The sequence below is a fragment of the Sphingomonas sp. genome, assembly GCF_017744835.1.
Lineage (GTDB): Bacteria > Pseudomonadota > Alphaproteobacteria > Sphingomonadales > Sphingomonadaceae > Sphingomonas.
The window spans coordinates 57,672-108,503 of the sequence record NZ_JAGIAM010000005.1 but is presented as its reverse complement, the minus strand read 5'-3'; the positions used below and the strand labels follow the sequence as shown (position 1 = coordinate 108,503).

The following is a 50,832-nucleotide window of genomic DNA, read 5'->3' as shown; positions in this document are numbered from 1 at the left end:
GGCGAGCAGCGCATCAGGTCGTGGTCGTCGCGCATGAGCGGTGGTGGGACACCAAGCCCTATGACAACGGCTCCCCGCGCTTCGCGCCCAGCGATGAACTGCAAGACGGCGCTGCGGGCCACGGCATCTGGGCCTATCCCGAGGTCGCCGAGCATAAGCCGTATGGCGCATGGAACATGCCTCGGCACTGGTCGGCGCGTCCAGAGCCGCACGCCGCGCGACTACTCGAATTGTGTTGGCGGGCCGAGCTGCTCGCTGAGTGTCACCGCCACCGCATCCCAGCGACGGCGCGCTCGACGAGGACGACGATGATCCGGGACATGGCGTGGCTGATGACGGGCCGCGAAATCGTGCGCGCCGTGTGCCGGCAGCTTCGCCAGCGCGAGTTCCCCGAGGCTGATGCGCCCATCGTTGAAATGACGGAGGTAGCCGCATGACCCCCGAGGCAAGCGAGCTGAGAGAGCTACCCGTGCTTCCGAGCGGCAAGGAGTGGCCGGCGTACATGCTGGCAGACACCGTGGCCGCGGCGGCCCTGCGCGAGAGCTTCGCCAAGATTGCACGGGCGACTGCCGGCGACCGTGAACTGTCGGTCGAGAAAGTCCGCGCGCTCGAATGGTGTCGCGCACACGGAAACCCTCATATGAAGGAGCACCCCACCCTATGACAGAGGAACTAACCAGACTGGCGGAGGCTTGTGAACGTGCGAGCGGGCCGGATCGTGAGTTGGATGCGTCGATCGCCAGAGCGCTCGGCGAGACGGTCATCCACGACCCCGGCGACGACTGGTTTGTGCTCTGCATGGGCGGCTTGGGGCGACGGGCTGTTCCCGTCTACACCGCGTCCGTTGACGCAGCGGCGAGGCTAATTCCTTCTGACTGCCGGTCTTGGAACGTGGCTATTGAGCGTTGCGATGACTCATGGAGCGCGGTCGCGTGGCATCCGTTAGACAGCCGCCCGAGCTTGCCCCGTCCCTTTACAAGCGCTGCACTCGCCATCACAGCGACCGCCCTCCGAGCCCGCGCTCTCTCCGCATCCAGTAGGGAGGGGTGAGGTGGACCCGAACAAGCTTGCGGCGATCGCGAACTGCGGTGGGGTTCTGGCGTTGGTATGGGTGGTGGCGCTCGCCGGTTTCCCCTTCGTGGCGTTGGGAATACTATCGGTGTTCACGGTGGCATGGTGCTACTTGGCCCATGCGTTTCGAGGTCGATTGCGGATGATCGCAAACTCGCCCACCCCAGAGGATGAGAAGCTATGAGCGAGATGGTTGTTCGTGTCGCGAGGGCGATAGCGACTTATGCCAACGGCTCGGCCGACATGTGGGAGAATTGGCAAGAGGAAGCCCGCGCAGCCATAGAGGCGATGCGCGAGCCGGATAAACACATGATCGACGCCGGCATTACAGCCGCAGGGGAAGTCGAGGATTGGCCCCGCGATACAGATGGAAGCTATCGCGCGGATACACCTTCCGACATGCCCAAGCCCGTCTGGCACGCCATGATCGACGCAGCCCTACAACCGGATCGTCTTACAGAGAAGAGGGAGGGGTGAGCGTGGGCCGCATCGAGTGGATACCGATCGAAGGGCTGCCCGAGGAGTTCAAGGACGGGCGCGCGGTGCTGATATGGGTGCCGAACCTTCTGGACTGGCCGGACTCCGCAAGCCCGGTTTCGGTCTATTGGGATGAGGGCATGGGCTGGTGCAGCAATGCGCTACCCGGCTTCACGCCACGCGGTGATCCTACGCACTTCGCCGAGATCAACGAGCCGTGAAACCCGGCATCCCCCACGATCCCATAAAGGGAGAAGCGGACCACCTTGAGAGGTGTCCGAGGTGTGGGGATCTGATTGACCGGCGCGATCTCAACGCCGTTCTCAGCCACGATTGCGGAGAGCGCTGGCGGAGGTTGGCCGTGTGGATCGCGCTGGTGGCAGCTATAGCGCTGGCAGTGTCAGGTATGCCGGGGTTTTGGGGTTAGGACAGGTCCACCCAATCCGGCATCGGCGGCGGATCAACGCGCCTGTCTCGGCCGCCGGTGACGTTCCATATGCCTTTGGGCTTGAGTGTGGGCCGCTGCCCGCACTTCCGGCATATCAGCCGGCGCTCCCCATCCTCGATCGTCGCTTCGGGTCCCAGGCGGACCAGCAGCCAGCCCGGTCGAGCCACCTTCACCGAGACGCAGCCGCACAGGATTACGACTTCGGCGGGATGATCGAGCATGTCGGCGATTCGGCGCATGCGTGGAACATGGGGAGAACATGCGCGGGAGTTGAGTCAGCCCGGCAGCTTCCCATAGAAGTCCCGCAGCCAAGCAGCGTTGTTCGAGCACGCGAACAGCTGCCCCTCGATCCTCAGGATATACCCGCTCACCACACCCTCCCGCGAGCGCACCGAGGCGACGAACTTCATGTGCTCGGCGCGTGCCTGGGCAACGGTCGTGACCTTGCTCCAGTCGATCGCGTATTCCTTGGGCACGGCGGGCCGCTCCCCTGCCGCCACGCATTGCAGGCGCTCTGCCGGCGGTTTCAGCGGGGCAACGACCTTATCGCTACATGACGGGAGCAGGAGGAAACAGAGCGTCGAAAGGTGAGCTGCCGTTCTCAATCGCTGCATCGATCCGTTCCTTTTCCTTTTCGACCTTGGCGGTGTGGTCGAGCACGCGGGCGACCTCGGCCTTGTCTGCGTCCTTTGCTGATGTGGCAGCTTGCTGGATCAGCTTCTCCGATGCGGCGTGCCATGCTGCGTTCTCGGTTTCCCGGCCCGCCTTGAACCGGCTGTCACCGTATAGCTTGAGCGCGATGAGCACGGCGCCGATGAGGGCGAGCGCGATCAGGATGCGGGTGGCTGCGCGGGCCAGCTTTTCGTTGCCCAGGAGCGAGGTGAGGAAGGCGGTCACGGCAGCGGCTCCGTGGGCTCGTCGGTCGGCGGCTGCGCCTTCGCTGCGGCCTCGATCGCGCGAAAGGCGGCCCCGGTGTTGTCGCTCGCCTTGTCGTTGCCCTTGTTCGCGCCCAGCCAATAGCCATAGGCGGCGGCAAAGGCGGTGATGATGGCGCCCGTCATCATGTCGTCCGACGGGTTGCGCAGATAGGCGAAGGCGAACAGGCTGATCAGCAGCAGCGTGACGAGCAACCTGGGGTCGTTCCACTGGTTCATGCGAGCACCCGATTCTTGAGCCAGCCAAACACGAATGCCTCGTTGCTCTGGCGGGCCTCTGCGAGGGAAATGTAGCGTTCTGCCTGAAGGCCATTGAGCGCGGCGAGCAGCACCACTTCCCCATCGGCGCCGCGGCGGTTGAGGAAGGAATTGAGCGCCAGTCGCGTATTCGCGCCGGCCACCCCGTCCACGGCGAGGTCGATGTAATCGCGGGCCTGGTTGTTGAGCGCGTTCAAGGCGCGCTGGAGAAACTGCGCCGCGACCTTCGGCCCCATGTTGACGCCCGTATCGACCAGCTCGGCCGCGATCCGCGCCGAGATAGGGACGATCTTGTCGAAGCCCGGAGCAACGACGTACTTGCGGCGGTAGATCTCGAAAGCGCGCTCGCGGGGGAGTTCGCGCATCGTGCCGGCGTATCCATCCGCGCGCGCGGTCGCGAGCGTGATCCCGAAATTGGTCTCGCCGCCAGCGTCTCGGGCGTCGTTCACATAGCCGCCCTCGGCCGTGAGCACGTCCTCGATGATGGCGTTGATGGTCTTGCTCACGGCTTGATCTCCTCGCGCAGTTCACGAATTTCGACACGCGCCTCCGACGCCACCGCCTGCATGGCCTGTCGAAGCTGTTGGGGGCCGTGGAGCATCAGCAGCGTCTCAAGCTGCAAAATCCGGTCACGCAGCCGGTCGGTCTCCTCGCGGCACTTGGCCTGATCGTCTGTGCGGTCCTTTTCGAGCTGCTTGATCCGGGGCTCGACAAAGAAGCGCCAGATGACACCGCCCACCGCCAGCCAGAGCGCGGTCGCAATCGCCCATCCCCCGGCGAAGGCCATGCCCATCATGCCCCCCTGAGGGCCGGTGTAGTCGATGTCATGCATGTAGCGACTCCGCCATCTGATTGTTGTTGGTGCGGAGGCCCCGCTGTGGTAGATTCGTGGGATGGCAACACAGCTGGATGTCGCCCAAGATGCGGCGGCGGCGCACTCGCAGCCTTTGCGAGTTCTGGCCTTCCTGAAATACGGAAACGATGCGGCGGCGACGCGCCACCGTCTGGCCCAATACGAGCCGTTCCTTGCCGCCAACGGGGTCACGGTCGCTCACGACTATCTGCTCGGGGACAACTACCTCGGCGCCATTGCGCACGATGGACCCAAGCCGTGGCGGAGCGTCGCGCGTAACTATCTGCGCAGACTCGCTATTCTTGCGCGGCGGAGAGACTTCGATGTGGCGTTCGTCCATGCCGAGCTGTTCCCCGGCCTGCCCCTGGACTGGCTCGCCACCGCCATCGGGAAGCCCGTCGTCTACGACCTCGATGACGCGCTGTTTCACCAGCACGCTCGCAGCCGCTTCCCCGACAAGCTCAAGCCGCTGTGGAAGGGCGCGCACGCGATCTGCGGCAACCAGTACCTCGCGGACCATATCGCCCCGCATGCCCGTTCCGCGACGGTGATCCCGACCACGGTCGACACCGACCTGTGGCGCCCGCGGGAACACGCCAACCCCCGTCCCATCGTGGGTTGGATCGGCTCGCCCTCGACCTGGGAATATGTCGAGCCGCTGCTGCCATCGATCTTTCAGGCCGTCGCGAAGCACGACGCGATATTCCGTGTGATCGGGGGTGGTGCGCGGGCCAAGAAACACCGGTGGATCGACGCGCAGGACTGGAGCGCGGACACCGAGATTGCCGCCGTGCAGGGCATGGATATCGGCATCATGCCGCTTCCCGACACCAATTGGGCGCGGGGCAAGTGCGGGTTCAAGCTGATCGAGTACGCGGCCTGCGGACTGCCCGTCGTCGCATCCCCGGTGGGCGTGAACCCCGAGATTGTGACCCACGGCGAAAACGGCTTCCTCGCCTCCAAGGAATGCGAGTGGACCGGCGCGCTCGATACGCTGCTTTCCGACGCTGCGCTCCGGTCCCGCATGGGCGGCAAGGGTCGGTCCAGAGTTGTCGAGCGCTACTCGCTTCGGTCGCAGGCCCCCAAGGTGCTGGAGGTGATCCGCAGAGCTGCGGGGGAGAGCGACCGCCACCGCATCGCCGAGGCGTTCTTCGCGAAACCGGGCAACTACCTGGGCGGGAACTACCGCGTCGTCGCGCGCGCGTCGGTCGTGCGCGAGTTGCTGGGCGAACACCCCCGCGACATTCTGGATCTCGGCTGCGGCAATGGGCTGATTTCGGCCGCGGTCTGCGCGCCCGGCGCAAATGCCACCCTTGTGGATAGCTCCGAAGGAATGCTGTTCGCAGCGCGCCGCGCCGTCCCGCTTCCGTCGGCGCGATTCCGGTGCGCCGATCTCCACAGCTTCGATGAAGGGCCGGTGTTCGATACCGCGCTGTGCATCGGCGTTCTTGCCCATGTGGACGCCACCGACCCCGTCATTGCCAGCGTTGCGCGCTCGCTCCGGAAGGGAGGCCGCTGCGTCGTGCAACTCAGCGACGCGACTTCCCTGACGGCCAAGCTCCACCTCGCCTGCAACCGCGTCCGCCGCCTGTGGAGCAAGGCGACGCCGCGCTATCGGCCTACCACCTTGGATGATGTTCGCCGATCGCTGGAAGCGCATGGGCTCCGGGTCATCGACGTTCGCCGTCACTTGCTCTTGCTGCCGGGGCTGGGCCGCCTGATGGGCAAGGCGCTCATTCCCTACGACCGCGCAGTCAGGCGCAACCGCTGGCTCTCCAGCTTCGCGCCTGATGTTATGATTCTCGCGGAGCATGGCTAGGACGGGAAGCCGGCCATGAAGGCACCTTGGATGTAGAGCGTCCCCGCGGTCTGCATCGCCAGCGTCGTGAGGGTGCCGGTATTCGAGGTCCACACGCGCAGGAAGTTGCCGTTGTGATTGAACCCGGCCTTGAGCTGGGCTCCCGCCGCCAGAGTGATGCCGCTCGACACGATGGTTGCAGGCACGAAGTTCGGAACGCTGCTGTCCACGGAAAGCGGGCTGAACGGGAAGCCGGTGACGCGAAGATCCCCGGTGCCGGTGTGCCCCGACCAAACAATCTCGGCCATGAAGCTGACCATGCGGCCCGAGACGCTGTAGTGGCCGCGCTGCGTCGTATAGGTGGCGGTGCCGGCGGTAGTGGAGCCGATGATCGTCGGCGTCCACGAGCCGTGGGCAAGCTGCGTGAAGATGCGCACGCCCGTTCCTACGGCGCCGTAGACGCAGTTCGCTCCGGGGACCGCCTCGAAATAGTCGCCGCCGGTGTTGGCCTCCAGGTCGCCGCCGATGACGACCTGGTGCAGCGCGTTGGTATCGAAGTAGACGCCCCTGCCGGTCGGATCGGTGGTCCCGTTCGCTTCCCCCAGAGGAGAAATGAAGGAGTTCCCGAGATAGGCGTTGTTGACGTAGAGCCCGTGGCGCCCGTTCGCCACCAGCACAGGCCGAAGCGCCGCGCCGGCATTCGCGTTCGTGACCCCGGACAGGTCATTGATATGGAGGCCGTCGCGACCGTTGTACGCCGAATGCAGGCTGATGAGGTTGAAGCAGTTGGCGTTGTAGTTAACGGCGGGCGGGCCGGCTTGGTAGGGGTTGGCCACCTTGGACCCGATGCGAACGCCGTCCTGCCCCATTCGGAACACCGAGCAGTTCAATAGCGTGACGCAATCCGCCTCAATGTGGATGCCGTCGCCGCCATTGCCCGTGATGCCGGCAATCGCGATGCCGTCGAGCACGGTTTGATAGGCGTTCGGGGTGATCCGAATGACCGTCGCATTCATCGTCGCAGGCTTGATGATGCGAGGGCCCGCGTTGGGAAAGCCCGGCTTGAAGTGCGTGCCCTGCATCCGCCAGTTGGTCGGCGCGTCGATCAGGAGCGTCTGCGTGACGAGAGGCGTCCCGCTGAGAATCAGCGTCTTGTTGCGCGACCGCGCCACGGCATCCGCGGCCATGATCGCCGCCGAGCTGTCGGTTACGCCGGTCTCGTCATATCCGGTGAAGTTGCTCGCATAGACGACTTCGTCCATCACCTGCGCAGAGGTGCGCATGCGCGTGCCGGTGCCGGTGGGCTTGTGTGCAACCTTGGTCGAACTCTGCCGCACCCATGCGCCTGACGTGCTCGGGGTCGAGCTGCTGGCGACATAGTTGACGTTATCGATCAGCGCCGAGAAATCGCCCGTGGTCCAGGTGAACGTCGCCTGGTCGTAGATCATCGTGGTGTTGGTGGTCGCGGCGTTGCCGAGCTGGGTGAGATTGGCCGCCACGTTGCCAGCGGCGCCCGGGTCTCCCTTCTCCCCTTGAGGTCCCCGCTCACCCTGCGTCGAACTCATCCCGACATTCGGCACGCGGTAGCGAAACGTCGTCGCGTCCGGTGCATAAATGTCGAGGTGGTACGTGCCGGGCTCAACGTAGAAGTCGAGGTTCCCGTAGTCGTCGGTCTTTGCCATGTCGGCATGGCCCGAGACCGTGACGATGGGCGTGCCGTTCTCGTCTGAGGCAAGCGTGACGGCGCTTTGCGTCGAGCGATCGATCACGCGCGCGAAATAGCCGATCAGGCTCTCACCGCTGGTGTTGGTGAGCGCCTCGAAATAGTGGTGCATCGGGCTTCCTCAGGTCTGGGATTCGTTGACGAGAGTGACGTCCACGCTCGCATTCGCGGTCGAGCCGAGGCTGTCGGTGACGGTGAGGGTCGCGGCGAAGTCCAGTTCGGTGTTCGCCGCCAAGGTCGCCGTGAAGCTGTTGAAGGCGCTCGTCGGGCTGTTCCCGCTGCTCCACGCGTAGGAATAGGGGCCGAGCCCTCCCGAGGGCGTCGCGACGACCGTTCCCGACGTGACCGTCTGCACGGAAGGCTTGAACGGATTGGCGAAACCGTAGACGCTCGTTGGGCTAATCGAGACGGACAACGGCTGAACGAAGCGTGCCAACGTCCGCCACTGCCCGCCCACATATCCCTCGACGCGGGTCAACCGTCGCCATTGCCCACCGAGGTAGATCTCGGAGCGGAGGAACTGGCGCCACGCGCCAGCGATGAACCCTTCCATCAGCTGTAGTAGAAGACGATCACGCCTTCGGCCGCTGCGGGACGGGCGTTGCCCTCCGGGAGGGCGTAAACCTGACCGTCGGTGAGGGATGCGCTGGAGAAATGGAGATAGCCGCCGCGGCCCTGCCGGGTGATCTGGTTGGTGAAAGCTCCGCCCGCCTTCGGCATCAGCGCGTTGGCGTCGGGAATGGCGTCCCAGGCGACGCGGATCGTGGCGGCAAGGTAGCGCTCAACGTCGTTCAGGCCGCCCGGCGAGCAGTTCTCAGCGATGTTGACGCCGCCGATCGTCGTGTTGTCAGCCGGGGTGGTCGAGAACTCGGTTGGGCTGGGCATGGCGTTGGCTCCGGAAATCGTCTATTGAGACGCCGTGGACATTGACTGGCGGATTGTGATTGCCTGCTTTGGCGCGGGCATCGGCGGAGAGCTGATCCGACGCTATCGGGCGTTTAAGAGCCGGCGCCGTTCGACTCCCCCAGCACTACGCAACGCCGGGTTCTGGACCGACCGGCGCCTCTATCTCGCTGAGTTGATCTTCTGCGTGGTGTTCGTGGCGCTGCCGTTCAGCGGCGGCATATTCCTGCTGTCCGTCGAGCGCGGCTTATGGTTCACCTACGCTTGCCTGCTGGCCTTCGCGCTGATGGTGTTCCTGCTTATGAAATCGCTGAACACAGCCGAGCCTCAATAGTCCTGCACAACGCCGCGCTGGACCAGTATGGGCGCCCCGAATAGCCCGCCGATGCGGGTCTTCCGGTTGATTTCCTCACCCAGTCTGCGGACGTAATCGGGCCGATCGAGCAGCATCTGTGCGATCATCGGTTGCGCGCTCTCGGCATAGAGGGGGCCGTTGATCGCGTTGCGAACTGCGCCTCGGGCCGCGCCGAACATGCCGCGGCCTGCCTCGATGCGTCCCGCCGTCCCGCTATCTGGCACCTTTGACGGAAGCACGTTCTGGGCGGCGCGCTGCAAATCGAAGAATGGTCGATCCGTCGAGGCGGCGGCCATCTTGCCATTGAACTTCGTCGCATTGGCACGCGCAGCCTGCCCGAGCTGGGCAGGGGTAAAGACGCCCTCAGTGTTCATGCCCCGACCAACGGCATCGGCAAGGATCGCCGTATTCCGATAGGCGCGGTTCGCAGCATTGAGCTGCGGCATCACTTCGGGTGCCTGGCGATTGACCAACCCCGTCAGCGCGCCTTCGAAATCGCCCACCGCCTCCGAGGCCAGATTGCCCATCGAGTCAGTGCCGAAGTTCGCTTGGCGCAGCCCCTGAATGGCATCCTGCAACTGCGCACCGCTCAACTGGCCCGTCTGCCCGAACAGAGGGCCGACGCGCTCATCCATGAAGGAGCGGAACTCGGGGCCGGTGCGGGCGAGGCCGCTTCCGCGCGCAAGAGCTGCTCCGCCCTCGCTGACGAACTGCGCGTCAGGCGTGATGTTCACGCCGCCGAGTGCGCCGCGGTAGGCGTCGGATACGGACTGGCGAGCTTCATCAATGCCCTGCTCGGCGATGTTCGCGACGCCGGTCTGGCCGATCGGCTCGAGCCCTTCCCGGAATGCCGCGCGGTTGAAGCCCTCGAAACCAGCGCGGCGGCGCTGGCCGATAGCGTCGCCGATCCCCGGATACCCGGCGAGCCGATCCTCCCGGCGCGCAAGCCGGCCGCCAGCCATCTGGCCAACGGTCATCGGGACTTCCGCCTCGCGGAGCAGCTGAACATCAGGGTTGGTCACGCCCCGCGCCGCGGTGCCTGCTGCACGAAATGCGCCGCGGCCCAGAACGCCGCCGACGGCGCCTTCTGCCGCACCCTTCAAGGTGCCCGACAAAGACCCGTCGCTGTTCCCATAGCCCGCAGCGCCGCCGTAGATCGCATCGCTGGCAAGGAGGCGGGGGGCAAGCACGCCAGCCCCAGCAGGAAGCAGGCGGGCGGGCAGCGCCGCTTCGATGCCCGCTCCGGCCAGCGCGCCACCGGCCAACGTGCCCAATACCGATGGAACGGGATTGTCTTGCGCAAGCTGGTTCATGCCAGCGCGCGACAACTCGGGATTGTCGGTGAACCGATGGAGATTGAAGGCAGTCAGCGCGTCGGTCGCAGCGGTGGTGAGGGCGCCGCCCGTCGTCTGCGCAGCGGTATTGAGGGCCTGCCGGAAGCCGCCCATCGGAATACGCCGGTTCTCCAGAGAAATCACATATCGGTCCAGCGGGACACGCGGGTTCTGCGCGCGGAAGGCGACTGCGGCTTGCGCATCGGGCGCGTTGCGGTCGCCGAGGCCGGGGCTCACCTTGTTGAGGTAGTCGGTGATCTCCTGCGCCGAACGGCCAGCGCCGACCATCGCGCGCACGCGGGCGTTGACGCCACGGAGCGCAGGATCGGGCTCCTCTCGGTAATCCGCCCCGGAAGGCGCGAGGCTCGGGTTGATGCGGCTGTCGTCGCCGCCCGTGCGCCCGTCGTACTCACCCTTCTTCGTGGGCATCGCGACGATGCCGTATTTCTCGGCAACCTTGGGATCGCGGTAATCCTCGCCCTTCGAAAGCGCGAGAAGGTTGCGGTAGTGCTTGTCGACCTCCGCAAGGTTCTCAAGAAGCCGATCCTGGCTCTGCGTCTGTCCGAGCGCTGCGACGCTATCGCGCAGCAACGCGCCCTCGCGTTCTGTAAGGCTCCCGAGGCCGGATGCACCAGTAGGCGACGACTGCTTGAGCTGGGCGAGCTTGTCCAGCGTCAGGCGCGACGCAATGGTGTTCAGCGAGCCCTCAAGATCGACGGCGCTCTGGGGCTCCAGAAGGCCGCCTACCAAGGGGATTTTGCCGATGCGCGCCGCATAGCCCGTCGACCACCCTGCGTTCACGTCATCGCGCGCCTTGGCGATAGCGCTCAGCACCTCGTCGTTCGCGAGGTCAGCCATGCCCCTCTGCTGCTCGGGGGAGGCGGTGGCCTGCTGGGCCGCAAGGTCGCGCGTCGCTTTCTCGGCGTCGGCCTTCGCCTTGGCGGCATTGGCGGCGGCGATGACGGGATCATAGGGCGCCGTCGCACTGGACTTCGCGCGCTCCCGCATCATTTCCTCGCGCAGCTTGTCGATCTGGAGCTGGCGCATCTGATCCTGCTGGACCGCGCTTTCCAAGACCGGCACGCCGCCGCGCACGACATAGACATTGCCGTCGCTGCCCTGAAGACGCTGACCTTCGGGGAACTGTGTCGCCATTATTGCCCTCCGAGGCGTGAGATCACGCTGTCAGCATATGAGTTGGTCTTAGGCCCCCACATTCGGCGGTTCGGGCCACCGTGATAATACCGCAGGGCGTCGCGCAGATTGCCGGGGTTCGCTTCCATCGCTTCCTGCAAGTACGCCTCCCCGAGCGCGCGCTGATATTGTGCGGCCGTCTCGTTGGTCCCCGTCATCAGATCCGGACGCCACGGGAGCCCCAGCTTCCGCGCCATCGCCTGCCCCGTAGCCGGCATGACCTGGGCGATTCCTTGCGCGCCGGCTGAACTCGACACGCCGGGCCGACCTCCGCTTTCCTGCTGCACCACGGCACCCATCACGTCAGCGAAAGGGACGCGGGGAGGCATTCCCCGCACCTCCCGCCGACGAAGGGATGGGGGTGAAGGTCACGCCCTGGGGCGCGCCGATGAGTGACGCGCCGCCGTTCTTGGCGCGGTTGCGGATATAGTCCTGAATGATCTGGGTTTGCTGGTCCTGCGGCAGCCCCGAAGCTCCGACGAGACGCTCGAATTCCGTGGGCTGGGGCGCCGAAGCGCGCGGGTGCGCCGTTTCATAATCGTAGCGCTTCTGCCAGTCGGCGAACTCCTGCGCACGGCGGAGCAATGCCCCCTGCGTCGCCTGCCATTCGGCCCGCGCCTGCGCCTCTTCCTCGGCAAGCATCTGTTCGTTGCTGTGATCGCCGCGGAAGGCGTCAGCGAGCAGCCCCAGATTGTCCGCGAGCGTGCGCTTGCGCGGCTTGTACGGCTCGGGCTGCGGATCGCGCGGCTGCGCAAGGGCCTGCGCCACGCCCTTGCGGGCAGCGTCGAGGATGAGGGGAGCGCCGAAGATCATGGGAAAAACCCCGCCACAGTCTTGCCGATCTGGAGCGCCTGCCCGATCTGGTCCATCAGCGAAGGCGTCGAGGTCTGCTTTTGGTTGGTGTACTGACCCAACAGCCCGCCCACGGCCGAGCCCGCACCCGCCGCCGTCTGCACCGGCATCTGCTGCGCCTGGAGGATCGACATAATCGAACTGAGCGGGATCTGTTCGGCCGCCGTCAGCCCCGCCGCCGAGCCGACCGCACTATCCATGCGGTTCCGCTCGGTGTTGTAGTCGTTGTACCGCAGCGTGTTGCCGGCATCGAGGACGTTGCGGCTGATAATGTCACCGAACGCCGAGCCGCCCGTCAGGCCGCGCGTTCCAAGCGCCGCCGCGGTGTGGTTGCGCGCGTCCGTCTCGGACTTGCCGACGATATCCTCCAGATAGGGGTTTCCGCCGAGGTACTTGCCCTGGAGCACGTCGAGATTGTACGACTTCGCCGCGTTCACGTTGGGATCGCCAGCGGTGTATTTCTCCACGAGCCCCGGCACGAGCCCCGCGAGCTGGTCGGTGATGCCGGTGATTTTCGGCGCCTGCGCGTTATAGGCGCCGGTCACGTTGTTCGCGGCACCCTCGATCTGGCTGGCATAGACCGGCTTCACTGAGGATTTCTTGGTCGAGCTGCTAAGCCCCATCAGTGCAACTCCTTCCGCAATTCGGTCTGGTAGGTCTCGTATCCACGGGCCTTGAGCACCCGAGCCCAACCCGGGCGCGAGGCGATGCCCGCAAAGGTGATCCCGTGCGCGCGGCCCCACTCCTCGGCCTGGTCGATCAACTCGAGGATGCCGCTCAGTTCCCCAGCAGCTACGAGCCCGTGCAGTTCGGTCGCGCCGGCGGGATACGCCCTCAATGCGACCACGATGACGGCGCTATCGCTTCCGAAGGCCAGTGCTCGGGTGTTGAGGAGCTCGTTGTCGAGCCAGTCGATGTGGTAGCAGCGAGGATCGAGCAGCCCCGCTATTTCGTCCCTGTGCCTCTGATAGTGATCCCATGCCTGCGGCGGGAACCCGGTCACTTTAGCCGCGCCGAAATGGCCTCCACCGCGTCGGCGATGGCCTGCACTTCCGCCTGAGTAGGGGGATTGCTGATCGTCGGCGCGGTGTAGATGGTCGCCCCGTCACGCTGCACGCTCTTGCCGATCAGCGCGTTCACGGCGTTCGCGACACGGCGGGGCCAATCGAGTTGTTTGGCGTCAACGGGAACCGTGGGAATGCTCATCGCAGCCCTCCCGCCTCAAAGTCCACGTCGAACCCCTGCGAATACGTCCACGCAGAGCCCGCAGCGTGCTTCACGGTGGCTGACAGGTATTTCCCCCGGCACCGCAGCGGAGCGCGCCCACTGGCCTGCATTTCGCCCGCAATGGTCACGTCCTGCGCCCCGCCCATTTGCTGGCGCGCATCGATCGAGACCGTTACCCCGCTGATTGCGTCGGTGATCGGCCACACGGCGCGAACCCGGGCGACATTCGGGTCAGCCAGAGCGACCCAGCCCAGCGTCAGCGTGGCCTCCAGCGTCGGTCCGGAAAGGGCTCCCACCTCATTGTCGTTGCTGACGACGTAGAGCCGGGGATCGCCGCCCTGAAACCGTGGGTCGTCCAGGCTGTATGGCATCGTGTCGAGGTTGGGATAGACTGCCGCAACCTCTTCCAGCGTCATGCTGCTCTCGTACCCTGCGAAAAAGCCGGAGAAGGGCATTTCGATGGTCGAGGCGCGATCGAGCACCCAATTATAGACCCAGATCCGTCCCGGAGTGCCCGGCATGCCCCACATGACGAGGCTGCGCTTCGGATCGACCGCGGCCCACAGCTTCTCGTAGTCGTCAGGCGAGACGGAATCGCGGAAGGTCTGGTCGAACTTCTCGTTGCCGATGGGTTTCAGGCTCTGCCCGTCCTCCAACGCCATGAAACCCCGGTCGGAGAGAAAGAACACCGTTCGGCCCGCCTGCGCGATGCTCCCTGCGGACGCACAGCCGAAATTCGGCGTGATCTCCGCGAAGCTGAACGGCGCCTTGTCGTCCCCGGTGCGCTCCATGCGGACGAGCCGGAAGCGCTGCAGGATGACGCCGTACTCGCCCCCCGCAATGCCCTTGACCTCGCCCCCGGTAAGCATGGGCTGGAACCCGGCCTGATCGACAGCCGGCGTCCATGCAGTGTGATCGTTGAACGCCGACCACTGCACGAGCAGCTTGTCGCCGCCCGCCTGCGTGATGACGACGAAATCCCCGACGACTGCCACGCCGTTGCCCGTGGGGGCCGCGGAGAGGTCCGAAGCGCTGCCCGCCGTCAGATCGACTTGCTTGGTATCGACGCCATTGACGGCCACGACATAGTTGCCGAACTGCGCGAACCGCCACCGATCCGCGACGCTCATGCCGACGATCAGGTCATCCCATTCGCCAGCCGTGTAGCGCGCGAGACCGTTCGCGGTGCCGGCGAGAAGGTACGCTGAGCCGTCCGACGAAATGAAGGCCCCGCCGCCCCGGAAAGAGGCCGGGAGCGGGTCACTGATCGCCGCCAGCGACTTGACCGGCCTGTACCCGTCTACTGCCGGAAATACGTTCGTGGCGCGCGTCAGGACGTTCCGCGGCAACTGGTCTGGCAGGAAGGCGGGAAACGCGATGCGCTTCCTAGACACGCGGCCCTCGGACCTGCTGAATGCCGTTGGGCGTCAGCGGCGCGGCGCCCCAACGATTGCGTGCCGCTGCCTGCGTGATCGCCCCCGTCAGTGCCGCGACTTCCTGCGCCCACTCGGACATTGCGCCACTGTCACGCTCGCGGTGGGCCAGATGGTACATGGCGCCGGCCACGTAGAGGTCCGGGTGTTTCGCAAGCAGCCAGTTGGACACCTGGGCGTCCGAAAGCTGCGGCACCGGGCGATAATAGAGGATTTCCAGCGTCGCAGTGCCGACCGGCCCAACGCGAAGGTTGGCGCCCTCGATCGTGTAGGCGAGGGGAGTGCCCGACACCCCGGCATAGGTCGAAAGCATCCCTGCCGGCGACATGCTCTTGAGCGGCGCGTCGGGGCTACCTTCCGAGAAAATATACCGCAACTCGAGGAAGTCGTCGGGCAGCTGCGTCAGCTCGCCCGTGACGTTCAGGATCGCGCGCGTCTCCATCTCCGGGACACGCAGCGTCCGGTTGAACTCGGCCTCGGCCTTGCGGAGCGCGCGGTCGATAATGTCCTGGCGATAGTCGCTGTCATCCAGAAGGTCACGGATTTCGGCGATCAGGTCCGTGTAGGACGCGATGGCGCCGGGCGCATATGTCGGGATGGCAATCGACATGCGCGCGCCTCCATAAAATGGAAAGAGGGCCGAGTTTCCCCGGCCCTCTCAGATCACAGCTTCGGTTCGTACGAAGCCTTGATGGCCGTGATCAGCGCCGGCTTGTCGAGCCCGGCGATGTTGACGTGGCGCATGATTGCCACGGCCTCCAGCGCGGCCTTGGAGGCGGCCTCCAGATTGGCGTCCTCGGGCACCGGGTTGGTCGCGGCCTCGATCGCGGCTGCGTCCTTGGGATCGACCTTTTCCCAGCCCTCGCCGGGCTTGTCGGTGTCCGAATAGAACACCTCGCCCGGCTTGTTGTAGACGCCCTGCGGCTGCTCCACGGGGAGCGTGGAGGTGTATGCCTGCATCTTCTTCATGTTCATAACCTCCGGGTTAGGCCGACTGGCGGCCGTCAACGACGCCGGCAGTGATCTTGCCGAGCGTGGGCGCGGTGCCGGCGACGGTATACTTGAGGCGCATGTAGCGCTCGTTCGTCCCCACGGGGATGTGGGTCGGAAGGAGCTGCTTCGCGCCCGCCGCCAGCTGCGCGAGCGTGTAGGCCGGCGAGGTGAACACCGTCACCGCCGACGAGAACGCCGCATTGTCGTCGGTCTCGATCGAAATCGTGAGCGACGTGAGGTTGTTAAAGGACTGCGTGACGCCGCAGTGCAGCGGCACCCCGAGGCCGGGGCCAACGTCGCGGACGATGGGCGACGAAGCGCCGTAGACGGTGCCCGTTGCGCCCAGATCGACGGTGTTGGTCGAGGCCGCAGTCGCGGTGATGGCCTGCCCATCGCTGAACAGGAGCGTGCGATCCATGATCATGTCTGTTTCTCCTTACGAAACCAGAGCTTCGCTGTTGATCAGCGCGTCCGTCTCGCGAATGGGAATGCCGCGGTACGTCAGCACTTCGGTGCCGGCGACCTCGTCCGGGGTCAGCTGCACCTTGTTGGCGTTGGTGGTCGCCGCATCTAGCGCCAGCAGGAAGTCCCGGTTGGCGTAGATGACGGTGCGGCCCGGAGTGATCATGCCGCCGTTGCGGACCTTGCCGTTGCGGCGCCCCTGCAGCTTCCAATAGCCCTGGCGGAGGAACTTGTACGGGTCGGTCGTGCCCGCGAGCAGATCCGACACGTCAATGTTCGCGACGCGCGCGTTCCAGCGCCAGTCGCCGACCGAAACGCCGACATACTGCCGGAATTCCTCTTCCTTGCCGTAGTAGGCGTTGCCGAGGTCGTCCGTGACGCGCTGCTCGCCCTTGTCCTTGCGGCTGATACCGGCGGTGGTCCCCTCCGGGTAGATGATGCGCGTCTGGTTGGAGCCGTGGGTCACGAACCAGATGGACATGTTGTCCGAGCCCACGCCGCCGCCGCTGATCACGTTCGGATTGGCGAGGCTGTTGTAGCGCGCGCCGAGGCCCTTGAACCGCTCGGGGGTGGTCGCCGTGTCGCCGTAGAAGAAGTTCGTCTGAACCTCCTGCGCGATCGATTCGAGAAACGGCTGCGCTTCCGACATGCGGACGGCGCCGGGGTTCTTCGAGATTTCGAGCAGGCGGTTGTCCACGAACGACAGGCCCTCCACGAAACCGGTCGTGTCCTCGACCTGCTGCGTGGTGGACTTGCTCTGCGGGATGCCCTGGTACAGCCGGCCCCACGTCACGGCGGGAAGGCCGGTGCGCGTGGTGGTCAGGTGCTTGGTGCCCTGGTTGCACTCCACCACGAAGGCGTCCTGCATCAAGGGGTTGAGGGTGTTGAGCGCCTCGATGACGGGAACGATGTTCTTGTTGGCATCGCTGCGCTTGTAGATATCGATGAGATTCAGGTACGAATTCCCGATCGTAGCCATGCTGGCCTCCTAATCAGTCGTTGGGATAGAGCAGCTTCACGGGGTCGGTGCTCTGCACCGCGTTCCCCGGAGCGCTGCCGGGCTTGGTCACGGGAGGAAGCTGCCGCTGGGCCGCCTTGTACGTGCCGTTCGGGTTGCGACGGTTGCGGTCGTAGGACTGCCAGCGCCGCGCATCAGCGCGCCACTCCGCCACCTTCCGAAGCGCCAGCACATCGGCTGCGTTTCGCTGTTCCCAGAGTTCCGAGTATCCGAGTTCGTCGGCCGCGGACTTCAACTCGCTCTGGAGCTTCTTTCCGGTCTCGCCGTCATCGAACCACTCGGGGAAGGCTTCGCGAAGCTTGGCGTCATCCGCCGCCTTCGCCTGCGCCTCCAAGTCCTGCTGTATCCGCTGGGCCTCCGCCGCTTCGTGCTGCGCCGCCAGCTGCAACCGCTGTTGCTGGGCTACGGCGCTCTCCCAAATGGCGCGCTGCTGATTGTAGAGGACGTGATGTTGCGGATCGTCCGAGTAGAGCAACCGCTGATCCGGCTCCTGCGGCATGATCTGCGCCGCGAGCTGGAGATAGGTCTGCGCCTGCTGGTCCCGGAATGCCGCAATCTCTTGCGCCGCCTGCGTGACGGTCTCGGTCTTGGCCTGCTCGACTTCCTTGCCCTTGTCGGTGATCAGCCGCGCGACCTCGGTTTCCCGCCGCGCGATGATCTCCTGGGCCTCGCGGGGGATGTTCGCCCACCGCTCCTTGTCTTCGGCTTTCCACGAATGCGGGGGCTCGATGGCCGGTTCGTCCGGTTCGCCCTCCGGTTCGTCGGGGTTCTCCTCCCCCTCGACACCCTCCGGTTCGGATGCGTCTTCGGGGTACATGTCGCCTTCAAGCGAAGGCTGTTCCTCGGCGGCTCCGGTGACTTCCGCCGGGTCTTCGGCGGGATCGACCTCGGATGCCGCCACCGGGTCGGTGGCAAGCTGGTCCATCGGTTGCTCCACGAAAAAAGCCGCCCGGAATGAGCGGCTGTCAGATCACTTTCGGCAGGCGCCTGCGAATGCGGGCGTTGACGGCCTGGCGCTCGGCTTCCTTCCGGGCGCGCTCCTCATCTTCCGGTGCTGGTTGGTTCTGCTGGGCAGCGATGAGGCGTTCGTACGCCTCGATTGCCCACCTCATCCGCGCCAAAGGTCCGTCGGAAGCGCGATACCCAGAGCGCGCCGACGCTCGGGCGACATGCGCTCGATCTTCCGCCGATACTCGAGTTCTGCCTCGCCGACGTTTGCCCCCGCGGCAATCGCCTTGATGTGGTTGCGCACGCCCTCCGCGATCTGCTGTGCAAGCGCGAGGGAGCGAAGCTTGTCAGCGGCCCACGGCTCGGCGACTGCGATCTGGCGAAGGCGGGTAAGATAGCCCTCGGACACTGCGTCGAACGCATCATCAAGGACCGCAAGCGCAGCTTTGGCGCGGCGACCTGCCTCGATCTGATCCTCGGGCGTCATGCGTCGAGCCTCCCGCCGGGTCGGAAGTCGGGGGCCAAGCCTTCGCGGTCATAGGCCATGCCCAGCTCCAGATACATGCGCTCGCGGCCAAGAGCGTATTCGCGCTGCTGGCCCATCGCCTTGATCTGCAGTTCGTTGTTGAGGATGGCTGCGTCCTTCTCCGCGCGGGCGGCGATTTCCGCCTGTCGGGTCCGCTCCTTCTCAATCTCCACCGCGACTTTGCCCTCGGCCTCGATCGTCGCCGGGTCCTTCTGCAGCTCCGCGTTCGGGTCCTGCTGCACGGTGTCGGGATCGTTGAAGAAGTTGTTCACGTCGCCAAGGCCGGCATCAGCAACGATGCCCTCGGCGCTGTTGTAGAGCTTCTTGTCGTCAACCAGCGGCGAGCCGATTTCCCTCGCCTGCTTCTGCAGGTCGAGCAGCATCATGCGATGCTGGAGACGCTGGTCTTTCCGGCCCGTGCCGAGCCCGACGCGGATGCCGAGGTCCATGTCGCTGCTCAGCGTGCCCGCATCAACCTGCTTGAACTCGCCCCCGACGCGCAGCTCGGCGGTCTTGCCGTGCTTGTTCATTAGGCGCAGCTTCTTTTCGAACAGCTCAGCGAGGCATTCCGCGAAGTTGTAGGCGATGTATTCGGGGATCTGGTCGCCCGATTCTCGCAGCATCGCCATTCCCGAGGCGGTCTTGTTGAGGCTGTCCGGGTTGAGCCCCTGGTTGTGCCGCGTGACGCCCGTGCGGCTCTCGCGCTCGCCAGTCATGAACTCCAGCGCGGTAAATGCATGCGGCGCGGCGAATGGCATCTGCCACGGCTGCGGCGCGGTACCCGTATAGCGGATCGGCGCGCCGGGCACGATGCTCAGCATGTCATCGATCGTGTTCGGGTCCATGTTGGACGTTTCGATCAGCGACCGCGGCGCATTGGCGAAATAGAGCGCGTCCATCGCCTGCCGAAGCAGCATCGAGCGGATGCGCTGAATGTCCATCGTCTTGTCGGCAAGGCTCTCGCCAACGATGCGGTGCTCGGCGGGGAAGGGCGACCAGATGACGAAAGGCTGTTCGTCTACCTGCTCGACCGAAATCCCTCGGGTTCCGACGCGCTGCACCCGGATCAGTTCGGCATGGCCGTCGCCGTTCCAGTCCCAGCGAACGTATTCCTCTTCGACCCAAACCTTGCGAGCGAGCCCGCTGCCGCTGTCGTCGCCGTCCTTGTACGAGCGCCCGGAATCGCGAGCGTCCGAAAGCTGGCGCCCGACGCCCGTGTCATCCCCGTACAGCGCCGCTTCCTCGTGCGGGATGCCGAACGTCTCCGCCAGCTGGAATAGCGAATAGCGGGTGCGATGGACGATGTACCCGGCCTCATCGAGACTGCGCGCATCCGGCGAGAACCCAAATTCCTCGTTGGGCACCGCACTGTCACGGAACCGCGCAGGGGCTTTGACGCGCCGCAGGACCCGGTGAAGCGGCACAACCTCGCCCGTGACCGGATCGGCGTCGTACTCGCCAGTTTCCTCGGCCGCGATGATGCTTTCGTCGTCAAGGTTGGTAGCGAAACCCTCGACCGTTTCCTCGGCCTGCTCCACCCAAGTCTTGAGGACGCCCGTCTTTTCCTTGAGCCCCGACAGGAGCGCGGAGCGGACGATCGAAATGCCCGCCTGCTCGCGCATGAACTGCCACGCCACCAGTTCGGTAGCCTCGGCAGCGCGTTCAACGTCTGCTTCCCGACGCGCCTCGAACTCAACAACCTTGTCGCTGATGACCTTCTGCAGCACGTTGATGGCGACGTAATCGATCACCTCGGCAACGTCTCGCGTCACCAGCTGCGACCGGCCCTCGACCTCATCACCGAACGGCTTGCCCTGGTAGAACTCGACCGCGATCTTGCGTTCTTCCATGAGCGACGTGTCGAAGGCGCGCTGGTGCTCGCCCTGCAGGTGGTTGAGAAGATCCGCGGGAAGCTCGATCACCATTCCGCGTCCTTGCCAAAGCCCATAGGGTTCGGGGCACGCACGATCGGATCGCCCCGCACATCGAGCAAACCGGTGTCCGTGGGCTCGTGATCGCTGACGGAAAGTGACGGCAGCAACGGGGTGGGGGCGTACCACCAGTCATCATCGGCGCGGATCGGCTTTGCCGGGCGCGAGAAATAGCGGCTCATGCGATTCCCCTCGTCAGGCGTGAAAGGTCGATAGGCTGCTGGGCCTGCGGCTGCGGCCGGATCGCCGCTCCCTCGAATGACTTGTACCCGTGACTGGACCAGTCGTGCAGCGGATGGTCCTTGAAGCACCCGCGCTTGTCGTCCCATTCCTTGCGGTAGCTATCGAGGCACTTGATCAGCTGCGCGCAGCGGTCCTCATCGATGTAGACCTTCGGCATGAAGGCGCGGCTCGCCTCAATACCATCCTGCTCGGTCGCGATGCGCTTCAACACCTCAATCGGCTTGATGCCGGCGCTCTCAGCCTCCTGACGCCGTGTCGTCGCCTTGACGTTCAGCATCCGGTGATCGGCGTCGTGCGGCATGTAGTGCCGGCTGTAGTTGTATCCGCGCTCGCTCAGGATGCGGGCGTAGTGGCCGAAGCCCTCGCCATTGTTTTCGTAATAGTCGATCGCGCGACGCTCCAGCCCCACGTCCTGCCAGAACGTGATCGCCATGCTGTCGTCCAAACCAAGATCCCAGGTCGTGTAGACCGGCGCGTCGAGGATCGGGATGCGACAAATCCGCCCCTGCTTGCGCATCGCGGTCAGCTGCGGGCCGAAATACGCCCCCTCGACACTCGCCTCGAACGCCTCCTTCGGCGTCGAGGGATACTCCCGCTTAATGTCGTCGCCCTGCTGCTCCGCCTTCTTGACGTACCAGGCGCGCTGCCACGGATCGAGCGAGACACCCATCTCGGCTTCGACCTTGGCGAAATACTCTTCCGTCTCGCGCGTGACGATCACGCCGTCAGGATCGAGCCGGTATTCCTCGCTCGTGAACCACGGGGCGAAGTGGAACTTGAAGTCGAGCGGCGTCAGCTTCGCGCCCGATTCCTCCTTCTTGCGCGCCGCCTCGCACATGTCGAAGAAGTCGCCAGCCTGCCCCTCGGCCGTGCTTTCTACGGTGATAGACTGGCCCACCTGAACCGTGTTGAACGCGCCGGTTCTAACCTCTCGGGCCTTCTCCGGGTACTTCGCGCAGAGCTTGCCGTATTCGCTCACATGCAGCCGCTGGAGCGTGCCCGAGCGCAGCGACGTGCCGACGCGGATGCTGGACCCGTTGCTGAACTTCATGCTGTCCGCGGCGTCCTGCTCCGCGCTCACGACCTCGCGGAAGGCGCCGGGCAGATTGTCGTAGGCGAACTTGATCTTGTCCGCGAAGAACGCCTTCGCATCGTTCAGGTTGTGCGCGATCACGCCCGCCGACGTGTTCGGGATGAACAGGCAGTCGTCCAGCATGTCGAGCTGAATGACGGTGGTGAAGCCCTTTTGCCGGGCCTTCAACACCACGTCCATTCCATGCCGGTCAGCCAGAAACCGCGCCTGATCCGCGTTCATGCGGAATGGCTGCGTGCTCCCGTCCTTGGTCTTGATCTTGTAGAACCCGTCCGAGAGACGGGCTCGCTTGTCGGGCCAGCGCTTGGCAGCGAGGGCTAGGACTTCGGCAGGCCCAACCACGATTTCAATTCATCCGATAGGTCGCCAGTCAGGTTGCCCTCGAACTCTTTGGGGATCACGCTGGCGATTGCTCGGACATACTCGTTGGGCTTCTCGGCCCGCATCAGCTTGATAGCCTCAGCGCCACCTTCGGCGAAGTCGTCTAAAAGCGCCTGGCAGAAGTCCTCAGCCAGCTTTGCCCGCGACCCCTTTGGCCTTCCAGCCGGATTACCAGACTGCCCCGGCTGCCACGGCGGCATGAGGTTTCCGTTACCCGGTGTTTTCTTCGGTGTATCATCACCGCTCATAAGCCCGCTCCTCGCGGTCGGGAATGGTGGCCCACTCACCAAAAAGATGCGGCAACCGGTGAGCAGCCTCCCGCATCTTCGCGCGGGTGGAATTCATCACCATACCTTGGCGGAGCCCTTGCGCCAGCGCCCTCTTGGCATTCCAGATCCTCTTCTTGAGAGGATCGCCGTGAATGGCCGCCGCATTCGCGGCGCCGTTGCGAGCCCGAATTTCCGCAGGACAATGAGGCTGGTCGCCCCCGTCAGCGATATTGAGCAATCTCTCACCGCGCGCTCTGGCCTCAGAAATGTGCCGCCTCTCAGCTTCGCGCCAATCGACGCAATCGGCCTCAAGGAGGCGCATCTCGGGAACACCATGCTTGCGAAGCCAGTCATAGAGCGGCGTACGGCGGCGATGGCCGCGGCACTCCCTCATATGGTCCTTTAGCCTAGCCTTCGCGTCCCGAGCCTTGCCCACGTAGCGGAGCGCGCCCGTGCTATCGAAGAGCCCATAAATGCACGCCAGCTCCGACGTGAAGTCGGTGGGCCGTCCCATGCGGTTGCTCCTGTGTTGAATAGTTCCCGCCAGCTCAACCAGTGCCGGACGCGAGCTAAGGGCTCTCGGCCATTCTGTACGTGCGCCGGATAGTGGGCTGGCGGGACCGGCGTGTGCCGGATACGAAAAAGCCCGCTCAATGGCGGGCCGATTGGTGGGCACTAACCCGGCCCACAGAGGAGATGCTTGATCACCTTCCTTTCGGGCTGGGCGCAACTAGTGCGACTTACATATCGCTGACATATAAGTGCGCACCAGTCAAGCCATAATCTGGCGCCAGAAGCGACAACAGCCTCTCCTCCACCTCAAGGGGGAAGTCTATGAGGACAGCGTCGTGCGACAGAACCGACGATTGCACTGCCGCGATGTAGTCGAGCGCGGCATCCCTGATGGCCGCCAGATGCTCCGCCTCTGTCACAGCCTGCGCCACTGCGCGATGAGGCTGGCGGTGAAGGCGACGGTAGTTTTCGCAGCATCGATCGCGGATCGGCTGTTGCTGGCGAGGCGCGAGCCAGCGACGCCCGCCTCTTCATCGAAGCGGCACACGTTCTCGTACACGTCCCAATAGGGGTTCGGCACACGGCTCTTGAGGCGCTGCAGCTCGTCCAGGGCCTCCTGCTGCGACATGCCGTCCACCATCTCGTCCACCACGTCGCGGGTTGGATCTACGGCGCGCAGCTTGCCCTCCGCACGGATCCACAGGCCCTGCGTATAGCGGATAGCTCGTTGCTGCCCCTCCTCGAACAGTCCGGTCTTGTCGTTCGCCATCCACCGCTCCACTGCCGTTCCTCCGCGATTGATCAGCACGTTGACGATGCTGTTTCGCCCGCCGCCCAGCTCTCCGGACAGGTCTACCACCTTGCCGAGCCCGAGCTTGCTCCACTGACGCTCAGGGATGCCGATGGCCTGAGCCAGTTCGACAATCCGCTCGCCCTCGGTCTTCATGGCACGAGGGCGGGCTCTGCGCGTGGTCGTCTTACGTCCCATCCTCATTCACTCCATTGGGCTGTTGGTGGGGGATTTCAGTGGGTTAGCGGGCGTCATGCGAGCCCCGCATTGTCATCGCCTCGAAATACCGATCGAAAGCGTCAGCGGACTCATCTTCCTCACCGGGCTCGGGCTCGAACTCTCGCAGAATGCGGATGCCCTCATCGTTGGCGAAGAACAGTCCGGGGAGGCTGCTGCCGTTGGGCTCTCCGCCCTCGATATGGCCGAGCCCCTTGCCGACAAGGTTGCCCGCTACTGTCCACGGGCCGGAGCCTCGCAGCTCGACGCCGTATCCTTCCACAGTGGACGCCATCAGCATCTTGAGCTGGGCGTCCGTGAGGTCTGCGCTCCAAATCGTCATCTCCCCAGCTCCTTCCACAGCCGCATAGTGTTCCCGCATCCCCAGCATGAAGGCGGGGTGTTGGTCTCGTCTCTGCATCCGCATAAGCAGGACCATTGGTAGGGGAGCTTCATGCTTCGGTTCCCCGAATGCGCCCGGTGCGCTGATCCAGCATCACGGTCGTGCAGCAGCATTCGCCGGGAAGGCCCATGCGGACCTTGACGACGGCAAGCTGTGCCTCGTTCACCGTCTTGTCGCGGCGGTGATAGACGAGCCCGTAATCGGCCTTGTTCGACCAGTTGGCGGAGTCCGACACGTCGTAGAGGCTGGGCATCTGGTTGACGCCCTTCTGCGGCTTGGTCGGGTGCGCCACGATCCAGACCGCCGCGTTGTGCGTGCGGGCAAAGCGCTTCACCGCCCGGATCGCGCGGCCGACATATTCCGTGATCGTCTCGTCGTGCTTGCGCTTGTGCTCGACCTCATTCCAGGGATCGAAGACGAACAGCTTGCAGCCATCACGGACAGCCGCCGTGCGAGCCAACTCGAGTAGCCCGTCTATGTCGATCTCCAACTCCTCGTTGAGCGAGTTGCTGATGATACGGAGCTGCTTTTCCAGCGTCTCGAATGCCGCCTGGCGCTGCGGGTGGTTGGTCAACTCGTAGCGCGAGCAGCCGATCAGCGCCTGCGCCAGTTGGTCCCGCAGGATCGGCTTAGGCATCGTCTCGAAGCTTCCGAGACAGACGTTGAGCCCGCGCATGATCGCATGGGCGATGACGGTATTCGTGACCGTGGTCTTGCCCATGTTCGCGTAGCCGGTGAACACCGTGAGGGTGCCGGGGACGACCTCGATCTTGCCGTCGAGCGCGTCGATGCCGAGCGGTATGCCGCGGACCTCGGGCATGTCGGGGAAGTCGCTCAGCCGGTACAGCCCTTCGACGGGGACCGGCTTGGCTTCGCGGAGCGCCTTGTGGACCGCATCGGCGCCGGCTTCCAACAGGACTTCGTTCAGATCCTTCGCCGGGAACGGGTATTCCACGAAGCTGCACCGATCCGCTCCGAGGAGCGCAATCAGGTCCGCCCGGAGCGCCTTGCCGGCGGGATCGTCGTCGGTGGCGAGGATGATCCGGCTTACCCGGTTGATCTGGTCGCGGGCCCGCCACAGGAACTCGTAGCGCTTGGCGTTCGCAGGATCGTCGCTCTCAGCGGAGGGCGCCCCGTTGGGAACCGAGCTGGCGCACCAGCCCAACTGGTACGCCACCATCGCGTCCCATTCGCCCTCGCAGAGAACCCACGGCTGTCCCGTTTCCACAGCGCGGTCCAGCGCTGCCGAATTCCAGAGCACCAGCGGCGCGTCGCGGTCCATTTCGTGGCGCTTCTCGGAGGTCAGCCGGTACTTGTGGTTCACGGTCTTGCCGCTCTCCACGTAGGGCACCGCGAGCCACTTCGCGCCGTGGCGATCGACCGTCGCCAGACCAAACTTGGCCGCCAGATCGGCGGAAATCCCGCGGGCTTCGATCCAGGCTACGTGCCTCGGGTGAATTGCCGGTGCCGCCGGTGAACCCGCAGTGGAAGCAGTGCCAGACATATCCGGTTTCAGTTCGGCTGACATGGAGACACTTGTCCTTCTTCTTTTTGCGGGTGTGGCTGCACTCCGGGCACGGAAAGCGCCCCTCTCTGGGCGGCGACCAATTGGGCATAGAACCTCGCTATCTTGAGGAGTTCGGAGACGGCAGCGTCTGACTTGATGCGGTTGGCGCGGAAGCTCACGACCACCACGTTTCCGGGAACGTAGCCCTTGCTGTTGTCGATCCTGTCGAGGCTGGGGCTGTCGTCTCGCTCGATAAGCTTCTGCCCGCGCCCGCAACCCAAGCCGCTCGACAGAGGAATGCCCAATATCGGGCACGTCTCGGGAATCGTCACATCATCAGGGGAAAGCGAGAATTCCAGCCCGCTACGCCGGCAGCGACTACGCGCCAGCGCAAGCATGCCCCGTATCGGGTCACGGCGCCGCATCTTGCCCGTGGCGGCTCGGTTCAAATGCCGGAAGCGGTCCCGGTTCGCCTCTACCCACCGCTGGTTGCGGGCTCGCGAGCAGACCTTGCACTCAACCATATGGCCGCGCCTCGTCTTCTGCTTCCAGAAGTGCTCAAGCGGCTTCTCCTGCCCGCAGGATCGGCATGCGAACGTACTCACAGCGGCACGGCGGGCTGTGCGCGACCGCCTCCCTTCCGCAAGCGCCCAAGGATGAACTCTGCCGGGTTGACCGCGCGCTCAAGCTGGGCGGCGGTGATCGCGGAGGCGGTTTCCGCCTTGCCGAAGTCTCGGACGCACTTGCCGATGAGGCTGGCGTTCTTCGGCCCGAGGTAGGCCTTCGCGTTGTCCCAAAACGCCTTGTCGGAATCGGGCTGCGCCCCGTTCTCGTTAGAGAACGGAATAACTGTCCCTGTCCCTGTCCCTGTCAAAGCCGTCTCTTGCGCGTCTCCTGTAGACGCTGCTGTAGACGCTCGGGCGTCTACAAGTAGACGTTCCAATGTAGACAGGGACGCGTTCGTGGGAGGCGTAACGTTGAGCGAACGAAGCTCGGCGCAGATGGTATTTACCCGGTCTCGCCAGCGCTTCTGGCGCTCCGTCTTGTTGTTCTGGCGCTCGGTCCATTCCTCGCGCCGGTCCCACGCCTCGCGGGCTTTCTCGGCAATGACGGGGTGGTACAGCCGACCGTCGGCGCACTTCACGAAGCCGCGCAATGCGATCTCGCGCAGCTTCCTCCAGCGCGCGCCGCTGCCGCTCAGATGTGCCAGAATGCGGTCATCATCCGGCAGGCTCGCCGCAGGGACTTGGAGCCATGACTTGCACCACAGCGTCACGGCGGCCTTGAACTCGTCGCCAGTGGCGAGCGCGAACAGGTCGCTATCGGTCAGCCGAACCACGTCCAGGGGCATGAAGGGCAGGCCGCGCAGGTCGCATTCGGGAGGCGTCAGGGGTTCCATCATGCGGCTTTCTCGGAGGCAAGGAAAAGGGCGCGCCAATGGTCCCAGGCGCGCGCTACGGCCTTGCAGTGGTCAAGGTCCGCCCACAGCCGGCGGTCGGCATCGGCCGCCATGACAAGGGCGTGGTAGCTGGTCCAAGCCAGCTCGAGGTTGCGCTCGGTGGGGAGGTGGTGGACGTTCATGCCAGCACCACCACGACTTTGCCGTTCTCGACGGGCTCGGCGAAATGGTAGCTCGGCAGGAACCGGCTATCGTTCACCTTGAGGGCGTCAGCGATGCCGTCGAAGTACGGCTTCATGCGGTTGGGGAAGTTGATGCGATCCCCGCGGCGGTTCGGCGGATAGAAGGTGACGATGACGCGAATGTCACCCGTTGCGGGGATTCCCGTCACGGGAGCCGCCTGCGTCGCCGCCTTGGCCCATGCGCGATGCTTCTTGACAATCGGGGCCTTCGCCCAGCGATTGCCGTCGTTGTGCCCTGACAGCGACGAGGGAGGCCAAGGAAGCTCGATCATGCCCGCATGGCCTCCGCCAACTGGAGCCGGTGAGCGCGCAGCCGTGCAGCCTCGCGTTCGGCCCATGCCTTCTGCGCGAGCCGGCGACGGTCGTAGCGATCCGCGCGGCGAGCCATTTCGGGAGTGAGGTCGAGCACCGTCATTGCCCCAACCCCTTCACGATGCGGGAGACAGCGCGGCGCATGGTGCGATCAGCGAGCATCGGGCGAATGCGATCTACGCCGTGGATAACCGTGGCGTGGTTGCGGTCGCCGAAGGCGTGCCCGATCTGCGCGAGGCTCTTGTCCGTGAGCCGGCGGGTCAGGTACATTGCGACCTGGCGCGGGCGGACGATCTTTGCCTCGCGCGCCGGCCCGACAATATCCCCGCGCGTGATGCCGTAGTGACGGGCTACCGCCGCCTGAATGTCGGCGATGCGCGGGCCGCGACCGATCAGCGTGGGCGCATTGATCCGCGTCAGGCTGAGCACCGTGCTCATTGCGAGGTGGTGCTTTTGAGCGATGGGCGTGAGCGCGGAGGCGATCTCCTTGCGCAGCACGTCGGCTTCTCGGGCGTCGATGCGGGTCATTTCCGCCCCCGCGTCCGATAGATCTTGGCGCGCTCGTAAGAGGGCTGCACCACAGGGAGATAGGCGAAGCTCTGCCCGTCCATGACGTAGAAGCTGGAGGGAGCGCCAACACGTGCGTCGATAGGCACCGCTACAGCGTTGATGCCGATGGCGGGGAGAGGACGCTCGGCATGGGTGGGGGAGGTCGTCATCACGCGACGCGGAACAGCGGTAGCTCCTCCGCCGGGCGATCCGGGCGGAAGAAAGGTTCGGGCCGCGGCTCGCCCTTCTTTTCGAGGTTCGCGTAGGGCCGATAGTCGACAAAATCGATCATCAGCTTTCGCGCGATCCGCTGCGCCGTACTCTTGGCGATGTGCAGCTTCTTCACGCAGTCGGTGATACCGACGCCTTCGGCTGCATATGCCTGGAGCATAAGGCCGGTCTTTGCCGCCTCCTTGCTGAGACCCCTCGACCGTGCGAATTGATCGAATAGGTAGGCCGGGCTTTCCATTTAACGCCTCCTTGCTCGTTCGTTGTCGATGAGTTCTCGGATCAGCTTGCCCGGCACGATCTTGCGCGTCGGGTATCGCTGGAAGTCGTGGGGATGGATTGCCGCCAGACGCTCGGGCGCCATCTCGCGCAGCGCGTGCGCGATCATGCCGGGGGTGTAGGGCTCGGAGTGGAAGCCGCTCATGCCGCCGCCGCCCGGAGCTGCACCACGGTAGCGGTGAGGCTCGCATCCTCGTTGGGGCCAATGTCCCGCCCGCATTCGCTATCGAGCCGGTGCGCGGCAGTCTTCTTGGTGACGTATTCCTCCGCGAGCGTGCAAAGCTCGTCGTGGTCGATGGTCTCCGGGGCCTTCACTGCCAGCCAGCCGTTCGGCAGCAGGAGGGAGATAAGATCGGCGGGGAGGGCGTCACCCTCGCAGATAGCGAATATGGCAGACGCGGGGATGGTGGCCGGCGTCTTATCCTTCTCTCCGGGGAAGTAGGAGAGGATGGTCGTGTAAGGCAGGTTGCTGTCCAGCGCGACCGCCTTGAGCGCAATGCCGCGCCGGTCGATCTCGCGGCGGATCACCAGTTGCCGCTCGCGCACGATGCTGTTTGCATCAGACATGATCTCGTTGGGCCGCATCGTTACAGCTCCGTTCCATGGAAAGTGATCTCACCCCCACCGGCCCCCGAAAGCTCGCGGTCATCGTCCGTGATCTGATCGCAGGACTGTGCGTAGCGGAGGAGGGTGATGCGAAAGGCTGCGAGGATTGCCGCAGGGGTGAGGATTGCGAGGAGGAGCTTCATGCTGCTGCCTCCAGTGTGGAGGTGGAGCGGTGAGCCGAACGCGCGATCGAGAGCAGCAAGTCGCGGAAGGGCCCGGGCGTAGCGTTGCGCTTGCGGGTCTTGTCCTTGCCGCCGATCATGGCGACCACGCCGATGCGCCTAGCTTTCTCGTACCCGTAGCGCTCGACCATCCACTCAGGGATGCGCTGTTCACCGCGGCGCCAGTTAAGCTCGGGCAGGTCGCCGGGTCGGTATCCGTGGGCGTAGAGCCACGTCGGCTTTCGGCTGTCGTGTCCGTAGTGCCCCTGCTCGACGTAGCAGGTCCATCCTTCATGCTCGGGCCAGTCGGCGCGAACCCAGCCTTGACCCATCTTTGGGCGGCGGAGAAAGAAGTGATCCCAGGCGCGCGAGTGAGCCGGATGCTCCAGCACGCCCCCGAACCGGCGCACAGCGTCGAGCGCAGCGGCAAAGCAGCCGCCATCGTCGCCAAGCTGGTACTGGTGCGGCTTGCGCGTGCTGCCGTGCCAGAAACGGCCCCAGCGCTGGCACGGTGGATGCGCCACGACAGGATGCGGCCCAGCGTACCGGCGCGCGTCGCGGGCTTCGTCCCACGGATCGACGCCGGGCAGGCCGAAGTAGCAGCCGTTGGTTTCGACGTAGAGGGCGGCGACGGTCTCCACCTACCGCCCCTCCACATTCACCGGGTCCGCTCCGGGAAAAGGGGGAACCGGAACGGACCCGGTGTCACCGTGCACAGGGATTGCCGCAGGGGTGAGGATTGCGAGGAGGAGTTTCATGCTGCTGCCTCCGCGAACAGCGGGAGCCCCGCATGTTGACGGTGCGCGCGCGCCTCTTCGAAATCGCAGGAGGCAACCTCGACGTTCGGCGCGACGCCGCGCCAAAGCGGCTTGGCAAAGGTGGTGTCGGTGCTCTCGCAGAGCAGTTGGATGCCTGTCGCTGCCGTGAAACGATCGTACTTCGCCGATTGGCGCTCGCGGTAGCAGGTGCGCCCACTATACTCGAAGGGCACCGACATACTGGGGAGAATGAAAACGCCCCAGCTCGCCAGATCGGAAGCGATATCGACAACAGCGAGGTCGTCTTCGCCGGAGTAGCGCGGCGCTTCGATCTTGGCAGTTTTGCCGAAGGGCGGGTTGGACAGAGCGCAGTCGAATTGCCCGCGGGCTTCGGTTACGCTCGCGCAAATCCACTCAGCCTCCGGGAAAACCTTCTTGCCAACCGCGACGTAATCAGGATTGATCTCGACGCAGGTGACGCGAGCCTTGCGACCGGAGAGCCACCACGCCCACAGACCGAGGCATCCGATGCCCGCGCAAAGGTCGATGATCGTCTCGGCGCCGTTGGCATAGCAAACGACGCTTGGGGCCAGTTCCGACGGCGTGAAGAACGCGCCTGCAGCCGAGTTCACATGGCGGGCACTTTCCTGCCAGTTATCGAGCATGAATGTGCGCTGGTCGTCGTCAAGAACGTCCAGAGCCAGGAGTTCTTCGGCGCGCTGGTGGGCTGCGATTTGGGCTTTGGAGAGCTTTGCCACCTACCGCCCCTCCACATTCACCGGGTCCGCTCCACAGGGGGAGAGGGAAGCGGACCCGGTGTCACCGTGCAGGGAGGCGGCACGGTGAAGGGGGGAGGCATTAGCTGCGTCCAGCATGAAGGACCGCACGCGGCGCGATACATTCGCGTAGGCGTTACGACCTTTGCGCAGGCCGGCCACGAAGGCGGGATCACCAACGGCGCGGCGCCCGAAAGCCGATGCAGCCATTCCCGTCTTGCGCAGGAACCCCTCAATATCGCGCAGGAGGTATTCGTCGCAGTACGTGATCTGCCGATCAGCCTTGCGCGTGCGGGGCTTATCCGGCTTGGCCTTCCTGGGGCGCTGCAACCATGTAGGCTGCGGCAGCGTGGCCTCATCGAAGGTGCCGGCGACAATCTCCGAAATGACGAGTTCAAGCTCGGGCGACCAGCGGAACCACTCGCCATGATCGTTCTGCGCGAGGAAAAGCGCGTGAAAGCGCCGCTCCAAATCGTAGCTGCCGGGGATCGTGGCGGCGATTTCGGGCTTCGTCGGCGCCCACAAATTGAGACCCGCAAGTCGGTCGTGGATAAGCGTCGTGCAGCCGATCTTGACCGGGTCGCGCTCACCAACCGGGCGAATGAAATAGACAAGGCTGTTCATGCTGCCTCGGCGCGCTGCGGAACGGGCGGGATCGCCACGACCGACGGAAGGTGCTCCTCGGGGATGTTGTTGCGCTCCCACCAGCCTTGGACGGTCGTGTGGTTCTTGTGGCCAAGGGCGCGCGCGAGCGGTCGGATGCCGCCACGTTCCCGGATTAGCTCGGCATGATTGCTCATACGCAAGACATACGTACGTGCGTACGCCACGTCAACGTGGAAAGTGTATCAGCACTATGCGAAACGCCGTACGTGCCGAACGAACAGACAATTGGTGAGCGCCTGCTGGCGCTGTTGGAGCGGTCTGGCCGATCAATGGCCGCCGTCTCGAAGGCTGCTGGGTATAAGACGCCCAGTGGCGTGCAGCGCTATTTCAGCATGGACTATGACCCGCCGGTGCTTCCGCTGGAGATCGCGCGCAAGCTGGCTACGGGATTTGACGGAAGCGCCATTAACCGTGACGAAATCTTTTCTCTGGCAGGTTTCCCTTCAGAACCAGAGGGTAAGACCGTAAAGTTCGAAGGCGCCTCCGACGTAAGGCTGGCGCGGGACCTTCCGATCTATGGGACGGCGTTGGGTTCGCCTCGCGAGATCGAGGGAGAGGCAATAGAGCAGACGTTTTTGGACGAAAGCACAGTCATCGAGTACCTGCCGCGGCCTACCGTCCTTCAAGGGCGAGCGGACGTATACGGGTTCTACATCCAGGGATCTTCGATGGCTCCGCGCTTCGAAGAGGGCGAGCTGGGCTTTGCTGAGACCAAGCGTCCGCCGCGCGTCGGTGACGACGTGGTGGTTTTTCTTGCCGGCCCCGATCACCACGACGGCGACCGAGTCAACGCAGTGCTGATCAAGCGCCTGGTTCGTCGCACCGCCCAGTATATCGAACTGGAGCAGTTCAATCCGGTTAAGACCTTCCGCGTGGAGGTGTGCCGCGTGAAGCACGTTCACCGCGTTCTCCCCTGGAGGGAAATCCTGTCGTGAATGAGGATCGGCGCCTGTTGCAGGAGTGCCGTAGCGAGCTTCGCAAGATTCGTGACGCGATGGAAGTCCTTGCCGCTCTGGCGACATTCTCCGTTATTTTAGGCTTCGGATTCAGCGGCTTGATTTGGCCGAAGGCGGACGGCTTGTGGGCCTTCGCGGTATGGGTCGGCGCGCTCATCGCCCCAGGGTATATCGTCAAAGGTATTCGCGACCGGCGGTAGCGTACGTATTTTTTACGCATGATGTGTTGACACGTACGTACGTGCCGCGTACGTATGACTTCAACGGCCCACATGGCCGCTGGAGGACATACGATGGCGGAAGCCGAAAGCCAGAATGGGTGGACGCCCGGCCCGTGGTCGTGGTTCGGCAATGCCCGTAACCGCGAAATCTATCTGGCGACTACTCACAGCGGGCGCCGGTACGTCATGGGCTTCAGGCGCTGGGGCATGTCTGGCGCACAGCCGATGTTTCAGCCTGCCAATCGCGGTCTCGTGCCAGCGGAGCGCCTGCTGACTTTCGAAGTCGGCGACCGTGAGGTTCGAGGCGTCGAGCAGGCCAAGGCAAACGATAGCGTCTATCGGCTCGACATTAGCGGGATCGACTGCGCAGACGCCCGACTGATCGCCGCCGCGCCGGATTTCGCAACCATTGCGCCCGATGCTGTTGAGCTACTCAACCGCTACGCCGCTTTCATCCGGGATCATGTGCGCGCCGATGATCTGGAGATGCATCCGTATCTCCCGGAGATTGAGCGGGTCGCCGATGACCTTGACGCCGCCCTTCGCAAAGCCCGCGGAGAGGCCCGGTGAACGCACACCGCCTCCCTCATCGCCAGACCACCACTGAAATAGTGGGAGAGCTGGAAGCAATCGCAAAGCGGTTGCGGGGTGCGCCTGTGAAGGCAGGGCGCCGGTACGTCTCTCAGGACGATATCGCGATCAACGCAGCAGAGCAGCGGGTGCTGGCGTCAATGCGCCGGGTCGATGAGCTGCGCGCGGAGAAGTGGGGAGCAGGCAAGTGAGCGACGCACGCGACGCCTATTGGCTCGAAGCCTTCGAAATCTCGATGGAGGAAGCCGACTGCGGCCACCTTCTCGCACAGATGACCGATGAGCAGCGCAAGCAGGTCGCTTGGGGCATCCAAGGGGCGCACGAGAACATCGGACTGGTGTTCTACACGCCGGAGAACCCGCTTCGTTCGGAAAACGAACGCCTTAGCCGCAAACTGCGGTGGGAGCGGGAGCTTGTGGCTTGCGATGCCTGCAGGGGCTGTGGTCGCGAAGAGTACGCCGCTGGTCCGTGGTGGGTCAACACGTCCTGCCACAAGTGCAACGGCGCCGGGAAGGTTCACCCGCGCAGCGAGCGAGAACCAGCATGATCCGCCACCTCTTCTCCACTCGTCTCGGGTGGGAGCTTTGTGCTGCCGGTATTCTGGGTGGCTGGGCTGTTTCATTTATCTTGGGAGGGATTTGATGGGCGCTCCGGGGCACCTTTTCGGCACCCTCTACGTCTATCGTGATGAGGACGGAGATGCCGCCGCAGTGAGCCGTTGGGCGAAGGGGCCGAATGGCGGCCTTTCCGCTGACGCTATCGCGCGGATGCACATCCCGACACCGCGTTTGAGCCGGGACGAAATCAATCGCTTCGCTCGGATGTTCGCGGCTGCTCCCGATCATGCCCTGATCGCATGGGCTCTCTGCATGGCCGGCGCGCGCTGGGAAGCGTGGAGAGACGGACAGGGCGAGTTCTGCATCGACGGCATTCGCCACTGCACCAAGCTCGATGAGTTCGGCGTGCCGACAATGACCGACGGCATGCGCGCCGCCATCGCCCAATCAAAAGCTCAAGGAGAGGGGTAATGGACCTCACCGTATCCGAAGTGCTGTCGCGCGCTGCCGACCTGATCGAGCCGGAAGGCAAGTGGACGCGGGGGGTCTACGTCGGGCCAGATCGCAACTGCTGGTGCGTGCTGGGGGCTATCCAGCGCGCGGGCAACTTTGGCCATGACGATAACCGCCCGGTTGCTTTCCTTAAGGACCTCATGGGCGTGGCTTGGCTTCATGAGTGGAACGACGACCCCAATCGGACCCAAGCCGAAGTAGTCGCGAAACTCCGCGAGGGCGCAGCTCTGGCACGGGAGCTGGGCCTGTGACCATCGACCAACTCATCACCGCCCCTACGGCAGACATGTTCGCTGGCGTGGCTGAGATCGTGCGGCGGGACCAGGCGCGCAGCCAAGCGCGGAACCAGGCTGAGCCTTTCGCCCGCGCCGCCGAGCGTGATGCCCGCATCGATGACGCACTCGCCCGTCTGGATGCGAGCATCGAACGCAGCAAGCAATTCTGGGCTGAGCAGGAAGCCGCCCGCAATGCCGATGATTGGCAGAGAGCATGGGAGAACCGCAAGTGAGCAAGGGCCTGCCGATCCGGCGCGCGCAGTTCAAGACTGCGGCCTTCCTCGCTTGGCTTGCCGAGAACGGCGCCGAGGTGGGTACGCCGACCAACCTCTACGAGGTGGTTCGGTATCGCGCCTATCACGCCGGGAGCGTGAAGGCCCTGACGCACATCGTCTATGCGAAGGAGAGCGGGCTACTCAACTTCCAAGGCGCATCTGCCGAGCATTACGGCCTGTTCCAAGCTGGCCTGACGTTCGGGCGCGGTCTGGCGCTGGCGGCGCCCGGAGCGGGCAACCAGCTTGAAGCTGCATCCGCTCCCAAGCCGACGGTGAAGCAGGGCGACGACGAAAGCAAGGCGGCGCGTCGGCGGGCCAAGCTGCTCGCGCGGGACGGTGACGAATGCTGGTTTTGCGGGCGCGCGATGGGCGACGACTGCACCATCGAGCACTTGGTCGCCAGGTCCAAGGGTGGGGTGAACCACCTCGACAACTACGCCCTCGCGCATCGGGCCTGCAACAACGCAGCCGCCGACAAACCCCTCGTTGAGAAGATCGCGATGCGGGAACGCGCGCGTCAAGCACAGGAGATTGCAGAGTGAACGCGCTCCGCCCTTTCATCGAGCGCCCCGGCGCGTCGGCAGCGCAGCGGCATTTGTCGCACCGCTACGCCACGCTGCTCGCGCTGCACGATCGCTGCCGCGCCTCTGCCAACGCCATCACGCGCCTTCCGGGCATCGCTACGGCTCTGGACACCGTGCGCGCCCGCATGGCCGCCCTGAACGACGAGAGGAAGGCGGCATGACCGGCATTCTCCACAACGCGCCGCCCGTCGAACGGTGGGCCCTCCACATCGAAGACCTGTTCGAGCTTATCTCGGGCACGGTTGCCGGCGCAGAGGTCACTACCGATGAACAGGACGCTGCACTCGATAGCCTGCTCGATGACGTGCGCAAGGCTCGCAAGGACGCCGACGTCGCACGCGTCGCCGAGAAGAAGCCGCACGACGATGCCGCGAAGGCCGTCCAGGCTGCGTGGAAGCCGCTGCTCGATCGCTGCGACATGGCCGCGGACGAGATCAAGCGCCTCCTGACGCCGTACCGCACCGCCAAGCAGAAGGCCAAGGACGAAGCCGCCCGTGTGGCCCGCGAGGAAGCGGAGGCCAAGCAGCGCGCCGCACAGGAGGCGTTGCGCCAGTCGGGCGACCTGGAGGCCAAATTCGCGGCCGAGGCCGACTTGAAGCAGGCGCAAAAGCTCACGGCGTCGGCGAACCGCATCGACCGCGAGGCAACGGGGCTGCGCACCTATTGGGATGTGACCCTCACCGACGCCAAGGCCGCGCTGCTCCACTACATGCAGTGCCAGCCCGACGCGCTCAAAGCGTGGTTGCAGGATCAGGCCGAGCGCGACGTTCGCGGCGGCGCCCGCGCAATCCCCGGCTTCACCATCACCGAACAGAAGAGGGCTGCATGACGGTCGATCTTGCGGCGCTGGCCGCCCCGTTCCCCGCTGACGCCATCCATTGGCGCGCGCAGAGCCTGACCAGCGATGGCGATAAGGCGATGGCGCTGGCGTATATCGACGCTCGCGACGTGATGGACCGCCTCGACGCGGTATGCGGTTCCGCCAACTGGCAGGACAGCTACACCGAAACCGTCAAGGGCCGACTGATCTGCGCGCTTCAAATCCGCATTGACGGAGAGTGGATCACCAAGAGCGATGGCGCTGGCGACACCGACGTTGAGGGCGAGAAGGGGGCTATCAGCGACAGCCTCAAGCGCGCTGGCGTCAAGTGGGGCATCGGTCGCTACCTGTATAACCTGGGCAATGTCTGGGCGCCGTGTGAGGCTTCCGAGTTCAACGGCAAGAAGAAGTGGAAGGCGTGGAAGCCTGAGGCTGATCGCGTCTTTGCTGCCGCGCTCGCCAAGATCGCCCCGCCCGAGCCTGTGATCGATGACGGTCAATGGGCGCTGATTACGAGCCTCATCGCCTCCACTTCGACCAACTCCGTCGCGCTCTGTGAGCACTACGGCATCCCGTCGCTCAAGCAGATGACCGTTGGCCAATTCAAGGATGCCAAAGCGCGCCTCGAAAAGCGCCTCCCCAAACCCGAAACCGAACAGAAGGAAGTCGCATAATGGCCGGAAGCGTCAACAAAGTGATCCTCGTGGGCAATCTCGGCCGCGATCCTGAAGTCCGCTCGTTCCAGAATGGCGGCAAGGTGGCCGAGCTTCGCCTCGCCACGTCGGAAAGCTGGAAAGACCGGCAGACGGGCGAGCGTAAGGAGCGCACCGAATGGCACACCGTGAAGATTTTCACCGACGGCCTCGTTGGCGTGGCAGAGAAGTATCTGCGGAAGGGCTCGAAGGTCTACATCGAAGGCCAGCTCCAGACCCGCAAATGGCAGGATCAGAGCGGCGCGGATCGGTACAGCACGGAAGTCGTGCTGCAGGGGTTCAACGCCACGCTGACGCTGCTCGATGGGCCCACTGCTGGGGGTGCGGACAGCTCGTCTGCCGACAACCACCAAGCGGGTTCCCGGTCCTCTGCTGGCAGTGCTAGCGGGCCGTCGTACACCGGCACCGAGGATCTGGACGACGACGTGCCCTTTGTCCGTTGGGACGATGGCTCGGGACGCCAGGTGCTCTGATGCTGCCGCAGCGCCTCAAGCCGGATCACTTCAAGCCCAAGCCTCGGCTGCGCTCGACGGCGCACCGGGACTGGGTGCGCTCGCATCATTGCAGCGTGCCCGGGTGCCAGTTGATGCCGATCGAGGTTGCCCATGTGAACCGGGCAAGCACGCGCGGCATCGGCCAGAAAAGCAGTGACGCCTTCACCGTGAGCCTTTGTCGCGAACATCACGCGGAGAGCCACCGGGGCGAGCGCACTTTCGAGGCCAAGCACGGCATCCGCCTCTTGAAGCTGGCGGAGGAATTTTACCGCGCATCTCCTCACCGCTCCAAGCTGGATGACCCCTATGTCTGATGCAATCGATCGCGCAGTCGCGGAAGCCGAGGCGCTGCTTGAGCAAGCGGCAATAGCGCGTGCGGAGGCAGAAAACGCCGACGAGAAGCGCAAACAGGTCAAGGCGCTCATGTTCATCAAGTTCAGGGACGCGGGCAGCTCGGCCGCTGATGCCGCCGAGCGCGCCATGACAACGCCCGAATATCTCGCGGCGGCCGATGAATGGATGAGCGCGAACATCACCTGGCGCCGGTTCGACGGCAAGGCGCGAGGAAAGGAACTCAAGTTCGAAGCGTGGCGCACCAAGGCCGCGACCGAACGTGCCGCCATGAACCTTCGTTGAGAGGAGACACAACCATGTTCGTGAGGAAGAGCAAGTACGAAGCAGAGCGCGAGCGGGCCAAGGTCAGCGGAGCCGCCCTGTCGGAGCTGACGGGCGAGCTGATCAAGGGAATGGCCGCGCTGGGCTATGAGCCGGACGCCGGCCCTTCCGACGTGACCACTGCCGGGAAGGCGATCCTCGCGCTGACAGGAGTGTCGTGGCACCGCGATCACCTCCAGGAAGAGGTCGAGACGCTTCGCCTCGCCCTGCGCGCCTCAGAGGGTGCGCTTCGGGAGATTGCAGCGATGCAGACCGACAACTGCGCCCACATCGGCAAGCGCATGGCCGACCGTGCCCGAAAGGCTCTGCCGGGCGGCGGTATCGCATTCACGAAGCATGCGGCCCCTGCAGCGTCCAACGGCGCTGTGGCGAAGCACTAGGAGGGCGGGATGGAACTCACTCTAGACCGCGATGCCATCCGCGAGGCGATCATCGTCCGGGCATACGAGGAAATCAGCGGAGATTGGGATTTCCGCGACGAAATCCGCGCCGAGATCAAGCGCCGTGTCGATGGCGTTTTCGCCACGACGGTGAAGGAGGAGGTTGCTTCGGCCGTCCGCGAGGCGGTCCAGTCGGGCTTCGACCGCGAGTATCAGAAGGTCGACTCCTTCGGCGCCGCCAAGGGCCCGGAGACGACGATCCGAAAGGAACTGGAGCGGCTGATCGAGGGCTACTGGTCCCAGCGTGTCGATTCCACCGGCAAACCGACCGAAAGCTCCTATTCGTCCACGACCCGCGCGGAATGGATGATGACCCAGATCTGCGGTGAAAAATTCAAGGACGACATGAAGGCCGCGATGGTGAGCCAAACCGCCGCCCTGAAAGATGGTCTGCGAGCCAAACTCCGCGCCTCAACCGACGAGATGCTCGGGCAGCTTTTCCGCGTCCAGACGGCGCAGGACAAGGCCGAGGGCCGATACTGTTAACCGCCCGCCCCCGGGCTAACCGGGGCGGCGACTGGTGCCCCTGGTCGCCGCCCCGAGAAAGGATCCACGATGCATCAGGACATAACAGACGAAGCCCGCCGTCGCTTCTACGAGCGGCACGTCACGCGCGATCCTGATGGAAAGCCCGTATTCCCGCTGCCGTTCGCGAGCAAGTCCGCTGCGAATGTCGTCCCCATGCACGGAGAGCCTGAGAAGGTTGTTCGGATAAGGAAGGGGAATGGTCGTGGGTGATCTACCTAGCGTGGAGCAGGCTCGCGTGACCACTAACCCGGAAGCAATCGACCGTGCGACTCTGGAGCGCGCGCTTCGCAAGGCAAGTGCGGCCCAGGCGCAAGGTGAAATCGCCCGTCTTTCTGGCGAGGAAGGGCTCGCGATCTACAAGGCTGCTGAGCGGGCCGCCGAATTGCAGCGGACGTTCGATCTGCAATGGGATGCCGACATGCGAGCCGTTCAGCGCTGGCGTGCTGCAAATCCGGGCAACGACCTGGTTCTGCCAGATCGCGGCAAGCTGACCGAATGGCTGCTCGAACGCGCCTTCGCCCAGCCCACGCCTGCCGCTGCGAGCGTGAGCCGCGATGTCGATACCGCTCTCCGGTCGGCGTTGGTTCGTAGCACCACCCATGTCGAGACGCTTGAGGTGCCCACGCCTGCCGCTGCGCCCGATGAGCAGCCAGCGGGGAGCGACAGTGGTGCGGGGGAGGTTGAGGCCCTACCGGAGCTGCGGCCGAATGAGAGGCGCGCTTTCCGCAAATGCACCGCGCACGGGCAAGTCGGATGGTACGACTACGTTCCGTACAGCCTCTCGGTTCCTATCGCTGTCATGCCTTGCGGGTGCGGTCGCGAGAGTATGATCGACATTAGCGAGGAGGAATTTCACGCGGTCAGCGGCGTTCCGAAATTGCCGGAATGCCAGTTGCTGGACGTCGCATCGTTCAACGCGGGTTGGGACGCTTGCGAGATGCTTTGGCACGGCCGCGTCAAGTTCCCAGAGGAACGGAAGGCCGCGACCCTCGCCGCTCGGATCGCTCCCCCCGCCGCATTCGATGGAGGGCGCCATGACTGAGCAAGACAAGGCGCGGGCGGTGTTGGCCAAGCATGGTCTTCGCGACGGATTCAATCTTCCCGAACTGCCCGGATACATGGTCATGGTCGATCCAGAGACAGTGATTGACGCGGTTGTCGAAGCCCTTGCCTACGCCAACACGGCGCAGGGAGAGGGGGTGCGCGACGCCTATCGACGCGCCGCTGAGATCGCACTGACCTTCCGCCCGAAGGGGCCGAACGCCCGCCACTTCGTGGACGTGCTGGTCTGCGACATCGCCAAAGCCATCCAGCAGGAGGCCGACCGTGCCTAAATCTCCACCGCTACCGATCAGCACGCCGATCCCCGAATTGCAGGGGATTGCCTCAATAGCCACTCCCGAGAACACCCCCACGCCTGCCGCTGCGGTGGCGGATAGGTCCAAGGGTGATCCCGTCGAGGAAATCGCGAGGGCTGTGTGCTGGCATCACTTCGGTTTGAAGTGGGAGCACGCCGAGCGCCAGTCGCGGGAGGAAATCTGCGCGATGGTGCGCCGGATGCTGGGCGCCCCTGCCGCTGCGGTGGCGAATAGGGAGGCGCTCATCGCAAAGATCGACGCGGAAATTCAGCGGATTACGGGATGGCACCCGTCCAAGGAAATCCTTGCAGAATGCCGCGCCATCCTCGCCCTCGCTGCATCCGACCAGAGCGTGGCGGGAGGGTGGGTGCTGGTGCCGCGCGAGCCGACCGAGGCGATGATCGAGGCGTATTTCGACCGATGTCGCGATCTTGGCTTTACCGCGCACATTACCGCGGCTGCTGCTTGGTCCGCCATGATCGCCGCCGCACCCACTGCGCAGAGCGGGGGAGCCACCACCCCCAAGGAGCCGACAGCATGAGCAAATTTCGGCAGATCGACACCGCCCCTTATGGGCGCGAGGTCGAAGTGCGCTGCGGGCGCAAGTGGTTCCCTGCTATCCTCGTGAAAGACGGGTCGATGACCGAGGACGAAGCACCCTGCGACCAGTGGCAGGCGACCACCGACAGCTTTCCGCGCAATTGGTCCGACGGCGCATGCTGGGCGAGCAACGCTGACGGCAATATGAGCGACCAGCCCGAGGAATGGCGGCACCTCCGCGCCCGCGCCACAGGTGCCGCATGAGCAACGAGCAGATCGGGGCGATGCGGGATGCGCTGTTGTCTATCGCGGCGAAGCTGGCGGACCAGCACGAAGAGCCTTGGCCGGACGGCACTGAAAGCGGGCGGCTGCACTACTGGCGCGACAAGGCCATCACCGCAGCAAGCGCGCTAGAAGCCCTCGCCAACGCCTCCCCGAGCCGGGATGCGGTGATCGAGGCGGATATTTTCAAGGCTGTCGACGCCGCCTGCGTTGATGAACTGGCCGGAAAGCCATGCGGCTGCATTATCGAGAAGGGCTGCGCGGTCGCTGGGTATCACGATCCGGAGGCCGCGGCCAACGCCTTCAAGGTCGAGATTGTGGCGCATGTTCTCGCCGCCCTCAAGAGCAAGGAGGGCGAGCGGTGACGGCTCCTGCGCGCATCACCCAGGCTGATATTGACCGCGCGACCAAGGCCGTCGCTGCGGCCAAGCTGGACCATGCGCGCATCATCATGGACTTGGAGAACCGGCGGATCGAGATCATCATCGGCGAATCGGCACCGGAACGACCGATGCCCGAGAAATGGGACGATGATGATGTCTGACCTTCCCCCGCACGTCTATCCGGTCAAGGATCGCCACGGCAAGACCCGCTACCGCTTCGTGCGCAAGGGCTGGAAGGGTGGATATCTCCCAGGCGACCCGGGCGCTGCCGAGTTTCACGCGCGCTACGCAGCGCTTGTCGGCGCCGGCCCTGTGGAACCCGCATCGGCGGGCTCCCCGCGCTCAATCAAGCCGCGCAGCCTCGATGAGCTGGTGATCCGTTACAAGAAGACCGTGCGCTGGTCGAAGAAGGGGGCGCGCACTCAACTGGTGCAAGGCCGCATCCTTGAGCGCTTCTGTGATCGCGTTGGCAAGACAGGTCGCCGTTATGGCGAGCGGCCCGTTGCCAGCGTCACGGTCGCTTGGCTGGAAACCGTGTTCGGCACGATGGCAGAAACGCCCGCCGCCGCCAATGAGCTGCGCAAAGTGCTGGCTGGCTTGATGGACTGTGCTCGCCGCATGTCGCCACCTTGGATTACCGACAACCCCGTTCGATTGACGGACAAGTACGACAAGGGCGAAGGCTTCCACGACTGGACCAACGAGGAAATCGAGCAGTACCGAGCCTATCATAAACTCGGCTCTATGGCGCGTCTCACGCTCGAATTAGCCCTCAATACGGCGGCGCGGCGGTGTAACGTCAACAAGATCGAGCGCGACCATATCAAGGGCGGGCGGGTCATCGTGGACCACGCGAAGGGCAACAATCAGGCTTCGGTCCCGCTCCTCGCCACCACACGCGCGGCGATCGATGCGCTGCCGGCGGCTCCGATTCGCTTCCTCGTTACGACGCAGTTCGGAAAGCCCTTTACGGACGCCGGGCTCGGCAATCGGATGCGCAAATGGTGCGACGATGCTGGATTGCCGCATTGCTCGATGCATGGCCTTCGCAAGGCAACCGCCAGGCGCCTCGCGGAAGGTGGAGCCACCGACGCGGAGGGGCAGGCCGTCACCGGACACAAGAAAGCCGAGACGTTCGCCTACTACCGCGCAAGGGCTAATCGGGCTGCGCTTGCCGACCGCGCGTTTTCCAACCTTGAACCCGAGGCTGGTTTCCAACCTCAAGAAAAGGACTGAAAATCATATGCTTGTGGGAAGGGATGGTGCCCAAGGGCGGAATCGAACCACCGACACTGCGATTTTCAGTCGCATGCTCTACCAACTGAGCTACTTGGGCACACCAGCGAACCGCCGGGGAGCGCGCCTCTTAGTCGGGCGAATCGGCCCTGTCCAGCCCGCTTTGCGCATTTGGATCAACGGGGTCGCCGGCGATGCGATAGCCTTCGCCCAGCCATTGCAGCAGGTCGCGATCCTTGCAGCCGCGGCTGCAGAAGGGCTTGAACTCGGATTGGGTGGGCTGGCCGCAGATCGGGCAGCCTTCGCGCTTTGCCATATCACTCCTTTGCCGAGACGAACTCGGTGGTCCCGCCGATTCGCCGCGCCAGCTCCTGCTTCCAGCCGGGCTGCTGGGCGAGGCGGCGCGCGATCCGCTGAGTCACCATATGGGTGGCCGGCGGCGGCGGGGGAAGGCGTTCGAGCCGGCGCAGCTCGGCGCGCGTCTCGGCGCCGACGGGATCGGCGCGCAGCAGCTCGGGAAGCGAGGGACGCGTCCGGCGCCGTACGATCTGGAGGAAGCCGAAGCCGTTGACCGCGGTCCGCTCGAAGGGCTGGGGGAGTGCTGCGTCGATCGCCTCGGCCACGGCCTGGCGCGCGGCCTTGCTCGAGAGCGTCGGGAAGTCGATGCCGATCGAGCCCGCGATGCCGTGCCGCTCGATCGCACGCGCCACGGCATGCGCGGCGGCCACCGCCAGCGGCTCGATCGGCCCCGATCCGTCGACGTCGAACAAGGTCATCGCCGGGGTCGGCGAAAGCCGCAGCGCACCGCCGGGGAAGGCGATCTCGCCGGTGACCGCTTCGTCGAGCACTTCGGACCAGCCCGCTTCCTCGATCAGGTCGGGCTCATGCGCGCGAAGCTGCCGCACGGGCAGGCCGGTCGCGGTGATGCGTGCGAGCAGGTCTGGTCCCGGCCCCAGCGGCGCGTCGGGCGCGCCGGGCACGGCCTTGGGGAGCTTGGCGCGGCCGGGCTCGGGGATGGCCTCGCGCACGATCCGCACCCTCAGCGCGGCGCCCTGCGTGATGCCCTGCGGCAGCGGGTCGCACAGCGCCTCGCCGCCGCCATCGAGCGTCACCTTGCCGGTGCTGCGATCCGCCAGCCGCGCGGCGAGCACCGCGCCTTCGCGCGGAGCCGTGCCCTCGAGCTCGATCCGCGCCTTCCAGATGACGCCGCGCGAGACCAGTGCCGCGCGCGCTTCGCCGATCCCGGCCTCGTAGAGCCACTCAGCCAAGTCTGTAGCCCGCCGATTCGAGCAGCGCGCGCGTCTCGAACACCGGCAGGCCGACCACCCCCGAATGGCTGCCGGAGAGATAGCGCACGAACGCCTCGGCGCGGCCCTGGATCGCATATCCGCCCGCCTTGCCCATGCCTTCGCCACTGGCGACGTACCAGTCGATCTCGGCTTGCGTGAGCCGCTTGAAGGCGACGATCGTGTCGGAGAGGCGCGTGCGCACCTTGCCCCCGGTATCGATCAGGCAGACCGCGGAAAGGCAGCGGTGGCGCCGGCCCGAGAGCAGGCCCAGCATGCGCCGCAGGTCGGCTTCGTCCTCCGGCTTGGCGAGGATGCGCCTGCCCACGGCGATCGTGGTGTCGCCGGCCAGCACGATCTCGTCGGCCTCGCGCGGCACCGCATGCGCCTTGTCGATCGCGACGCGCAGCACATAGGCGCGCGGCGTCTCGCCGGCGCGGACATCCTCGTCCACGTCGGGCGCAGCGATGCGATCGGGCACGGCGCCGATCCGCGCGAGCAGGTCGCGGCGGCGCGGGGATGTCGAGGCGAGGACGAGCCGCAAGGGGGCTCCTGTCATTCTGGCTCCCGGCCTATGCCGGGATGACCCGCCCCTGCGGCGCGGGTCACTTGAAGCGGTAAGTGATGCGACCCTTGGTCAGGTCGTAGGGCGTGAGCTCGACGAGCACTTCGTCGCCCACCAGCACGCGGATGCGATTCTTGCGCATCTTGCCGGCAGTGTGGCCGAGGATCTCGTGATCATTCTCGAGCCGGACGCGGAACATCGCGTTGGGCAGAAGCTCAACGACCTGTCCGCGCATTTCAAGCAGTTCTTCTTTGGCCAAAAAATATGCCTCTCAAGCTGAGCGCCAGCGAAAATTGGCGGTGCCTTTACTCTGCCCGGCGCAAAAAGGGAAGGCGGGGAGGAAAGATGCTCCCGTCCGATGCGGAGGAGATGGGAAGCGGCCGGCGGATTTTCGGGAGGCCGAACCGAGTTGCTCGCGCCGCTCCTTGTGATAGCCTCGCGCCAGCCCGATCGTCCGCGGGGCGATCGGGCATCTGGAGCAGGAGGGAATCTATGAGCGTCGGCAATATCGTCTCGACAATCATCGTCGGCCTGATCGTCGGTATCCTTGCGCGATTCTTCTACCCGGGCGCCGTGCACATGGGATGGATCGCCAGCATCGTGCTGGGCATCGCGGGCTCGTTCCTTGCCGGGCTGATCAGCAACTGGATCAAGCCGGGCGTGCAACCGCTCAAGCCCGCCGGCTTCCTTGCCTCCATCGTCGGCGCGATGGTGCTGATCTTCATCGGACGACTGATCGGCCTCGACTTCTGACCCGTTAGCGGCCGGGGCCGGTGGGCGCGGTCGAGATCATCGGCTTGGCGGCAAGCGTGAGCCTGCTCTCGGGCTGGCGCGTCTATCTCTGCGTCTTCGCCGTGGGCATGGCGATGCACTTCGGCTGGATCGCCATGCCGGAGAATCTGCGGGCGCTCGGCGTGCTCGCCAATCCCTGGATCATCGGGATCGCAGCGGCGGGCGCGCTCGCTGAGTTCCTCGCGGACAAAGTGATGTGGATCGACAGCGCCTGGGACGCGGTCCACACGCTCGTGCGCCCCGTGGGCGGCGCCCTTCTCGCGCTCGCGCTGGTCGATGCGCAGGACCCTGCCTGGCAAGTCGCGGCGCTGCTGCTCGGCGGCGGCGCGTCGCTGCTCTCGCATAGCGCCAAGGCGGGCACGCGCGCCGTGGTCAACGCCAGTCCCGAGCCGGTCAGCAATCTGGTCGTCTCTAGCGGCGAGGACGTGCTGACCACGGGTGCGTTGTTCGCGGCGCTGGCCAACCCGGTGGCGGCGGTGCTGGTCGCGATCGTGCTGCTGGCGCTGGTGGTGGCGGGCATGCTGATGCTTCGCCGCTTGCTGGCCGCGATGCGGCGACGGACCCAGCCGAAATAGCGGCCGGCCCGAACCGGGACCGGACCCCAGGCGAATGCGGCTTCCCACGGACGGATCTCTTGTGCATGATACAAGGTATCATAGCCTGAATGGGGGAGGGCGCGGATGATCGTGCGTTGGTTGCTGGCTGGTCTGTGTCTGCTGCTGCCCGCCACGGCGTTCGCCCAGGCGGAACGATCCGCTCCCAGGCTTGGGAGTCCCAGCCTCACCGCGCTCGCGAACGGCGTGCGCGACGAGAGCCGAATCCGCGACATCGCCCTCGATCGGCTCGACGTCGCGATCGAGCTGCGCGGCGGAATCGCCGAAACCACGATCACCGCCCGCTTCGGCAACCGCGGCGGCGAGCCGCTGGAGGGCGATTTTCGGCTCGTGCTCCCTGCTGACGCCGTGGTCACCGGCTATGCGCTCGATTTGAAGGGCAGGATGGTCGACGGCGTGCTGGTCGACCGCCCGCGCGCAAAGGCAGTGTACGAGGCGAACGTCCGCGGCCGTGTCGATCCCGGGCTCGCCGAAGTCGATCCCGCCGGCACCTTCCGCACCCGCGTCTTCCCGATACCGGCCAGGGGCGCCCGCACGATCCGGCTTCGCTACGTAGCGCCGCTGTTCAATTCGCACCGCGGCGAGGACGTGCTCGTGCTGCCGCTCGATCTGCCTGCGCCGAAGGATGGCTGGTCGATCAGCGTGCGCGCGACGGGCGTGACCGCCGCGCCCAGCCTTACCTGGCCCGGCCGCGGCCCGATCGCCATGGCGCGCGAGGGTGACGGCTTCGCGGCGCGCGAGGAGGGCAAACGCGCCCTCGATGGCCTGCTGATCCTCGGCCGCCCGGCGCTGCCCGATGCCGTTGTGAGCCGCAATTCGCTCGGCGAGCGCTTCGTCCAGCTCGCCGGCACTGCGACTGCGGAAACCGCAGCCCCGGCAGATCGCCTGCGCATCTATTGGGATCGTTCGCGTTCGCGCCTGGGCGATCACAAGAGCGAGTTCGCGCTCCTTCGCCGCACCCTCGCCGCTCTGCGGTCCAGGAGCATCGAAGTCGTCACCTTCAATTCAAGCGGCGCCGAGCGCCGGACAGTCGCGGACGCCGATGCCGCCATCGCGATGCTCCAGGCGGCGCGGTACCGCGGCGCCACCAGCTTCGCGCCGCTAGCCGGGGATCTGCGTACGGCCGATCGTTGTCTGCTCTTCTCCGAGGGCAAGCCGGCGATAGACCGCGATGCGACGGTAACGCTCCCGTGCCGCGTCGACGCGGTCGCGGCGTCCAAGGCCGCCGACCTCGGCTGGCTGCGCCATTTCGCCGGCGCACATGGCGGCCGGGCGCACCGGCTGGGGGACGATCTTGGCGCCGTCGAGCGCGCGCTCGTCCAGGTCGCGCCGGCGGTGACGGCAGTGCTCGACGACCAGGGGCGGCGCCTGCCCTTCGTGCCGATCGAGAGCGGCGCCGGCCAATGGCTGGTGGCTGCGCGCGCGCCGGACCGGGGTGGCGTCCGCGTCGTGCTGGGCGGGCGCGAGCTGCGCCGCGCGTTGCCGGGTGCGGCGGAATTCGCAGGCGAAGGCGTGTTGCTCGCCGCCGACGCGCTTTCGACGCTGGGCGACGCCGATCGCCGGCCGGACTATGTCGCGCTCAGCCGGCGCTACGGGCTGGCGAGCCCCAGCCTGTCGTTCCTCGTTCTCGAATCGCCCGAGGATTATGTGCGCTTCGACATTGCTCCGCCCGAGAACTATCCGGCGGACGATCTGGGCCGCTATCGCGGGCTGCGCGCCGAAGCGGACAAGGCAAAGGCCGCCGAACGCGGCCGGCGGCTCGATACCGTCGTCAGGCTCTGGAACGAGCAGGTCGAATGGTGGAAGCGCAAGTTCGATCCCGCGGCACGCCCCAAGCGTAAGCCGCGGCGCGTGGAGGGCGTTCCTGCTCCCGCCGCCATGCCTGCGCCTCCGCCTCCGCCGGTTCCGGAGGCGATGGTCGAAGTCGTGGAGGCTGACGACACGGCCAGTGTCGTTGTGACCGGTACGCTGAGCCGGAGCGCCGCACCACAGCGGGCGTCCGCCGCGATGGTCGACAGTGTCGATACCGTCGATGCTGCCCGGGCGAAAATCGAAATCGACGCCTGGCAGCCCGAGCGCCCTTATCTCAAGGCGTTCGACGCAGCGCCCGGGCAGTTCGACACGCTGTTCCCCGAGCGGGAGGCGCAGCACGGCACCTTGCCGGCCTTCTACCTGGACACCGCCGAGTGGCTCCGCCGCCACGGCCGCGAAGCCGAGGCGGCGGAGATGCTACTCTCGACGCTCGATCTGCCGGTCGCCAATGAAGTGACTTACGGCCTCGTTGCCGACCGCTTGGAACGCTATGGCGCGCTCGACCGCGCGGTCGAGCTGCGCGAGCGCCAGGCCGCGCTCGACCCGGAGCGACCTCAGCCCAAGCGGCTGCTCGCGCTGGCGCTCGCCCGCCGCGCAGCCAGGCAGCCCGCGCACGCCCGCGCCGACCTCGAACGGGCGATCGCGCTGCTCGCCGAAGTCGCGCTCACGCCTTGGAACGGTGCCTGGGAGGGAATCGAGACGATCGCGCTGATGGAAGCCAATGCGCTCATCCCCAGGCTGCGTGCGCTGGGCGGCGAGACGAGCCTCGATCGGCGGCTGATCGCGCTGCTCGACACCGACATCCGCGTCGTCGCCGAATGGAATACCGACGCGACGGATCTCGACCTGTGGGTCGACGAGCCCAATGGCGAGCGCGCGATCTACAGCAATCCGCGCACGGCGATCGGCGGCCATCTGTCGAACGACATGACCAGGGGCTTCGGTCCCGAGGAATATTTCCTCCGCCGCGCGCCGGAGGGTACTTACACCGTGCGGGCCCATGTCTTTGCCGGGGACCGGATCGATCCCAACGGCCCTTCGGTCGTCGCTGTCCACCTGATCCGCGACTTCGGCCGCCCGAACGAGCGCGAGGAATCGGTCGATATCGAAGTGCTCGGCAAGGATGCGGGCGAGAAGCTGGTCGGCCGGCTGGTCGTCGGGAAAAAATAAGCGGCTTGGCGCTCAGTCCTCGTCGCGCTCGGGGTGGCGCGCGCCGACGTGCGCCTCGCCGCGTTCCGCCGCGAGCCGCGCTTGGCGGTGCCGTTCGGCATAGCGCTCGCGCTGCGCGTCGCTTCGCGATTCATGGCAGGCGGGGCACGACACCCCCTCGACGAACAGGGGCGAGCCGCGATCCTCAGGGCTCACCGGCATGCGGCACGCGCGGCACAGGCTGTGGGTGCCGAGCTCCAGCCCGTGCCCTACCGATACGCGCTCGTCGAACACGAAGCATTCGCCCTGCCAGCGACTCTGCTCGGCGGGCACCTGTTCGAGATAGGCGAGGATACCGCCCTTCAGGTGATAGACTTCGTCCAGCCCCTCGGCCTTGAGGAAGGCGGTCGCCTTCTCGCAGCGGATGCCGCCGGTGCAGAACATCGCGATCTTCGGTTTCTCCGCGCCGCTTTCCCATTCGTGGCGATGCGCGCGCACCCATTCGGGGAATTCGCGGAAGCTCCTGGTCCTGGGGTCGATCGCGCCGGCGAAGCTGCCGATCGCGACTTCATAGTCGTTGCGCGTGTCGATCACGATCGTGTCGGGCCGCTCGATCAGCGCGTTCCAGTCCTGCGGCGCGACATAGTCGCCGGTGTCGGTGGGATCGAGGTCGGGCTCGCCCATCGTCACGATCTCGTTCTTCAGCCGCACCTTCATCCGGTAAAAGGGCATGCTCGCCGCGCGCGAATGCTTGACGTCCATGTCGGCGCAGCCGGGCAGGGTGCGGATATGCGCGAGCACCTTATCGATCGCCGCGCCGCTGCCCGCAATCGTGCCATTGATCCCCTCGCGCGCGAGCAGCAGCGTGCCCTTGACGCCCTCGGCACAGCAGAGCGCGGCGAGCGGCGCCTGGATCGCGGCAGGATCGTCGAAGCGCGTGAACTGGTAGAGCGCGGCGACGTGGATCGGAAGCTGGGGCTGAGTCACGCGCGGCGCCTTAGCAGAGCGGGCCCGCCCAAACAAAACCCCGCCCGGAGAGGCTC

The 50,832-nt window shown here is 65.3% G+C and carries 83 protein-coding genes and 1 tRNA gene (1 of these 84 cut by a window edge); 34 read left to right on the top strand and 50 right to left on the bottom strand.

Annotation, left to right across the window (positions count from 1 at the left end; genetic code table 11):
- From J7500_RS15715 to J7500_RS15695, 5 genes are all read left to right on the top strand, one after another.
- Positions 1–437, top strand: partial view of a hypothetical protein gene (locus tag J7500_RS15715; RefSeq protein WP_294062861.1) — the 3' portion only. 211 nt of this gene lie to the left of the window's left edge; 437 of the gene's 648 nt are visible here — the last part of the coding sequence; the start codon falls outside the window, past its left edge; it ends in the stop codon at positions 435–437.
- A complete protein-coding gene (locus tag J7500_RS15710; protein WP_294062860.1) occupies positions 434–664 on the top strand; it encodes a hypothetical protein in 231 nt (76 codons plus the stop codon). Before J7500_RS15715 ends, J7500_RS15710 begins: the two co-directional genes overlap by 4 nt.
- Before the next feature lie 387 nt (positions 665–1,051).
- On the top strand, positions 1,052–1,255 hold the full coding sequence (locus J7500_RS15705) for a hypothetical protein (RefSeq protein ID WP_294062859.1): 204 nt from the start codon (positions 1,052–1,054) through the stop codon (positions 1,253–1,255).
- Positions 1,252–1,548, top strand: coding sequence for a hypothetical protein (locus tag J7500_RS15700; RefSeq protein WP_294062858.1), 297 nt, complete (start codon positions 1,252–1,254; stop codon positions 1,546–1,548). Before J7500_RS15705 ends, J7500_RS15700 begins: the two co-directional genes overlap by 4 nt.
- On the top strand, positions 1,545–1,769 hold the full coding sequence (locus tag J7500_RS15695) for a hypothetical protein (RefSeq protein WP_294062856.1): 225 nt from the start codon (positions 1,545–1,547) through the stop codon (positions 1,767–1,769). Before J7500_RS15700 ends, J7500_RS15695 begins: the two co-directional genes overlap by 4 nt.
- Positions 1,770–1,971: 202 nt before the next feature.
- Here J7500_RS15695 and J7500_RS15690 read toward each other — a convergent pair whose 3' ends face one another.
- From J7500_RS15690 to J7500_RS15665, 6 genes are all read right to left on the bottom strand, one after another.
- Positions 1,972–2,235, bottom strand: coding sequence for a hypothetical protein (locus tag J7500_RS15690; RefSeq protein WP_294062854.1), 264 nt, complete (start codon positions 2,233–2,235; stop codon positions 1,972–1,974).
- 36 nt (positions 2,236–2,271) lie between these two features.
- Entirely contained in the window at positions 2,272–2,472 is a 201-nt protein-coding gene (locus tag J7500_RS15685; protein ID WP_294062853.1) for a hypothetical protein, read from the bottom strand.
- 73 nt (positions 2,473–2,545) lie between these two features.
- Positions 2,546–2,893, bottom strand: coding sequence for a hypothetical protein (locus tag J7500_RS15680; protein WP_294062852.1), 348 nt, complete (start codon positions 2,891–2,893; stop codon positions 2,546–2,548).
- On the bottom strand, positions 2,890–3,150 hold the full coding sequence (locus J7500_RS15675) for a hypothetical protein (RefSeq protein ID WP_294062851.1): 261 nt from the start codon (positions 3,148–3,150) through the stop codon (positions 2,890–2,892). The genes J7500_RS15680 and J7500_RS15675 overlap by 4 nt, the downstream gene beginning before the upstream one ends.
- Positions 3,147–3,695 carry a glycosyl hydrolase 108 family protein gene (locus tag J7500_RS15670; protein ID WP_294062849.1) on the bottom strand — a complete coding sequence of 183 codons (549 nt, stop codon included), beginning with the start codon at positions 3,693–3,695 and terminating at the stop codon, positions 3,147–3,149. Before J7500_RS15670 ends, J7500_RS15675 begins: the two co-directional genes overlap by 4 nt.
- On the bottom strand, positions 3,692–4,021 hold the full coding sequence (locus tag J7500_RS15665) for a hypothetical protein (RefSeq protein WP_294062848.1): 330 nt from the start codon (positions 4,019–4,021) through the stop codon (positions 3,692–3,694). Before J7500_RS15665 ends, J7500_RS15670 begins: the two co-directional genes overlap by 4 nt.
- Positions 4,022–4,082: 61 nt before the next feature.
- Between J7500_RS15665 and J7500_RS15660 the strand changes: the two genes are divergently transcribed.
- Entirely contained in the window at positions 4,083–5,861 is a 1,779-nt protein-coding gene (locus J7500_RS15660; protein ID WP_294062847.1) for a methyltransferase domain-containing protein, read from the top strand.
- Here the strand turns inward: J7500_RS15660 and J7500_RS15655 are convergent.
- From J7500_RS15655 to J7500_RS15645, 3 genes are read right to left on the bottom strand one after another with little or no spacing between them, the layout of a single operon-like run.
- Positions 5,858–7,675 carry a hypothetical protein gene (locus J7500_RS15655; RefSeq protein WP_294062845.1) on the bottom strand — a complete coding sequence of 606 codons (1,818 nt, stop codon included), beginning with the start codon at positions 7,673–7,675 and terminating at the stop codon, positions 5,858–5,860. The two genes, J7500_RS15660 and J7500_RS15655, sit on opposite strands and share 4 nt — an antisense overlap.
- Before the next feature lie 9 nt (positions 7,676–7,684).
- Complete coding sequence (locus J7500_RS15650) at positions 7,685–8,116, bottom strand: hypothetical protein (RefSeq protein WP_294062844.1); 432 nt, start codon at positions 8,114–8,116, stop codon at positions 7,685–7,687.
- On the bottom strand, positions 8,116–8,448 hold the full coding sequence (locus J7500_RS15645) for a hypothetical protein (RefSeq protein ID WP_294062842.1): 333 nt from the start codon (positions 8,446–8,448) through the stop codon (positions 8,116–8,118). Before J7500_RS15645 ends, J7500_RS15650 begins: the two co-directional genes overlap by 1 nt.
- Before the next feature lie 34 nt (positions 8,449–8,482).
- Here J7500_RS15645 and J7500_RS15640 point away from each other — a divergent pair, with 34 nt between their 5' ends.
- Positions 8,483–8,800: a hypothetical protein gene (locus tag J7500_RS15640; protein WP_294062840.1), complete on the top strand. Its 318-nt coding sequence runs from the start codon at positions 8,483–8,485 to the stop codon at positions 8,798–8,800.
- Here the strand turns inward: J7500_RS15640 and J7500_RS15635 are convergent.
- The 35 genes from J7500_RS15635 to J7500_RS15465 form a co-directional block, all read right to left on the bottom strand.
- Entirely contained in the window at positions 8,794–11,310 is a 2,517-nt protein-coding gene (locus J7500_RS15635) for a hypothetical protein (RefSeq protein WP_294062838.1), read from the bottom strand. The genes J7500_RS15640 and J7500_RS15635 overlap by 7 nt on opposite strands.
- Positions 11,310–11,648 (bottom strand): lytic transglycosylase domain-containing protein, encoded by a 339-nt coding sequence (locus tag J7500_RS15630; RefSeq protein ID WP_294062836.1) that lies wholly within the window; start codon positions 11,646–11,648, stop codon positions 11,310–11,312. Before J7500_RS15630 ends, J7500_RS15635 begins: the two co-directional genes overlap by 1 nt.
- Positions 11,649–11,652: 4 nt before the next feature.
- A complete protein-coding gene (locus tag J7500_RS15625) occupies positions 11,653–12,162 on the bottom strand; it encodes a hypothetical protein (RefSeq protein WP_294062834.1) in 510 nt (169 codons plus the stop codon).
- Positions 12,159–12,824, bottom strand: a complete 666-nt coding sequence (locus J7500_RS15620) for a hypothetical protein (RefSeq protein ID WP_294062832.1) — start codon at positions 12,822–12,824, stop codon at positions 12,159–12,161. Before J7500_RS15620 ends, J7500_RS15625 begins: the two co-directional genes overlap by 4 nt.
- Positions 12,824–13,204 (bottom strand): hypothetical protein, encoded by a 381-nt coding sequence (locus tag J7500_RS15615; RefSeq protein ID WP_294062830.1) that lies wholly within the window; start codon positions 13,202–13,204, stop codon positions 12,824–12,826. The genes J7500_RS15620 and J7500_RS15615 overlap by 1 nt, the downstream gene beginning before the upstream one ends.
- A complete protein-coding gene (locus J7500_RS15610; protein WP_294062829.1) occupies positions 13,201–13,407 on the bottom strand; it encodes a hypothetical protein in 207 nt (68 codons plus the stop codon). The genes J7500_RS15615 and J7500_RS15610 overlap by 4 nt, the downstream gene beginning before the upstream one ends.
- A complete protein-coding gene (locus J7500_RS15605) occupies positions 13,404–14,822 on the bottom strand; it encodes a hypothetical protein (RefSeq protein WP_294062827.1) in 1,419 nt (472 codons plus the stop codon). The genes J7500_RS15610 and J7500_RS15605 overlap by 4 nt, the downstream gene beginning before the upstream one ends.
- Positions 14,815–15,471: a hypothetical protein gene (locus J7500_RS15600; RefSeq protein WP_294062826.1), complete on the bottom strand. Its 657-nt coding sequence runs from the start codon at positions 15,469–15,471 to the stop codon at positions 14,815–14,817. Before J7500_RS15600 ends, J7500_RS15605 begins: the two co-directional genes overlap by 8 nt.
- Before the next feature lie 53 nt (positions 15,472–15,524).
- The gene (locus tag J7500_RS15595; protein ID WP_294062825.1) at positions 15,525–15,830 is read right to left on the bottom strand and encodes a hypothetical protein; all 306 of its coding nucleotides are present in this window, start codon (positions 15,828–15,830) and stop codon (positions 15,525–15,527) included.
- A gap of 16 nt (positions 15,831–15,846) precedes the next feature.
- Positions 15,847–16,278, bottom strand: a complete 432-nt coding sequence (locus J7500_RS15590; RefSeq protein WP_294062824.1) for a Bbp16 family capsid cement protein — start codon at positions 16,276–16,278, stop codon at positions 15,847–15,849.
- A 12-nt stretch (positions 16,279–16,290) separates the two neighbouring features.
- Positions 16,291–17,295, bottom strand: coding sequence for a major capsid protein (locus tag J7500_RS15585; protein ID WP_294062822.1), 1,005 nt, complete (start codon positions 17,293–17,295; stop codon positions 16,291–16,293).
- A gap of 13 nt (positions 17,296–17,308) precedes the next feature.
- The gene (locus tag J7500_RS15580) at positions 17,309–18,259 is read right to left on the bottom strand and encodes a hypothetical protein (RefSeq protein ID WP_294062820.1); all 951 of its coding nucleotides are present in this window, start codon (positions 18,257–18,259) and stop codon (positions 17,309–17,311) included.
- A gap of 183 nt (positions 18,260–18,442) precedes the next feature.
- Positions 18,443–18,769: a hypothetical protein gene (locus J7500_RS15575; protein ID WP_294062819.1), complete on the bottom strand. Its 327-nt coding sequence runs from the start codon at positions 18,767–18,769 to the stop codon at positions 18,443–18,445.
- On the bottom strand, positions 18,766–20,733 hold the full coding sequence (locus tag J7500_RS15570) for a hypothetical protein (RefSeq protein ID WP_294062818.1): 1,968 nt from the start codon (positions 20,731–20,733) through the stop codon (positions 18,766–18,768). The genes J7500_RS15575 and J7500_RS15570 overlap by 4 nt, the downstream gene beginning before the upstream one ends.
- Positions 20,727–20,921, bottom strand: a complete 195-nt coding sequence (locus J7500_RS15565) for a hypothetical protein (RefSeq protein WP_294062816.1) — start codon at positions 20,919–20,921, stop codon at positions 20,727–20,729. The genes J7500_RS15570 and J7500_RS15565 overlap by 7 nt, the downstream gene beginning before the upstream one ends.
- Positions 20,918–22,417 carry a hypothetical protein gene (locus J7500_RS15560; RefSeq protein WP_294062815.1) on the bottom strand — a complete coding sequence of 500 codons (1,500 nt, stop codon included), beginning with the start codon at positions 22,415–22,417 and terminating at the stop codon, positions 20,918–20,920. Before J7500_RS15560 ends, J7500_RS15565 begins: the two co-directional genes overlap by 4 nt.
- Positions 22,393–22,704 (bottom strand): DUF5681 domain-containing protein, encoded by a 312-nt coding sequence (locus tag J7500_RS15555; protein ID WP_294062814.1) that lies wholly within the window; start codon positions 22,702–22,704, stop codon positions 22,393–22,395. The genes J7500_RS15560 and J7500_RS15555 overlap by 25 nt, the downstream gene beginning before the upstream one ends.
- A complete protein-coding gene (locus tag J7500_RS15550) occupies positions 22,694–23,239 on the bottom strand; it encodes a GIY-YIG nuclease family protein (RefSeq protein WP_294062813.1) in 546 nt (181 codons plus the stop codon). The genes J7500_RS15555 and J7500_RS15550 overlap by 11 nt, the downstream gene beginning before the upstream one ends.
- Positions 23,240–23,653: 414 nt before the next feature.
- On the bottom strand, positions 23,654–24,184 hold the full coding sequence (locus J7500_RS15545) for a hypothetical protein (RefSeq protein ID WP_294062812.1): 531 nt from the start codon (positions 24,182–24,184) through the stop codon (positions 23,654–23,656).
- Positions 24,185–24,269: 85 nt separating this feature from the next.
- On the bottom strand, positions 24,270–24,587 hold the full coding sequence (locus tag J7500_RS15540; protein WP_294062811.1) for a hypothetical protein: 318 nt from the start codon (positions 24,585–24,587) through the stop codon (positions 24,270–24,272).
- Between the two features lie 109 nt (positions 24,588–24,696).
- Complete coding sequence (locus J7500_RS15535; RefSeq protein ID WP_294062810.1) at positions 24,697–26,175, bottom strand: DnaB-like helicase C-terminal domain-containing protein; 1,479 nt, start codon at positions 26,173–26,175, stop codon at positions 24,697–24,699.
- A complete protein-coding gene (locus J7500_RS15530; protein WP_294062809.1) occupies positions 26,160–26,552 on the bottom strand; it encodes a hypothetical protein in 393 nt (130 codons plus the stop codon). Before J7500_RS15530 ends, J7500_RS15535 begins: the two co-directional genes overlap by 16 nt.
- A 203-nt stretch (positions 26,553–26,755) precedes the next feature.
- Complete coding sequence (locus tag J7500_RS15525; protein WP_294062808.1) at positions 26,756–27,556, bottom strand: DUF1376 domain-containing protein; 801 nt, start codon at positions 27,554–27,556, stop codon at positions 26,756–26,758.
- Positions 27,553–27,735, bottom strand: a complete 183-nt coding sequence (locus tag J7500_RS15520; protein ID WP_294062807.1) for a hypothetical protein — start codon at positions 27,733–27,735, stop codon at positions 27,553–27,555. The genes J7500_RS15525 and J7500_RS15520 overlap by 4 nt, the downstream gene beginning before the upstream one ends.
- A complete protein-coding gene (locus J7500_RS15515; RefSeq protein WP_294062805.1) occupies positions 27,732–28,067 on the bottom strand; it encodes a hypothetical protein in 336 nt (111 codons plus the stop codon). The genes J7500_RS15520 and J7500_RS15515 overlap by 4 nt, the downstream gene beginning before the upstream one ends.
- Positions 28,064–28,210, bottom strand: coding sequence for a hypothetical protein (locus J7500_RS15510; RefSeq protein WP_294062804.1), 147 nt, complete (start codon positions 28,208–28,210; stop codon positions 28,064–28,066). Before J7500_RS15510 ends, J7500_RS15515 begins: the two co-directional genes overlap by 4 nt.
- On the bottom strand, positions 28,207–28,635 hold the full coding sequence (locus tag J7500_RS15505; RefSeq protein ID WP_294062803.1) for a helix-turn-helix domain-containing protein: 429 nt from the start codon (positions 28,633–28,635) through the stop codon (positions 28,207–28,209). The genes J7500_RS15510 and J7500_RS15505 overlap by 4 nt, the downstream gene beginning before the upstream one ends.
- A gap of 190 nt (positions 28,636–28,825) precedes the next feature.
- Positions 28,826–29,125, bottom strand: a complete 300-nt coding sequence (locus J7500_RS15500; RefSeq protein ID WP_294062802.1) for a hypothetical protein — start codon at positions 29,123–29,125, stop codon at positions 28,826–28,828.
- On the bottom strand, positions 29,126–29,308 hold the full coding sequence (locus tag J7500_RS15495) for a hypothetical protein (RefSeq protein ID WP_294062801.1): 183 nt from the start codon (positions 29,306–29,308) through the stop codon (positions 29,126–29,128).
- Entirely contained in the window at positions 29,305–29,748 is a 444-nt protein-coding gene (locus J7500_RS15490) for a hypothetical protein (RefSeq protein WP_294062800.1), read from the bottom strand. Before J7500_RS15490 ends, J7500_RS15495 begins: the two co-directional genes overlap by 4 nt.
- Positions 29,749–29,750: 2 nt before the next feature.
- Positions 29,751–29,912, bottom strand: a complete 162-nt coding sequence (locus J7500_RS15485) for a hypothetical protein (protein WP_294062798.1) — start codon at positions 29,910–29,912, stop codon at positions 29,751–29,753.
- A complete protein-coding gene (locus tag J7500_RS15480; RefSeq protein WP_294062797.1) occupies positions 29,909–30,571 on the bottom strand; it encodes a hypothetical protein in 663 nt (220 codons plus the stop codon). Before J7500_RS15480 ends, J7500_RS15485 begins: the two co-directional genes overlap by 4 nt.
- Positions 30,572–30,684: 113 nt before the next feature.
- A complete protein-coding gene (locus tag J7500_RS15475; protein WP_294062796.1) occupies positions 30,685–31,446 on the bottom strand; it encodes a methyltransferase in 762 nt (253 codons plus the stop codon).
- The gene (locus J7500_RS15470; RefSeq protein ID WP_294062794.1) at positions 31,447–32,088 is read right to left on the bottom strand and encodes a GIY-YIG nuclease family protein; all 642 of its coding nucleotides are present in this window, start codon (positions 32,086–32,088) and stop codon (positions 31,447–31,449) included. It abuts the gene before it with no gap.
- Positions 32,085–32,264: a carph-isopro domain-containing protein gene (locus tag J7500_RS15465; protein WP_294062792.1), complete on the bottom strand. Its 180-nt coding sequence runs from the start codon at positions 32,262–32,264 to the stop codon at positions 32,085–32,087. The genes J7500_RS15470 and J7500_RS15465 overlap by 4 nt, the downstream gene beginning before the upstream one ends.
- Before the next feature lie 72 nt (positions 32,265–32,336).
- Between J7500_RS15465 and J7500_RS15460 the strand changes: the two genes are divergently transcribed.
- The 24 genes from J7500_RS15460 (at position 32,337) to J7500_RS15345 (ending at position 43,571) form a co-directional block, all read left to right on the top strand.
- On the top strand, positions 32,337–33,065 hold the full coding sequence (locus tag J7500_RS15460) for a S24 family peptidase (RefSeq protein ID WP_294062790.1): 729 nt from the start codon (positions 32,337–32,339) through the stop codon (positions 33,063–33,065).
- Positions 33,062–33,286, top strand: a complete 225-nt coding sequence (locus tag J7500_RS15455) for a hypothetical protein (RefSeq protein ID WP_294062788.1) — start codon at positions 33,062–33,064, stop codon at positions 33,284–33,286. The genes J7500_RS15460 and J7500_RS15455 overlap by 4 nt, the downstream gene beginning before the upstream one ends.
- 93 nt (positions 33,287–33,379) lie before the next feature.
- The gene (locus J7500_RS15450; RefSeq protein WP_294062787.1) at positions 33,380–33,877 is read left to right on the top strand and encodes a hypothetical protein; all 498 of its coding nucleotides are present in this window, start codon (positions 33,380–33,382) and stop codon (positions 33,875–33,877) included.
- Positions 33,874–34,089 carry a hypothetical protein gene (locus J7500_RS15445; protein ID WP_294062785.1) on the top strand — a complete coding sequence of 72 codons (216 nt, stop codon included), beginning with the start codon at positions 33,874–33,876 and terminating at the stop codon, positions 34,087–34,089. Before J7500_RS15450 ends, J7500_RS15445 begins: the two co-directional genes overlap by 4 nt.
- Positions 34,086–34,445 (top strand): hypothetical protein, encoded by a 360-nt coding sequence (locus J7500_RS15440; protein ID WP_294062783.1) that lies wholly within the window; start codon positions 34,086–34,088, stop codon positions 34,443–34,445. Before J7500_RS15445 ends, J7500_RS15440 begins: the two co-directional genes overlap by 4 nt.
- A 94-nt stretch (positions 34,446–34,539) precedes the next feature.
- Entirely contained in the window at positions 34,540–34,926 is a 387-nt protein-coding gene (locus J7500_RS15435) for a hypothetical protein (RefSeq protein ID WP_294062782.1), read from the top strand.
- Positions 34,926–35,219: a hypothetical protein gene (locus J7500_RS15430; RefSeq protein ID WP_294062781.1), complete on the top strand. Its 294-nt coding sequence runs from the start codon at positions 34,926–34,928 to the stop codon at positions 35,217–35,219. The genes J7500_RS15435 and J7500_RS15430 overlap by 1 nt, the downstream gene beginning before the upstream one ends.
- Entirely contained in the window at positions 35,216–35,476 is a 261-nt protein-coding gene (locus J7500_RS15425; RefSeq protein WP_294062780.1) for a hypothetical protein, read from the top strand. Before J7500_RS15430 ends, J7500_RS15425 begins: the two co-directional genes overlap by 4 nt.
- Positions 35,473–36,060: an HNH endonuclease signature motif containing protein gene (locus J7500_RS15420; protein ID WP_294062779.1), complete on the top strand. Its 588-nt coding sequence runs from the start codon at positions 35,473–35,475 to the stop codon at positions 36,058–36,060. The genes J7500_RS15425 and J7500_RS15420 overlap by 4 nt, the downstream gene beginning before the upstream one ends.
- Complete coding sequence (locus J7500_RS15415; protein WP_294062777.1) at positions 36,057–36,263, top strand: hypothetical protein; 207 nt, start codon at positions 36,057–36,059, stop codon at positions 36,261–36,263. Before J7500_RS15420 ends, J7500_RS15415 begins: the two co-directional genes overlap by 4 nt.
- Positions 36,260–36,931 (top strand): hypothetical protein, encoded by a 672-nt coding sequence (locus tag J7500_RS15410; RefSeq protein WP_294062775.1) that lies wholly within the window; start codon positions 36,260–36,262, stop codon positions 36,929–36,931. Before J7500_RS15415 ends, J7500_RS15410 begins: the two co-directional genes overlap by 4 nt.
- Positions 36,928–37,596 carry a Rad52/Rad22 family DNA repair protein gene (locus J7500_RS15405; RefSeq protein ID WP_294062774.1) on the top strand — a complete coding sequence of 223 codons (669 nt, stop codon included), beginning with the start codon at positions 36,928–36,930 and terminating at the stop codon, positions 37,594–37,596. Before J7500_RS15410 ends, J7500_RS15405 begins: the two co-directional genes overlap by 4 nt.
- A complete protein-coding gene (gene ssb, locus J7500_RS15400; protein WP_294062773.1) occupies positions 37,596–38,108 on the top strand; it encodes a single-stranded DNA-binding protein in 513 nt (170 codons plus the stop codon). The genes J7500_RS15405 and ssb overlap by 1 nt, the downstream gene beginning before the upstream one ends.
- On the top strand, positions 38,108–38,443 hold the full coding sequence (locus tag J7500_RS15395; protein WP_294062771.1) for a hypothetical protein: 336 nt from the start codon (positions 38,108–38,110) through the stop codon (positions 38,441–38,443). The genes ssb and J7500_RS15395 overlap by 1 nt, the downstream gene beginning before the upstream one ends.
- Positions 38,436–38,765, top strand: coding sequence for a hypothetical protein (locus J7500_RS15390; RefSeq protein ID WP_294062770.1), 330 nt, complete (start codon positions 38,436–38,438; stop codon positions 38,763–38,765). The genes J7500_RS15395 and J7500_RS15390 overlap by 8 nt, the downstream gene beginning before the upstream one ends.
- 14 nt (positions 38,766–38,779) lie before the next feature.
- Positions 38,780–39,184 carry a hypothetical protein gene (locus tag J7500_RS15385; RefSeq protein ID WP_294062769.1) on the top strand — a complete coding sequence of 135 codons (405 nt, stop codon included), beginning with the start codon at positions 38,780–38,782 and terminating at the stop codon, positions 39,182–39,184.
- Between the two features lie 9 nt (positions 39,185–39,193).
- Positions 39,194–39,730 carry a hypothetical protein gene (locus J7500_RS15380; RefSeq protein ID WP_294062768.1) on the top strand — a complete coding sequence of 179 codons (537 nt, stop codon included), beginning with the start codon at positions 39,194–39,196 and terminating at the stop codon, positions 39,728–39,730.
- Between the two features lie 277 nt (positions 39,731–40,007).
- Complete coding sequence (locus J7500_RS15375) at positions 40,008–40,814, top strand: hypothetical protein (RefSeq protein ID WP_294062767.1); 807 nt, start codon at positions 40,008–40,010, stop codon at positions 40,812–40,814.
- The gene (locus J7500_RS15370) at positions 40,807–41,106 is read left to right on the top strand and encodes a hypothetical protein (protein WP_294062766.1); all 300 of its coding nucleotides are present in this window, start codon (positions 40,807–40,809) and stop codon (positions 41,104–41,106) included. The genes J7500_RS15375 and J7500_RS15370 overlap by 8 nt, the downstream gene beginning before the upstream one ends.
- Entirely contained in the window at positions 41,099–41,671 is a 573-nt protein-coding gene (locus J7500_RS15365; protein WP_294062765.1) for a hypothetical protein, read from the top strand. Before J7500_RS15370 ends, J7500_RS15365 begins: the two co-directional genes overlap by 8 nt.
- Entirely contained in the window at positions 41,668–41,934 is a 267-nt protein-coding gene (locus J7500_RS15360; RefSeq protein WP_294062764.1) for a hypothetical protein, read from the top strand. The genes J7500_RS15365 and J7500_RS15360 overlap by 4 nt, the downstream gene beginning before the upstream one ends.
- The gene (locus J7500_RS15355; RefSeq protein ID WP_294062763.1) at positions 41,931–42,317 is read left to right on the top strand and encodes a hypothetical protein; all 387 of its coding nucleotides are present in this window, start codon (positions 41,931–41,933) and stop codon (positions 42,315–42,317) included. Before J7500_RS15360 ends, J7500_RS15355 begins: the two co-directional genes overlap by 4 nt.
- Positions 42,314–42,496, top strand: coding sequence for a hypothetical protein (locus J7500_RS15350; protein ID WP_294062762.1), 183 nt, complete (start codon positions 42,314–42,316; stop codon positions 42,494–42,496). Before J7500_RS15355 ends, J7500_RS15350 begins: the two co-directional genes overlap by 4 nt.
- On the top strand, positions 42,483–43,571 hold the full coding sequence (locus J7500_RS15345; protein WP_294062761.1) for a tyrosine-type recombinase/integrase: 1,089 nt from the start codon (positions 42,483–42,485) through the stop codon (positions 43,569–43,571). Before J7500_RS15350 ends, J7500_RS15345 begins: the two co-directional genes overlap by 14 nt.
- 24 nt (positions 43,572–43,595) lie before the next feature.
- Here J7500_RS15345 and J7500_RS15340 read toward each other — a convergent pair.
- From J7500_RS15340 to infA, 5 genes are all read right to left on the bottom strand, one after another.
- Positions 43,596–43,671, bottom strand: a tRNA-Phe gene (locus J7500_RS15340).
- 30 nt (positions 43,672–43,701) lie between these two features.
- Positions 43,702–43,887, bottom strand: a complete 186-nt coding sequence (locus J7500_RS15335; protein ID WP_294062760.1) for a DNA gyrase inhibitor YacG — start codon at positions 43,885–43,887, stop codon at positions 43,702–43,704.
- Between the two features lies 1 nt (position 43,888).
- Positions 43,889–44,839 carry a ribonuclease E/G gene (locus J7500_RS15330; protein ID WP_294062759.1) on the bottom strand — a complete coding sequence of 317 codons (951 nt, stop codon included), beginning with the start codon at positions 44,837–44,839 and terminating at the stop codon, positions 43,889–43,891.
- Complete coding sequence (locus J7500_RS15325; RefSeq protein ID WP_294062952.1) at positions 44,832–45,401, bottom strand: nucleoside triphosphate pyrophosphatase; 570 nt, start codon at positions 45,399–45,401, stop codon at positions 44,832–44,834. The genes J7500_RS15330 and J7500_RS15325 overlap by 8 nt, the downstream gene beginning before the upstream one ends.
- Before the next feature lie 61 nt (positions 45,402–45,462).
- Complete coding sequence (gene infA, locus J7500_RS15320) at positions 45,463–45,681, bottom strand: translation initiation factor IF-1 (RefSeq protein WP_003049127.1); 219 nt, start codon at positions 45,679–45,681, stop codon at positions 45,463–45,465.
- Between the two features lie 233 nt (positions 45,682–45,914).
- Here infA and J7500_RS15315 point away from each other — a divergent pair, with 233 nt between their 5' ends.
- The 3 genes from J7500_RS15315 to J7500_RS15305 all read left to right on the top strand — a co-directional run bounded on the left by J7500_RS15315 (position 45,915) and on the right by J7500_RS15305 (position 49,810).
- Positions 45,915–46,175, top strand: coding sequence for a GlsB/YeaQ/YmgE family stress response membrane protein (locus J7500_RS15315; RefSeq protein WP_294062757.1), 261 nt, complete (start codon positions 45,915–45,917; stop codon positions 46,173–46,175).
- A 56-nt stretch (positions 46,176–46,231) separates the two neighbouring features.
- A complete protein-coding gene (locus J7500_RS15310) occupies positions 46,232–46,789 on the top strand; it encodes a DUF4126 domain-containing protein (protein WP_367112989.1) in 558 nt (185 codons plus the stop codon).
- A gap of 105 nt (positions 46,790–46,894) precedes the next feature.
- Positions 46,895–49,810, top strand: coding sequence for a VIT domain-containing protein (locus J7500_RS15305; protein WP_294062753.1), 2,916 nt, complete (start codon positions 46,895–46,897; stop codon positions 49,808–49,810).
- Positions 49,811–49,822: 12 nt separating this feature from the next.
- Here J7500_RS15305 and J7500_RS15300 read toward each other — a convergent pair whose 3' ends face one another.
- Positions 49,823–50,776, bottom strand: coding sequence for a rhodanese-related sulfurtransferase (locus J7500_RS15300; protein ID WP_294062752.1), 954 nt, complete (start codon positions 50,774–50,776; stop codon positions 49,823–49,825).
- Positions 50,777–50,832: the final 56 nt, after the last annotated feature.

Coding starts and splice junctions, on each gene's coding strand:
- J7500_RS15710 (WP_294062860.1), top strand. CDS start 434: ATGACCCCCGAGGCAAGCGAGCTGAGAGAGCTACCCGTGCTTCCGAGC.
- J7500_RS15700 (WP_294062858.1), top strand. CDS start 1,252: ATGAGCGAGATGGTTGTTCGTGTCGCGAGGGCGATAGCGACTTATGCC.
- J7500_RS15690 (WP_294062854.1), bottom strand. CDS start 2,235: ATGCGCCGAATCGCCGACATGCTCGATCATCCCGCCGAAGTCGTAATC.
- J7500_RS15675 (WP_294062851.1), bottom strand. CDS start 3,150: ATGAACCAGTGGAACGACCCCAGGTTGCTCGTCACGCTGCTGCTGATC.
- J7500_RS15665 (WP_294062848.1), bottom strand. CDS start 4,021: ATGCATGACATCGACTACACCGGCCCTCAGGGGGGCATGATGGGCATG.
- J7500_RS15660 (WP_294062847.1), top strand. CDS start 4,083: ATGGCAACACAGCTGGATGTCGCCCAAGATGCGGCGGCGGCGCACTCG.
- J7500_RS15655 (WP_294062845.1), bottom strand. CDS start 7,675: ATGCACCACTATTTCGAGGCGCTCACCAACACCAGCGGTGAGAGCCTG.
- J7500_RS15650 (WP_294062844.1), bottom strand. CDS start 8,116: ATGGAAGGGTTCATCGCTGGCGCGTGGCGCCAGTTCCTCCGCTCCGAG.
- J7500_RS15645 (WP_294062842.1), bottom strand. CDS start 8,448: ATGCCCAGCCCAACCGAGTTCTCGACCACCCCGGCTGACAACACGACG.
- J7500_RS15635 (WP_294062838.1), bottom strand. CDS start 11,310: ATGGCGACACAGTTCCCCGAAGGTCAGCGTCTTCAGGGCAGCGACGGC.
- J7500_RS15630 (WP_294062836.1), bottom strand. CDS start 11,648: ATGGGTGCCGTGGTGCAGCAGGAAAGCGGAGGTCGGCCCGGCGTGTCG.
- J7500_RS15625 (WP_294062834.1), bottom strand. CDS start 12,162: ATGATCTTCGGCGCTCCCCTCATCCTCGACGCTGCCCGCAAGGGCGTG.
- J7500_RS15620 (WP_294062832.1), bottom strand. CDS start 12,824: ATGGGGCTTAGCAGCTCGACCAAGAAATCCTCAGTGAAGCCGGTCTAT.
- J7500_RS15610 (WP_294062829.1), bottom strand. CDS start 13,407: ATGAGCATTCCCACGGTTCCCGTTGACGCCAAACAACTCGATTGGCCC.
- J7500_RS15600 (WP_294062826.1), bottom strand. CDS start 15,471: ATGTCGATTGCCATCCCGACATATGCGCCCGGCGCCATCGCGTCCTAC.
- J7500_RS15595 (WP_294062825.1), bottom strand. CDS start 15,830: ATGAAGAAGATGCAGGCATACACCTCCACGCTCCCCGTGGAGCAGCCG.
- J7500_RS15590 (WP_294062824.1), bottom strand. CDS start 16,278: ATGATCATGGATCGCACGCTCCTGTTCAGCGATGGGCAGGCCATCACC.
- J7500_RS15585 (WP_294062822.1), bottom strand. CDS start 17,295: ATGGCTACGATCGGGAATTCGTACCTGAATCTCATCGATATCTACAAG.
- J7500_RS15580 (WP_294062820.1), bottom strand. CDS start 18,259: ATGGACCAGCTTGCCACCGACCCGGTGGCGGCATCCGAGGTCGATCCC.
- J7500_RS15575 (WP_294062819.1), bottom strand. CDS start 18,769: ATGACGCCCGAGGATCAGATCGAGGCAGGTCGCCGCGCCAAAGCTGCG.
- J7500_RS15570 (WP_294062818.1), bottom strand. CDS start 20,733: ATGGTGATCGAGCTTCCCGCGGATCTTCTCAACCACCTGCAGGGCGAG.
- J7500_RS15565 (WP_294062816.1), bottom strand. CDS start 20,921: ATGAGCCGCTATTTCTCGCGCCCGGCAAAGCCGATCCGCGCCGATGAT.
- J7500_RS15555 (WP_294062814.1), bottom strand. CDS start 22,704: ATGAGCGGTGATGATACACCGAAGAAAACACCGGGTAACGGAAACCTC.
- J7500_RS15550 (WP_294062813.1), bottom strand. CDS start 23,239: ATGGGACGGCCCACCGACTTCACGTCGGAGCTGGCGTGCATTTATGGG.
- J7500_RS15545 (WP_294062812.1), bottom strand. CDS start 24,184: ATGAAGACCGAGGGCGAGCGGATTGTCGAACTGGCTCAGGCCATCGGC.
- J7500_RS15540 (WP_294062811.1), bottom strand. CDS start 24,587: ATGACGATTTGGAGCGCAGACCTCACGGACGCCCAGCTCAAGATGCTG.
- J7500_RS15535 (WP_294062810.1), bottom strand. CDS start 26,175: ATGTCAGCCGAACTGAAACCGGATATGTCTGGCACTGCTTCCACTGCG.
- J7500_RS15530 (WP_294062809.1), bottom strand. CDS start 26,552: ATGCTTGCGCTGGCGCGTAGTCGCTGCCGGCGTAGCGGGCTGGAATTC.
- J7500_RS15525 (WP_294062808.1), bottom strand. CDS start 27,556: ATGATGGAACCCCTGACGCCTCCCGAATGCGACCTGCGCGGCCTGCCC.
- J7500_RS15520 (WP_294062807.1), bottom strand. CDS start 27,735: ATGAACGTCCACCACCTCCCCACCGAGCGCAACCTCGAGCTGGCTTGG.
- J7500_RS15515 (WP_294062805.1), bottom strand. CDS start 28,067: ATGATCGAGCTTCCTTGGCCTCCCTCGTCGCTGTCAGGGCACAACGAC.
- J7500_RS15510 (WP_294062804.1), bottom strand. CDS start 28,210: ATGACGGTGCTCGACCTCACTCCCGAAATGGCTCGCCGCGCGGATCGC.
- J7500_RS15505 (WP_294062803.1), bottom strand. CDS start 28,635: ATGACCCGCATCGACGCCCGAGAAGCCGACGTGCTGCGCAAGGAGATC.
- J7500_RS15500 (WP_294062802.1), bottom strand. CDS start 29,125: ATGGAAAGCCCGGCCTACCTATTCGATCAATTCGCACGGTCGAGGGGT.
- J7500_RS15495 (WP_294062801.1), bottom strand. CDS start 29,308: ATGAGCGGCTTCCACTCCGAGCCCTACACCCCCGGCATGATCGCGCAC.
- J7500_RS15490 (WP_294062800.1), bottom strand. CDS start 29,748: ATGCGGCCCAACGAGATCATGTCTGATGCAAACAGCATCGTGCGCGAG.
- J7500_RS15485 (WP_294062798.1), bottom strand. CDS start 29,912: ATGAAGCTCCTCCTCGCAATCCTCACCCCTGCGGCAATCCTCGCAGCC.
- J7500_RS15470 (WP_294062794.1), bottom strand. CDS start 32,088: ATGAACAGCCTTGTCTATTTCATTCGCCCGGTTGGTGAGCGCGACCCG.
- J7500_RS15465 (WP_294062792.1), bottom strand. CDS start 32,264: ATGAGCAATCATGCCGAGCTAATCCGGGAACGTGGCGGCATCCGACCG.
- J7500_RS15450 (WP_294062787.1), top strand. CDS start 33,380: ATGGCGGAAGCCGAAAGCCAGAATGGGTGGACGCCCGGCCCGTGGTCG.
- J7500_RS15435 (WP_294062782.1), top strand. CDS start 34,540: ATGGGCGCTCCGGGGCACCTTTTCGGCACCCTCTACGTCTATCGTGAT.
- J7500_RS15430 (WP_294062781.1), top strand. CDS start 34,926: ATGGACCTCACCGTATCCGAAGTGCTGTCGCGCGCTGCCGACCTGATC.
- J7500_RS15410 (WP_294062775.1), top strand. CDS start 36,260: ATGACCGGCATTCTCCACAACGCGCCGCCCGTCGAACGGTGGGCCCTC.
- J7500_RS15405 (WP_294062774.1), top strand. CDS start 36,928: ATGACGGTCGATCTTGCGGCGCTGGCCGCCCCGTTCCCCGCTGACGCC.
- ssb (WP_294062773.1), top strand. CDS start 37,596: ATGGCCGGAAGCGTCAACAAAGTGATCCTCGTGGGCAATCTCGGCCGC.
- J7500_RS15395 (WP_294062771.1), top strand. CDS start 38,108: ATGCTGCCGCAGCGCCTCAAGCCGGATCACTTCAAGCCCAAGCCTCGG.
- J7500_RS15390 (WP_294062770.1), top strand. CDS start 38,436: ATGTCTGATGCAATCGATCGCGCAGTCGCGGAAGCCGAGGCGCTGCTT.
- J7500_RS15385 (WP_294062769.1), top strand. CDS start 38,780: ATGTTCGTGAGGAAGAGCAAGTACGAAGCAGAGCGCGAGCGGGCCAAG.
- J7500_RS15380 (WP_294062768.1), top strand. CDS start 39,194: ATGGAACTCACTCTAGACCGCGATGCCATCCGCGAGGCGATCATCGTC.
- J7500_RS15370 (WP_294062766.1), top strand. CDS start 40,807: ATGACTGAGCAAGACAAGGCGCGGGCGGTGTTGGCCAAGCATGGTCTT.
- J7500_RS15360 (WP_294062764.1), top strand. CDS start 41,668: ATGAGCAAATTTCGGCAGATCGACACCGCCCCTTATGGGCGCGAGGTC.
- J7500_RS15355 (WP_294062763.1), top strand. CDS start 41,931: ATGAGCAACGAGCAGATCGGGGCGATGCGGGATGCGCTGTTGTCTATC.
- J7500_RS15345 (WP_294062761.1), top strand. CDS start 42,483: ATGATGATGTCTGACCTTCCCCCGCACGTCTATCCGGTCAAGGATCGC.
- J7500_RS15335 (WP_294062760.1), bottom strand. CDS start 43,887: ATGGCAAAGCGCGAAGGCTGCCCGATCTGCGGCCAGCCCACCCAATCC.
- J7500_RS15315 (WP_294062757.1), top strand. CDS start 45,915: ATGAGCGTCGGCAATATCGTCTCGACAATCATCGTCGGCCTGATCGTC.
- J7500_RS15305 (WP_294062753.1), top strand. CDS start 46,895: ATGATCGTGCGTTGGTTGCTGGCTGGTCTGTGTCTGCTGCTGCCCGCC.